The organism is Frigoribacterium sp. PhB118, assembly GCF_003751725.1.
Lineage (GTDB): Bacteria > Actinomycetota > Actinomycetes > Actinomycetales > Microbacteriaceae > Frigoribacterium.
On sequence record NZ_RKID01000001.1, the window covers coordinates 1321483 to 1376857 of the forward strand.

At 73.6% G+C, this 55375-nt stretch carries 57 protein-coding genes (2 of these 57 running past the window's edge); 27 read left to right on the forward strand and 30 right to left on the reverse strand.

The features are described from left to right. A protein-coding gene (locus tag EDF21_RS06040; RefSeq protein WP_123570603.1) for an MFS transporter crosses the window boundary here: on the forward strand, positions 1–1240 show its 3' portion. 95 nt of this gene lie to the left of the window's left edge; only the last 1240 of its 1335 coding nucleotides appear in the window; the start codon falls outside the window, past its left edge; the stop codon is at positions 1238–1240. Here EDF21_RS06040 and EDF21_RS06045 read toward each other — a convergent pair. From EDF21_RS06045 to EDF21_RS06060, 4 genes are all read right to left on the reverse strand, one after another. Further along, positions 1227–2546, reverse strand: a complete 1320-nt coding sequence (locus EDF21_RS06045) for a Y-family DNA polymerase (RefSeq protein ID WP_056046762.1) — start codon at positions 2544–2546, stop codon at positions 1227–1229. The two genes, EDF21_RS06040 and EDF21_RS06045, sit on opposite strands and share 14 nt — an antisense overlap. Next, the gene (locus tag EDF21_RS06050) at positions 2539–2970 is read right to left on the reverse strand and encodes a LexA family transcriptional regulator (protein ID WP_148053641.1); all 432 of its coding nucleotides are present in this window, start codon (positions 2968–2970) and stop codon (positions 2539–2541) included. Before EDF21_RS06050 ends, EDF21_RS06045 begins: the two co-directional genes overlap by 8 nt. A 616-nt stretch (positions 2971–3586) precedes the next feature. Continuing rightward, positions 3587–4819 carry a DUF2254 domain-containing protein gene (locus tag EDF21_RS06055; RefSeq protein ID WP_123570604.1) on the reverse strand — a complete coding sequence of 411 codons (1233 nt, stop codon included), beginning with the start codon at positions 4817–4819 and terminating at the stop codon, positions 3587–3589. Positions 4820–4893: 74 nt separating this feature from the next. Then, positions 4894–5496 (reverse strand): TetR/AcrR family transcriptional regulator, encoded by a 603-nt coding sequence (locus EDF21_RS06060; protein WP_123570605.1) that lies wholly within the window; start codon positions 5494–5496, stop codon positions 4894–4896. Positions 5497–5558: 62 nt separating this feature from the next. Between EDF21_RS06060 and EDF21_RS06065 the strand changes: the two genes are divergently transcribed. Next, positions 5559–6209: an NAD(P)-dependent oxidoreductase gene (locus tag EDF21_RS06065; RefSeq protein WP_123570606.1), complete on the forward strand. Its 651-nt coding sequence runs from the start codon at positions 5559–5561 to the stop codon at positions 6207–6209. Between the two features lie 84 nt (positions 6210–6293). Here EDF21_RS06065 and EDF21_RS06070 read toward each other — a convergent pair whose 3' ends face one another. Beyond that, on the reverse strand, positions 6294–6887 hold the full coding sequence (locus EDF21_RS06070; protein ID WP_123570607.1) for a TetR/AcrR family transcriptional regulator: 594 nt from the start codon (positions 6885–6887) through the stop codon (positions 6294–6296). 51 nt (positions 6888–6938) lie between these two features. Here EDF21_RS06070 and EDF21_RS06075 point away from each other — a divergent pair, with 51 nt between their 5' ends. The 4 genes from EDF21_RS06075 (at position 6939) to EDF21_RS06090 (ending at position 11374) form a co-directional block, all read left to right on the forward strand. After that, positions 6939–7409 (forward strand): GNAT family N-acetyltransferase, encoded by a 471-nt coding sequence (locus tag EDF21_RS06075; protein ID WP_056046772.1) that lies wholly within the window; start codon positions 6939–6941, stop codon positions 7407–7409. A gap of 252 nt (positions 7410–7661) precedes the next feature. Beyond that, positions 7662–8672: a helix-turn-helix domain-containing protein gene (locus EDF21_RS06080; protein WP_148053642.1), complete on the forward strand. Its 1011-nt coding sequence runs from the start codon at positions 7662–7664 to the stop codon at positions 8670–8672. Between the two features lie 259 nt (positions 8673–8931). Then, positions 8932–10398: an MFS transporter gene (locus EDF21_RS06085; RefSeq protein ID WP_123570850.1), complete on the forward strand. Its 1467-nt coding sequence runs from the start codon at positions 8932–8934 to the stop codon at positions 10396–10398. After that, on the forward strand, positions 10391–11374 hold the full coding sequence (locus EDF21_RS06090) for an alpha/beta hydrolase (protein ID WP_199736218.1): 984 nt from the start codon (positions 10391–10393) through the stop codon (positions 11372–11374). Before EDF21_RS06085 ends, EDF21_RS06090 begins: the two co-directional genes overlap by 8 nt. A gap of 60 nt (positions 11375–11434) precedes the next feature. Here the strand turns inward: EDF21_RS06090 and EDF21_RS17175 are convergent, their stop codons facing one another. The 3 genes from EDF21_RS17175 to EDF21_RS06105 all read right to left on the reverse strand — a co-directional run bounded on the left by EDF21_RS17175 (position 11435) and on the right by EDF21_RS06105 (position 16860). Continuing rightward, complete coding sequence (locus EDF21_RS17175) at positions 11435–14890, reverse strand: SdrD B-like domain-containing protein (RefSeq protein ID WP_123570610.1); 3456 nt, start codon at positions 14888–14890, stop codon at positions 11435–11437. Positions 14891–15020: 130 nt separating this feature from the next. Next, complete coding sequence (locus tag EDF21_RS06100; RefSeq protein WP_123570611.1) at positions 15021–16412, reverse strand: LCP family protein; 1392 nt, start codon at positions 16410–16412, stop codon at positions 15021–15023. Between the two features lie 112 nt (positions 16413–16524). Further along, positions 16525–16860: a hypothetical protein gene (locus tag EDF21_RS06105; RefSeq protein ID WP_123570612.1), complete on the reverse strand. Its 336-nt coding sequence runs from the start codon at positions 16858–16860 to the stop codon at positions 16525–16527. A gap of 155 nt (positions 16861–17015) precedes the next feature. Here EDF21_RS06105 and EDF21_RS06110 point away from each other — a divergent pair, with 155 nt between their 5' ends. Beyond that, entirely contained in the window at positions 17016–17300 is a 285-nt protein-coding gene (locus EDF21_RS06110) for a hypothetical protein (RefSeq protein WP_043595140.1), read from the forward strand. A gap of 41 nt (positions 17301–17341) precedes the next feature. Continuing rightward, positions 17342–18001, forward strand: coding sequence for a GNAT family N-acetyltransferase (locus tag EDF21_RS06115; RefSeq protein ID WP_123570613.1), 660 nt, complete (start codon positions 17342–17344; stop codon positions 17999–18001). 158 nt (positions 18002–18159) lie between these two features. Here EDF21_RS06115 and EDF21_RS06120 read toward each other — a convergent pair whose 3' ends face one another. Genes EDF21_RS06120 through EDF21_RS06135 form a run of 4 tightly spaced genes read right to left on the reverse strand, consistent with a single transcriptional unit; the run spans position 18160 to position 22614 of the window. Then, positions 18160–18996, reverse strand: a complete 837-nt coding sequence (locus tag EDF21_RS06120; RefSeq protein ID WP_123570614.1) for a glycosyltransferase family 2 protein — start codon at positions 18994–18996, stop codon at positions 18160–18162. Next, positions 18993–20159: a glycosyltransferase gene (locus EDF21_RS06125; protein WP_123570615.1), complete on the reverse strand. Its 1167-nt coding sequence runs from the start codon at positions 20157–20159 to the stop codon at positions 18993–18995. Before EDF21_RS06125 ends, EDF21_RS06120 begins: the two co-directional genes overlap by 4 nt. Next, positions 20156–21403, reverse strand: a complete 1248-nt coding sequence (locus tag EDF21_RS06130) for a glycosyltransferase (protein WP_123570616.1) — start codon at positions 21401–21403, stop codon at positions 20156–20158. Before EDF21_RS06130 ends, EDF21_RS06125 begins: the two co-directional genes overlap by 4 nt. After that, the gene (locus tag EDF21_RS06135) at positions 21400–22614 is read right to left on the reverse strand and encodes a glycosyltransferase (protein WP_158612864.1); all 1215 of its coding nucleotides are present in this window, start codon (positions 22612–22614) and stop codon (positions 21400–21402) included. Before EDF21_RS06135 ends, EDF21_RS06130 begins: the two co-directional genes overlap by 4 nt. 208 nt (positions 22615–22822) lie before the next feature. On the opposite strand from EDF21_RS06135, the gene EDF21_RS06140 reads away from it, so the two are divergent. Genes EDF21_RS06140 through EDF21_RS06150 form a run of 3 tightly spaced genes read left to right on the forward strand, consistent with a single transcriptional unit; the run spans position 22823 to position 26597 of the window. Then, complete coding sequence (locus EDF21_RS06140; RefSeq protein WP_123570618.1) at positions 22823–23770, forward strand: WcbI family polysaccharide biosynthesis putative acetyltransferase; 948 nt, start codon at positions 22823–22825, stop codon at positions 23768–23770. Beyond that, positions 23767–25005, forward strand: a complete 1239-nt coding sequence (locus tag EDF21_RS06145) for a hypothetical protein (RefSeq protein ID WP_148053643.1) — start codon at positions 23767–23769, stop codon at positions 25003–25005. The genes EDF21_RS06140 and EDF21_RS06145 overlap by 4 nt, the downstream gene beginning before the upstream one ends. After that, positions 25002–26597, forward strand: coding sequence for a glycosyltransferase family 2 protein (locus tag EDF21_RS06150; RefSeq protein ID WP_233568371.1), 1596 nt, complete (start codon positions 25002–25004; stop codon positions 26595–26597). The genes EDF21_RS06145 and EDF21_RS06150 overlap by 4 nt, the downstream gene beginning before the upstream one ends. Before the next feature lie 17 nt (positions 26598–26614). On the opposite strand, the gene EDF21_RS06155 is transcribed toward EDF21_RS06150, so the two are convergent. After that, on the reverse strand, positions 26615–27283 hold the full coding sequence (locus EDF21_RS06155) for an acetyltransferase (RefSeq protein WP_233568372.1): 669 nt from the start codon (positions 27281–27283) through the stop codon (positions 26615–26617). Between the two features lie 73 nt (positions 27284–27356). Here EDF21_RS06155 and EDF21_RS17030 point away from each other — a divergent pair, with 73 nt between their 5' ends. The 4 genes from EDF21_RS17030 to EDF21_RS06175 are packed head-to-tail and all read left to right on the forward strand — an operon-like array spanning position 27357 to position 29515. Beyond that, on the forward strand, positions 27357–28094 hold the full coding sequence (locus tag EDF21_RS17030; protein WP_123570620.1) for a DUF805 domain-containing protein: 738 nt from the start codon (positions 27357–27359) through the stop codon (positions 28092–28094). 58 nt (positions 28095–28152) lie between these two features. Continuing rightward, positions 28153–28749, forward strand: a complete 597-nt coding sequence (locus tag EDF21_RS06165) for a hypothetical protein (protein WP_123570621.1) — start codon at positions 28153–28155, stop codon at positions 28747–28749. Further along, the gene (locus tag EDF21_RS06170; RefSeq protein ID WP_123570622.1) at positions 28746–29009 is read left to right on the forward strand and encodes a hypothetical protein; all 264 of its coding nucleotides are present in this window, start codon (positions 28746–28748) and stop codon (positions 29007–29009) included. The genes EDF21_RS06165 and EDF21_RS06170 overlap by 4 nt, the downstream gene beginning before the upstream one ends. Next, entirely contained in the window at positions 28988–29515 is a 528-nt protein-coding gene (locus tag EDF21_RS06175) for a GNAT family N-acetyltransferase (protein ID WP_123570623.1), read from the forward strand. Before EDF21_RS06170 ends, EDF21_RS06175 begins: the two co-directional genes overlap by 22 nt. A 464-nt stretch (positions 29516–29979) precedes the next feature. Here the strand turns inward: EDF21_RS06175 and EDF21_RS06180 are convergent, their stop codons facing one another. Beyond that, a complete protein-coding gene (locus EDF21_RS06180) occupies positions 29980–30609 on the reverse strand; it encodes a maleylpyruvate isomerase N-terminal domain-containing protein (RefSeq protein WP_123570624.1) in 630 nt (209 codons plus the stop codon). A 77-nt stretch (positions 30610–30686) separates the two neighbouring features. Between EDF21_RS06180 and EDF21_RS06185 the strand changes: the two genes are divergently transcribed. Continuing rightward, on the forward strand, positions 30687–31322 hold the full coding sequence (locus tag EDF21_RS06185) for an SRPBCC family protein (protein ID WP_082460343.1): 636 nt from the start codon (positions 30687–30689) through the stop codon (positions 31320–31322). Continuing rightward, positions 31319–32002 (forward strand): DUF4166 domain-containing protein, encoded by a 684-nt coding sequence (locus tag EDF21_RS06190; protein ID WP_123570625.1) that lies wholly within the window; start codon positions 31319–31321, stop codon positions 32000–32002. Before EDF21_RS06185 ends, EDF21_RS06190 begins: the two co-directional genes overlap by 4 nt. Before the next feature lie 497 nt (positions 32003–32499). Here the strand turns inward: EDF21_RS06190 and EDF21_RS06200 are convergent, their stop codons facing one another. Next, positions 32500–33189, reverse strand: a complete 690-nt coding sequence (locus EDF21_RS06200; RefSeq protein ID WP_123570627.1) for a DUF4232 domain-containing protein — start codon at positions 33187–33189, stop codon at positions 32500–32502. Positions 33190–33333: 144 nt separating this feature from the next. Further along, positions 33334–33510, reverse strand: coding sequence for a CsbD family protein (locus EDF21_RS06205; protein ID WP_123570628.1), 177 nt, complete (start codon positions 33508–33510; stop codon positions 33334–33336). 180 nt (positions 33511–33690) lie between these two features. Between EDF21_RS06205 and EDF21_RS06210 the strand changes: the two genes are divergently transcribed. Both EDF21_RS06210 and EDF21_RS06215 read left to right on the forward strand, forming a co-directional pair. Next, a complete protein-coding gene (locus EDF21_RS06210) occupies positions 33691–34866 on the forward strand; it encodes a LysM domain-containing protein (RefSeq protein ID WP_056046806.1) in 1176 nt (391 codons plus the stop codon). Between the two features lie 39 nt (positions 34867–34905). Next, complete coding sequence (locus EDF21_RS06215) at positions 34906–35610, forward strand: alpha/beta fold hydrolase (protein ID WP_123570852.1); 705 nt, start codon at positions 34906–34908, stop codon at positions 35608–35610. Here the strand turns inward: EDF21_RS06215 and EDF21_RS06220 are convergent. Then, positions 35597–37315, reverse strand: coding sequence for a RecQ family ATP-dependent DNA helicase (locus tag EDF21_RS06220; protein ID WP_123570629.1), 1719 nt, complete (start codon positions 37313–37315; stop codon positions 35597–35599). The genes EDF21_RS06215 and EDF21_RS06220 overlap by 14 nt on opposite strands. Positions 37316–37541: 226 nt before the next feature. Here EDF21_RS06220 and EDF21_RS06225 point away from each other — a divergent pair, with 226 nt between their 5' ends. Both EDF21_RS06225 and EDF21_RS06230 read left to right on the forward strand, forming a co-directional pair. After that, positions 37542–37739 carry a hypothetical protein gene (locus tag EDF21_RS06225; RefSeq protein WP_054146271.1) on the forward strand — a complete coding sequence of 66 codons (198 nt, stop codon included), beginning with the start codon at positions 37542–37544 and terminating at the stop codon, positions 37737–37739. A 61-nt stretch (positions 37740–37800) separates the two neighbouring features. Then, entirely contained in the window at positions 37801–38025 is a 225-nt protein-coding gene (locus tag EDF21_RS06230; RefSeq protein WP_123570630.1) for a hypothetical protein, read from the forward strand. 18 nt (positions 38026–38043) lie between these two features. Here EDF21_RS06230 and EDF21_RS06235 read toward each other — a convergent pair whose 3' ends face one another. The 9 genes from EDF21_RS06235 to EDF21_RS06270 all read right to left on the reverse strand — a co-directional run bounded on the left by EDF21_RS06235 (position 38044) and on the right by EDF21_RS06270 (position 46210). After that, a complete protein-coding gene (locus EDF21_RS06235) occupies positions 38044–38895 on the reverse strand; it encodes an alpha/beta fold hydrolase (RefSeq protein ID WP_158612865.1) in 852 nt (283 codons plus the stop codon). 126 nt (positions 38896–39021) lie between these two features. Beyond that, positions 39022–40146 carry an AI-2E family transporter gene (locus EDF21_RS06240; RefSeq protein WP_123570632.1) on the reverse strand — a complete coding sequence of 375 codons (1125 nt, stop codon included), beginning with the start codon at positions 40144–40146 and terminating at the stop codon, positions 39022–39024. A gap of 179 nt (positions 40147–40325) precedes the next feature. Beyond that, positions 40326–40925 carry a DUF3618 domain-containing protein gene (locus tag EDF21_RS06245; RefSeq protein WP_123570633.1) on the reverse strand — a complete coding sequence of 200 codons (600 nt, stop codon included), beginning with the start codon at positions 40923–40925 and terminating at the stop codon, positions 40326–40328. Next, positions 40922–41356 carry a phage holin family protein gene (locus tag EDF21_RS06250; RefSeq protein ID WP_233568373.1) on the reverse strand — a complete coding sequence of 145 codons (435 nt, stop codon included), beginning with the start codon at positions 41354–41356 and terminating at the stop codon, positions 40922–40924. The genes EDF21_RS06245 and EDF21_RS06250 overlap by 4 nt, the downstream gene beginning before the upstream one ends. Beyond that, complete coding sequence (locus tag EDF21_RS06255; RefSeq protein ID WP_123570634.1) at positions 41353–42315, reverse strand: hypothetical protein; 963 nt, start codon at positions 42313–42315, stop codon at positions 41353–41355. The genes EDF21_RS06250 and EDF21_RS06255 overlap by 4 nt, the downstream gene beginning before the upstream one ends. A 240-nt stretch (positions 42316–42555) precedes the next feature. After that, complete coding sequence (locus EDF21_RS16675) at positions 42556–42711, reverse strand: hypothetical protein (RefSeq protein ID WP_158612866.1); 156 nt, start codon at positions 42709–42711, stop codon at positions 42556–42558. Between the two features lie 36 nt (positions 42712–42747). Continuing rightward, positions 42748–43020: a hypothetical protein gene (locus tag EDF21_RS06260; RefSeq protein WP_123570635.1), complete on the reverse strand. Its 273-nt coding sequence runs from the start codon at positions 43018–43020 to the stop codon at positions 42748–42750. Positions 43021–43022: 2 nt separating this feature from the next. Then, positions 43023–44183, reverse strand: coding sequence for an inorganic phosphate transporter (locus tag EDF21_RS06265; RefSeq protein ID WP_123570636.1), 1161 nt, complete (start codon positions 44181–44183; stop codon positions 43023–43025). 437 nt (positions 44184–44620) lie between these two features. Continuing rightward, complete coding sequence (locus EDF21_RS06270; protein WP_158612867.1) at positions 44621–46210, reverse strand: exonuclease domain-containing protein; 1590 nt, start codon at positions 46208–46210, stop codon at positions 44621–44623. 154 nt (positions 46211–46364) lie between these two features. Here EDF21_RS06270 and EDF21_RS06275 point away from each other — a divergent pair, with 154 nt between their 5' ends. From EDF21_RS06275 to EDF21_RS06290, 4 genes are all read left to right on the forward strand, one after another. Beyond that, positions 46365–47072 (forward strand): MOSC domain-containing protein, encoded by a 708-nt coding sequence (locus EDF21_RS06275; RefSeq protein ID WP_123570638.1) that lies wholly within the window; start codon positions 46365–46367, stop codon positions 47070–47072. Between the two features lie 71 nt (positions 47073–47143). Beyond that, positions 47144–47500 (forward strand): PRC-barrel domain-containing protein, encoded by a 357-nt coding sequence (locus EDF21_RS06280; protein ID WP_043596802.1) that lies wholly within the window; start codon positions 47144–47146, stop codon positions 47498–47500. 273 nt (positions 47501–47773) lie between these two features. Then, the gene (locus EDF21_RS06285) at positions 47774–49282 is read left to right on the forward strand and encodes an MFS transporter (RefSeq protein WP_123570639.1); all 1509 of its coding nucleotides are present in this window, start codon (positions 47774–47776) and stop codon (positions 49280–49282) included. A 95-nt stretch (positions 49283–49377) separates the two neighbouring features. Beyond that, complete coding sequence (locus EDF21_RS06290; RefSeq protein WP_123570640.1) at positions 49378–50547, forward strand: acyltransferase; 1170 nt, start codon at positions 49378–49380, stop codon at positions 50545–50547. A gap of 45 nt (positions 50548–50592) precedes the next feature. Here the strand turns inward: EDF21_RS06290 and EDF21_RS06295 are convergent, their stop codons facing one another. Together EDF21_RS06295 and EDF21_RS06300 are read right to left on the reverse strand one after the other, a co-directional pair. Beyond that, entirely contained in the window at positions 50593–51195 is a 603-nt protein-coding gene (locus EDF21_RS06295; RefSeq protein ID WP_123570641.1) for a response regulator transcription factor, read from the reverse strand. After that, a complete protein-coding gene (locus EDF21_RS06300; RefSeq protein WP_123570642.1) occupies positions 51192–52418 on the reverse strand; it encodes a sensor histidine kinase in 1227 nt (408 codons plus the stop codon). The genes EDF21_RS06295 and EDF21_RS06300 overlap by 4 nt, the downstream gene beginning before the upstream one ends. A gap of 131 nt (positions 52419–52549) precedes the next feature. Here EDF21_RS06300 and EDF21_RS06305 point away from each other — a divergent pair, with 131 nt between their 5' ends. Further along, positions 52550–53491, forward strand: a complete 942-nt coding sequence (locus tag EDF21_RS06305; protein WP_123570854.1) for an ABC transporter ATP-binding protein — start codon at positions 52550–52552, stop codon at positions 53489–53491. Positions 53492–53545: 54 nt separating this feature from the next. Next, entirely contained in the window at positions 53546–54307 is a 762-nt protein-coding gene (locus EDF21_RS06310; RefSeq protein ID WP_123570643.1) for an ABC transporter permease, read from the forward strand. Positions 54308–54425: 118 nt separating this feature from the next. On the opposite strand, the gene epsC is transcribed toward EDF21_RS06310, so the two are convergent. Together epsC and cysK are read right to left on the reverse strand one after the other, a co-directional pair. Continuing rightward, entirely contained in the window at positions 54426–54977 is a 552-nt protein-coding gene (gene epsC / locus EDF21_RS06315; RefSeq protein WP_123570644.1) for a serine O-acetyltransferase EpsC, read from the reverse strand. Between the two features lies 1 nt (position 54978). After that, positions 54979–55375, reverse strand: the end of a protein-coding gene (gene cysK / locus EDF21_RS06320; RefSeq protein WP_123570645.1) for a cysteine synthase A. Its footprint extends 542 nt past the window's final position; only the last 397 of its 939 coding nucleotides appear in the window; the start codon falls outside the window, past its right edge; the stop codon is at positions 54979–54981.

Sequence of the window (55375 nt, forward strand, 5' to 3'; positions counted from 1 at the left end):
GGCTCGGACGACGGGCGTGCTCGGCAACGCCGTCGCCCCGATCGCCCTCGCGTTCGCCGTGCTCGACCTGACCGGGTCGGCGGCCGACCTCGGCCTGGTCGTCGCGGCCCGGTCGATCGCCAACGTCGCGGTGCTGCTCTTCGGCGGCGTGATCGCCGACCGGCTGCGGCGAGACGTCGTGCTCGTCGGGACGTCGCTCGCCGCCGCCGGGACCCAGGCCGTCGTCGCCTCGCTCGTCGTCACGGGGTCGGCGACGATCCCGCTGCTCGTCGTGCTGAGCGTGCTGAACGGGGCGGTCGCGGCCGTGAGCCTGCCCGCGGCGGCGGCCCTCGTGCCCGAGACGGTGCCCGACGCCCTGCTGCGGCCCGCCAACGCGCTGCTGCGCCTCGGCCTCAACGGCGGCAGCGTCGTCGGGGCGTCGGCGGGGGCGGGGATCGTGGCGGTGGTCGGTCCGGGCTGGGGCCTCGCCGTCGACGCGGCGGGCTTCGCCCTCGCGGGCGTGCTGTACTCCCGGCTTCGGCTGCCCGTCCGGCCCGGCACCCCGTCGAGCGGCGGGGTCGGCGCGGGCTCGGGGGCGGGCGCTGGCTCGGGCCCGGGCTCGGGCTCGGGCTCGTCGGTGATCGCCGACCTGCGCGAGGGGTGGCAGGAGTTCACCCGGCGCTCGTGGGTCTGGATCGTGGTGGCGCAGTTCGCGGTGCTGAACGCCGCGTTCGTGGGGGCGACGACGGTGCTGGGCCCCGTCGTGGCGGACGGGTCGTTCGGGCGGGCGGCCTGGGGGCTGGTCGTCGCGGCCCAGACGGTCGGCCTCGGCCTCGGAGCCGTCGTCGCCCTGCGCTGGCGGCCCCGGCACGGCCTCGCCGTGGGCGTGGGGCTGATGGCCGTCACGGCGGTGCCGGTGGCGACGCTCGGACTGGCTCCGGTGGTGCCCGCGCTGGTGGTGGCCTTCCTGTTGGGTGGCGTCGCCCTCGAGATCTTCGCCATCTCGTGGGACCAGTCGTTGCAGAGCCACGTGCCCCGCGCCTCCCTGGCCCGGGTCTACTCGTACGACATGGTCGGCTCGTTCGTGGCCGTGCCGCTCGGCGAGGTGTTCGCGGGGCCGGCCGCGCAGCACGTCGGCACGCGACCGACGCTGCTCGTCTGCGCCGCGATCATCGTGTCGGCGACCCTCGCGGCCGTCTCGACGCCGGGCGTTCGCCGACTGACGACCGACGAGGTGCGCCCACGGGTCACCGAGCCCTGACGGTCGCCAACTCGTCCCAGTGGGTGGTGGCGCGGGGCGACACCATGTCGCGCTTCATCGACCACCCGCGCCGGTGGCGGAGACCCGCGATGCCGAGCCCCAGGGTGTCCTCGCCGAACTTGCCGGCGATGCGGTCGATGACGGCGCCGTAGGCGGGCGGTGCCGCGTCGGCCTCGCCGAAGACGTCGAGGCTCGCGTGTTCGTCGCGCGGGGTGAGCTCCATCAGGGTGACGCCCGCCCGGACGTAGCGCTTGCCGGGTTCGAGCTGCGGCCCGAGGGCGGCGATGGCCGAGCGGTACAGCAGGGCGGCGTCGTCGGTGGGCTCGGGGAACGCCACCGACACCGAGTGGTTCGTGTGGGCGGCGCTGTCGGAGAACGGCGAGGTCGCGGTGAAGCAGCGCATCATGCGCGTCAACGACCCCTGCCCGCGCAACCGGGCCGCGGCTCGCTGCGTGTAGACCGACAGGACCTCTTCGAGCTCGGTGACGGTCGTGATGGGAACCGCGAACGACCGCGAGTGGTAGATCTGCTCACGGTCGGGCTGCACCTGCTCGATCGGCAGGCAGTCGACGCCTCGTAGCTCGTGGACCACCCGGGCCTGCACGACGCCGAAGCGCGTGCGGATGCGGGCCGCGTCGGCGTCGCGGAGGTCGGCCGCGGTGTGGATGCCGAGCGGCGCGAGCTTCTTCGCCGTGCGGCGACCGATGCCCCAGACGTCGCCGACGTCGACGCTCGCAAGGATCGCCGTCTGCTGCTCGGGGGCGTAGCTGCCCAGGTGGCAGACGCCGGCGAGGGCGGCGTTCTGTTTGGACCCCCGGTTGGCGAGTTTGGCCAGGGTCTTGGTCGGCGCGATGCCGATGCTGACGGGCAGCCCGATGAGCTTGCGCAGGGCGCGGCGGATCTCGCGGGCCTGGGCGATCGTGTCGTCGAGCGAACCGGTCAGCTCGATGAACGACTCGTCGATCGAGTACACCTCTTGGTCGCTGGTGTACCGACTCAGGATCTCGGCCGACCGCGCCGACATGTCGCCGTAGAGCTCGTAGTTGCTCGACACCGCGACCACGCCCTGCATCGCCGCGATCGGGGCGATGCTGTGCCACGGTGCCGCCATGTCGACGTTCAGCGCCTTCGCCTCTTGCGAACGGGCGATGACGCAGCCGTCGTTGTTCGACAGCACGACCACCGGCCGCCCCTCGAGGGCCGGGTTGAAGACGCGCTCGCACGACACGTAGAAGTTGTTGGCGTCGACGATGGCGACGCTGCGCTCGGACGCGGTCGACCGGGATGTCGTAGCGGACTCAGACACGGTGCAGGCACCTCGTCACGACGCCCCAGATCGTCGCCTCGTCGAGCTCGGACAGCACGATCTCGGGGTAGGCCGGGTTCTCGGGGCTGAGCACCATCCGCCCCTGCCGGTACGAGAGGCGCTTGACGGTGAGCTCGGCGTTGACGACCGCGACGACCACGTGGCCGTCGTGGGCGTCGAGCCCCCGGTCGACGACGAGCTCGTCACCGTCGAAGATGCCGGCGCCGGTCATGCTGTCGCCGCTGACCCGCACCAGGAACGTCGCGGTGGGGTCGCGCATCAGGTGCCGGTTGAGGTCGACCGGCCCGTTGTAGTAGCCCTGCGCCGGAGAGGGGAAACCGGCGTGGACGGCTTCAGTGGCCTGCTGCGGCAAGAGGTGGTCGGGACGTTCGTCGCCCCCGACGGGGCCGATGACGGCGGTCACCGTGCGCCCTCGCACCCGACACGGGGGTCGCCGAGGAGGCGCACGCCGGTTCGCACGGACGACTGCCGGTGGCCTCTCATCACGCCTCCCACCGAGGACGCTACGTCAGACCACCGACACCGCGCTCCACGCCGGCGCGGCCGCCCCGCCGCAACCGCCGACCCCGCGGGTGCCGCCCGACCGCCCACCCCGCCGCGTGGTCGGCAACTCCTGCCTCGTGCTGCGACGTTCCGCGGCGGCCCCGAGCCTCCGGGCCCGGGGTTTCGCGCTGCGGCACCAGCCCGGAGTTGCCGACGCTGATCATGGTGACGCGCGGTCCCGACCGGAGCCGAGCGCGCCCGCACCCCCGGCACGCCCCGCCGCCACCCCGGCACCCCGGCACCCCGCCCTGCGCGTCGCCTCGTGGTGCGGGCAATTCCTGCCTGGTGTCGCACCGAGCTGCGCGAGCCCCGGGACTCGGGGCCCGGGATTCGGCGCTGCGGCACCAGCCCGGAGTTGCCGACACGAGTGCGTGACGACCCGAGCGCACGGCACGGTCACGACGCGACGTGCACGTCCGCACTGCCGAGCCACGCCCGCGGCACGCAGGCGCAGGCGGTCGTCGGCGGCGGGAGCCTCAGCCGGCGAGGGCGTCCCGGAGGGCGGTCCCGTGATCGACCAGTCGACCGGCGCGGGCCGACGGGGCCACCTCGTCGAGCCGCTCGACGAGGCGCAGCGCGGCCGCCAGCACGGCCGGTTGGTCGGGGGCGTAGGTGCGGACGGTGTGGAACAGCGAGTCGACGAGCGCCTCCACCGACGGCCACGTGACGAGGACGGCGGGTGCACCCCGGTCGTCCAGCAGCGCCGTGACGGGCTCGCCCCGACGCCACAGCGGGACGAGCACTCCGGCCGACATGTCGAGCGCGCTCACCGCGGTGTACGGGTCGTTGCTCCCCGAGGCGAGACCGCGCACGGCGATCTCGACGAGTTGCTGCAGGGCGAACCCGACGTCCTGGTGAGGCGTCCGGGCGGGCCCCAGGGTGGTCGCCCGTCGCAGTTCACGGACCGTGTCGGACCCCGGGGAGGCGCTGGTCACCGCGAGCGGGTCCCCCACGATCACGTACCGGCCGGGCATCGCGACGACGTCGACGACGAGGCCGTCACGCACGGCGACGCGTCGGAGCGCCTCCCACGCGACGGTCTGCACGTAGCCGTCGGCGTCGGCACGGACGACGGCCGCGTCGGCCGGGAGCGGATCGTCCGCCGAGGACCGGGCCCGCGCCTCCTGGCTGACGTCGTCGGCGGGGCTCGTGGGGTAGACGACGTCGGTCACGGCCCGGAGGTCGTCGAGCACGCGCGCCTGCAACGAGGTGATCTGCACCGAACCGGCGATGTGGTGGATGAAGAAGACCAGCACCCCCACGTCGAACACGCTGAGCAGGACCGCGACGTGGACGGCGATCACCGGGACGAACGCGCTGGTGTCGTCGACCTCGGTGTGGACGGTGCGCATCACGACGATGCAGTAGAGGAAGGTCGAGGTGAAGGTCGCCAGCACGAACTGGTTGGCACGGTCGGCCATGAAGTTGCGGACGAGTCGCGGGCCGTAGGTCGACGACGTCGTGGCGAGCACCGAGATCGTGATCGAGAACGACGTCCCGGCCACGGTCAGCATCGACGTCCCGATGCCCGAGAGCAACGACCGTCCCCCGGAGGCGCTGAGGGCACCCAGCAGCGGCAGCCCCTCGGTCACCGTCGTCGGCAGGGACCTGTCGACCGTCACCAACACCTCGGCGAGGACGACGGCGACGAGCCCGAACACGGCGGGCAGGAACCAGAACGACTCCCGCACGCGGGTCAACGACAGCATGCCGCCGAGCGTAGACGGTGCCTGCCGCCGGGCACCGCCCGAGGGGAGGACGCCGCCACCGACGCCCCCGCCGATCAGCGGGTCGTGACCACGCGCCGTCCGAGGTCGGAGTCGAGCATCGTGTCCATGGCCGTGCCCACCAGGCGGTCCCCGAGGGGGCGCTCGATGCGGCCGGAGGCGACCAGCGAGGCGATCCCCTGCATCGTCGCCGCGAAGAGCATCTTGAAGTGGTCGCGCGACTCGTCACCGGACGCCTCGGACTCCGTCGGCCCCAGGGCTCCGTCGAGGACGGCGAAGAGGGTGCCCGCCGCCTCGTGCACGGCCTCGGGCTTCGTCGTCACCTTGGTCTGGAACATGAGCTCCATCAGCGCGGCATCGTCGACGGCGAAGTCGAAGTAGGCCCGGGCGACGCGATGGAGGCGTTCCGTCCGACCTCCCCCGCCGTCGAGCGCGCGCCGCACCGCGGTGGTGAGCCGCTCGAACCCGGCTCCGGCGAGCGCGTCGAGCAGCGCCTGCCGATCGACGAAGTGGCTCCGGGGGGCACCGTGACTGACCCCGGCCCGACGGGCGAGGTCGCGGAGCGAGAGGCCGTCGACGCCGGACTCGCGCACGACCTCGATCGCCTCGTCCAGCAGCACGGCGCGCAGGTTCCCGTGGTGGAAGGGCCGCTGCGTCATGCCTCGATCCTAATCCCCGACTAGTCATTGACTAGATACTAGACACCGCCTAGATTGAGGCCATGACGACTCCACGCACCCTCCTCGTGCTCGGTGCCACAGGGCAGACCGGGCAGCACTTCACGCGACTGGCCCTCGACGCCGGGCATCGACTCCGCGTCCTCGCGCGGACGCCCGGCAAGCTCGCGATCGAGCACGACGACCTCGAGGTCGTCCAGGGCTCCCTCGACGACGACCTCGACCTCGACGCCCTGCTCGGCGCCGTCGACGCCGTCGTGATGATGGTCGGGGACGCGGCCGCCCAACGCGAGCGGCAGGTGAACGCGACCTTCGTCCGAGCGCTCGTCCCCGCCATGCGCCGCAGCGGCACGCGGCGACTCCTGTACCAGGCCGGGGGCCTGAGCGCGGCACCGGGCAAGCCCCTCGCACCGGTGCTGCGGATCGTCCGCAGCACGATCGCCCGCGCGTACATCGGCCAGCACGAGGACAACGAGGCCGTCATGCGCTACCTCGACCAGGACGCCCGTGACGTCGAGTGGATGGTCCACCGGGCCGGCATCGGCTCCGACGGTCCGTCCAAGGGCGAACTGCACCGCTCCTCCTCGTTCATCAGCATCGGCACGTTCGCCGACTGCGCCGCCTACGACCTGCGGCTGCTCTTCGACGATTCGGCCGTCCACACCTGCGACGGCAGCCGCTACCGGCGCGGCTGATCGACCACCGGCGCGGCTGATCGACCACCGGTGCGGCTGATCGACCACCGGTGCGGCTGATCGACCACCGGTGCGGCTGATCGACTACCGCGGGGCGCTCGTCCGCAGGGCGGCGGCGAGGACGACCTCGAGAGCCTGCACCTGGCGCGCCGCGGTCCAGCGGCCGGGGTCGCCGGTCGCCAGGCTCGAGACCCCCTCCACCGCCGCGACGAGGGCCGCCGCCCGGGTGCCCGCCTCGTCTCGACCCCCGGGACCGACCTCGAGCAGTCGCGTCAGACGGTCGGCGAAGGCGCGGCTGGCGAGGGCGTGCCGCTCGGCCAGGACGGGATCGTCGAGCGCCGCGGCCAGGAAGCCGACCCACACGCGGGCCTCGGCGAGACGCTCGTCGTCGGTCGGCAGGGTGCCCAGGACGACGGCGCGTACGGCGGCCACCGCGTCGCCGGCACCGCCCTCGAGCGCGTCCGAGCGCTCGCGGGTGCGCTCGTGGAGCACGTCCCGGGCGTGGAGCAGCAGGGCCCGCTTGTCCCGGAAGGTGTGCAGGACGAGGCCCGTGGTGCAGCCCGCCCGTTCGGCGACCGCGCGGAGGGTGAGCCCCGTCGGCCCCCGCTCGGCGAGGGTCGTGAACACGGCGTCCGAGAGACGCCTCCGGGTGTCGGTCACATCTCGCGTCCTGCTCATCTCGAAATCGTAACGTCTGTTACCGTAACGGTCGTCACGAAAGGACGACCCATGCGCTGGACGATCACCCGGACCCCCTTCGACCACCCCGACGCCGACGGCCTCCGCCGCGCACAGCGGGTCGAACTCGACGCCCGGTACGGCAGCGACGACCACGAGCCGGGCACGCCGCCGTCGGCGGCCGACGTCCCGGTGTTCCTCGTCGCCCGGGCGGACGACGGCCGGCCGATCGCCTGCGGGGGCCTGCGCCCTCTCGCCGACACGGTGGTCGGCCCGGCCACGGTCGAGGTCAAACGCATGTACGTCTCGCCCGAGGCGCGGGGATCGGGGGTCGCGACCGCCGTCCTCCGAGCCCTCGAGGACGCCGCTCGCGACCTGGGCTCCCGCCGGATCGTGCTCGAGACGGGCATCCTCCAGCCGGACGCCATCCGCTTCTACGAACGCGAGGGCTACGAGAGCATCCCGCTCTTCGGCTCGTACGCCGGGTCGGCCGAGTCGGTCTGCTTCGCCCGCGACGTCTGAGCCGCGGCCGCGGCACCCCATCGACCCGCAGGCGCCCTGCCGACCCGCGGGCGCCCTCCCGACCCGCGGCGGGGCATCCCCCTCGGGGCGGGGCACGTCTTCTGGGGTAGGGACAGCCGCCGGCGGATGCGGCATCGTGTCCGTCAGACCTCCCGCCGGCGATTCGTGACGAAACCTGCTCGACCCTCGTCCCCATTGCTGAGGCCACGTCCGACCAGCGTGCGACCCGGAGAGGAGGACCAGGAGATCACCGTGCCCAGCACCTACATGCCCGCGACCGGACCGGCGCCCGACGAGCGCGCACCGGACGAGCACGCACCCGACGAGTTCCGTCGGGACGCCTGGTCGAGCGACGACGTCGAGGAGGCGCGCGACAGTCTGCAGACGGTCCTCGCCGGCCGGGACTTCCGCGCCCGCGTCGACTCGGAGCCGTTCGCGTTCCGCTTCGCCTCCGCCGGCGACGCCCGTCTGGCCCTGCAGACCGGCACCTTCACCGGTCACCTGCAGGGCACGATCCCGTGGTCGCGGGACTACGTCGTGTCGTGGTTCCAGCAGGGCTCCGTGACCATCGACCACCCCACCGGGCAACTCACCAGCGTGGGCACCCGGCCGTTCCTGACCCCGACCGAGACGTCGTTCTCGTTCGTCATGACGCCCCACCGGCACGGCATCGTCCACATCGACGGCGCCTTCTTCGAGGAGGTCGCCACCGAACGCCACGGCGGGCCGGCGCAACGGATCGTCTTCGACTACGCCGCCGTGCCGAGCGACGTCGCCCTCGCCGCCTGGCAGCGCACCCTCGGCGCCGCCACCCCGACGATCGTCGACCCGCGGACCCCTCCCCTCGCCCGCCACAGCGCCCAGACGGCGATCGTCAGGACGCTGCTGGACGTGTTCCCGTGGCGAGCGGTCGACGTCCCCGACTCCCTGCGCACCGAGCGGACGAAACGCCTGCGACTCGCCGCCGAGTACGTCCACGCCTACGCCGATCAGGCGATCTCGTCGGCGGACATCGCCACGGCAGCCGGCATGCACACCCGGACCCTGCAGCAACTGATGAACGAGCACCTGGGCTCCAGTCCGTCGAAGTACCTGAGACACGTCCGCCTCGACCGGGTGCGCCAGGACCTCGTCGCGGGCGACCCGGGGACGACCCTCGTCTCGGAGGTCGCCGGCCGCTGGGGCTTCGGGAATATGGGCCGGTTCTCGGCCGCGTACCTGGCCCGCTTCGGCGAGCACCCGAAGGACACCCTGGCGCGCTGAGCGGTCGGAGGCGCGGGTTCCGTCATCGCCGGTGGTCCGTGTATCGTCTCCCTCACTGAGGTAAAAGGCGTCGCGATCCGCGACGCACCCGCACGCGGCATCGGACGATCCGCCACTTCTTCCCTCGAAGGAGTGCGCCCTCGTGTCGCCCAGCCCCCACCTCCTCCGCCGCGCCGGCCTCCGCACCGGCGACGCGCCTCCTCGCCTCTCGGACGCCTGGATCGCCCTCGCCGGGTTGTCCGCGGTGTTCCTGTTCGAGATGCTCGACAACTCGGTGCTGAACGTCGCGCTGCCGACGATCGGCCGCGAGCTGGCCGCCTCGACGACGGGCCTGCAGTGGGTGTCCGCCGCCTACTCGGTCGCCTTCGGCGGGCTCATGCTGCTGTTCGGCGCCGTCGCCGACCGCGTCGGCCGCCGCCGCGTGATGATGACGGGACTCGTCCTGCTGGCCGCGGCGAGCCTCGCCACCGCGGCGGTCACGACGACCGGGGAACTCGTCGCCGTCCGCGTGCTCATGGGGGTCGCGGCCGCGATGACCACACCGGGGTCGATGGCGCTGGCGTTCCGCCTCTTCGACGACGAGGGCCTGCGCGTCCGCGCGCTGACCGTCATCTCGACCGCGGGGCTCGTCGGCCTCGCCGTCGGACCGACGGTCGGCGGGTTCGTGCTGGCCGTCGCCCCGTGGCAGGTGCTGCTGCTCGCCGACGCGCCGATCGCCGTCCTGGCCCTGGTCGGCATCGGGCTCGGTGTCGCCCGGGACGACCCCGCGGGGCTCCGACGCGACCCGGTCGACGTCGCCGGAGCGCTGCTCGGCACGGCGACCGTGTCCACCGCACTCGTGACGCCGACCGTCCTCGTGGAGTCGGGTGGCACCTCCGGGTGGGGGTGGCTCGGCGTCGCCGTGACCGTCGTCGGCGCCGTCGGGTTCGTGGCCCGGGAGCGGTCCGCCCGGCACCCGGTGGTCGACCTCTCGCTGCTCGCCCGTCCGTTGGTGTCGAGCGGCCTCGCGTTCAAGGCGGCGTCGGGCCTCGCCGTCGCCGGGCTCTCGTACCTGGTGACGCTCCAGCTGCAGTTCGCCTGGGGCTGGCCGCCGGCCCTGGCCGCCGTGGGGACGCTTCCGCAGGTCGTCGTGCTGCTCGCCGGCGGTCGCCTCGTCGGGCCGTTCGTCCGGCGGGTCGGTCTGGCCCGGGCGGCGGGGATCAGCGCGGCGTCGGTCGTCGCGGGCCTCGCGGTCTTCGGCGCCCTGGGTCGCCACGGGTACGTGTGGGTGCTCGTCGCGCTCGTGCTGGTCGCGGCGGGGATGCGCGTGGTCGGGGTCGTCGCGGGCGCCTCGGTGCTCACCGGCCTGCCCGCCGACCGCACCTCGGTCGGTGCCGCCCTGGTCGACACGTCGAGCGAGCTCGCGAGCGGTGCCGCCGTCACCGTGGCCGGGACGGTCGTCGCCGTGCTCGTCGGCGGCAGCATCACCACGACCACCTGGACGGCCGCACGTCTGGCCACGTTCCAGGACGCCCTGACGGTCGCGGGCCTCGGGCTCGCCGTCGTCGCCGCCGCGCTCGTCGTGGTCGGGACGACCCGTGCCCGGACCGCCGACGGCAGGGCCGACCGCGGCCGCACCGACCCCGGCCGCGCCGACCCCGGCCGCACCGAACCCGCCCCCGGACCGCTCTCGACCCCGACCCGTTCCACCACCACCACCACCACCGAGGAGACCTCCCGTGCCTGACACCACCGCCCTGCCCCGTCCGCCGTTCGACCCCGAGTTCGCGCCCTTCCTGGAGGCGATGGACGCCCGCGGCCGCTTCCGCCTCGAGACCGGGATGCTGCCCCGGATGCGACAGCTCGAGACGACGGAGGCGCAGCTCGACGAAGGACTGCACGCCCGCGGTCTCGAGAGGCGCAGCATCACCGTCCCCGGGCACCTCGGCGACCCGATCGACCTCGCAGTCGTCCAGCGGATCGGCCGCACCGGGCCGGCGGCCTGCGCCTACGCGATCCACGGGGGCGGCATGATGTTCGGCCACCACCTCGGCAACCTCGACTCGTACGACGACTGGCTGCTCGTGCACGACGTCGTCCTCGTCAGCCCCGACTACCGCCTCGCGCCCGAGCACCCCGACCCCTACCCGGTCGAGGACTGCTACGCCGGTCTCGTCTGGGTCGCCGAGCACGCCGACGAGCTCGGCGTCGACCCCGACCGCATGGTCGTCGTCGGCCAGAGCGCCGGGGGCGGGCTCGCCGCGGGCACCGCCCTCCTGGCCCGTGATCGACGAGGCCCGGCCCTTCTCGGGCAGGTGCTCGTCAGCCCCATGCTCGACGACCGCGACGCGACCGTCTCCGCCCGGCAGTTCGACGGGGTGGGCGTCGCCGACCGGGAGATGACCCGGTTCGGCTGGGACGCCTACCTCGGCGACCGTCGTGGTGACGACGACGGCGTGTCGATCTACGCCGCTCCCGGCCGCGCGACCGACCTCACGGACCTGCCACCGGCCTACGTCGACTGCGGCAGCACGGAGGTGTTCCGCGACGAAGCCGTCGCCTACGCGGGGGCGCTCTGGGCGGCCGGGGTGCAGGCCGAGCTCCACGTGTGGCCGGGGGCCTTCCACGGCTCCGCGAGCATGCTGCCGCAGGCGACCCTGTCGCGCCGAGCCGTCGCGGCCCTGCGGGACTGGACCGGGCGCCTCCTCGGCTCTGCCGCCTGATCGGGGCCGAGATGGAGCCCGGTCACGATCAGGGGGCGCCGCGGCGGCGACGGGACACGCTCAGGAGTCCCGCCGTCGCCGCGCGGCGAGGGCGAGGAGCGCACCGAGACCGAGGAGGCCGAGCGCCGCGATGCCGAGGACGGCCGGTTCGCTGCCCGTGAAGGCGAGCAGACGGTCACCCCGTGGCGTTCGGGGCCCGGTCGACGGGTCCGAGGTCGTGCCCGCGGCACCGACGGCATCGACGGGTGCCCCCGGGTCGACGGGGGCGCCCGGGTCGACGGGGGCGCCCGGGTCGACCGGCACACCCGGGTCGACCGGCACACCGGGATCGACCGGCTCCCCCGGGTCGACGGCCGGCAGGAGGCCCGCGTCGATGCCGAGGTCCCGGTCGACCCCGACGAGCTCGTCCCCCTCGAGGACGGTCGAGAGCGCCACCGTCGCGGTTCCGTCGAGCCCGGCGTCGGAGTCGACGGTGTCGTCGTCTCCCTGGTGGCGTGCGGTCCAGACCCGGTCGGGCAACGAGGAGAAGGCGACGGTGTACTCCCCCGGGCGGAGCCCGTCGACGACGTACGTGCCTGCGACGTCGGTCGTGGTGCGCCGCTCGACCCGACGGCCCCGGTCGTCGGTGCCGGTGAGGGTCATCGGGAGGAACGGGATGCCGGCCTCGGCAGGCCCCTGGAGCCCGTCGGCGTCCGCGTCGTCCCACACGCGATCGCCGACGGCTCCGGCGACGACGGTGATGGCGGCCCGGTTCGAGAACGCGGCGAGCGCGAGGTTCGTCGCGCGCAGGCCGAACCGGTTGGTGACGACGTCCCCGTCACGTGCCTCCGTCGTCGCCGCGGTGAGGTCGTGCGTGACGACCTCGCCGACCTCGACGGCCGTGGTCCGCTGGATGCGGACGGCGGTGACGTCCTCGAGCGCCACCTGGTCGCCGCCCGTCCCGATGCGGGACGCGTCGAACCAGGCGGTGTCGCCCCCGGGGGCGTTGCTCGGGTCGTCGCCGTCCAAGGAGATGCCGCCCGGGGCGGCGGTCGTGTAGCGGACGCGTTCACCGGCGTCGGGGTCGACCTCGACCGGGGCGGCGAGGTCGACCTGCCCACCGCTGGCCCCGACGGTGGGCAGGACGTCGATCAGGTCGACGGCCGCGATGGGGACGGAGTCGGTGTTGCGGTACTCGAGCGTCCAGACGAGGTCGTCGCCGACGACGACGGTGGGCTCCTTCGCGGTCTTCTGGACGCCGATGCCGCTCGAGGACTCGACGCGGACGCCTCGGAGTGCCGTGCGGAGCCCTTCGGGCGACAGGTCGTCGTCGGCGGCGACGTGGGCGGTGTTGTTCACGGAACCCGGCGGGGCCGTCCCGGACACGTCGAGCCGGTACGTGAGGGGCGCGATCGGACGGTTGGGGACGACGTCCTCGAGGGTCCAGACGATCGTCTCGTGGAGCTGACCGTCGATCGTCGTGGTCTCGACGCTCGTCGGTTCGAGGGAGCTCGAGCCACGCTGGTACGTCGTGTGCTCGGGCAGGACGTCCGTCACGGTGAGGACCTGGGGGCGGCCCCCCTCCGTCGCGTTCGTGAGCGTCGGGTAGAGGGCGTAGTCCATGCTCGTGCCGGCGACGACGAACGCGGTCTTGTCGGGGGTGGTCTCGGCGGTGGTGCCGGGGTCGACGACCTTCTTCACGACCCGGGCCCTGACCTGGGTGACGATGACGCTGTCGGCCAGCGGCCCGACACCGTTGGCCGCGGGCGCCGTGTCGTGGACCCAGGCGCTCGTGCCGTCGAAGAACGAGCCGAAGTCGTGGACGCGGGTGTCGTTCGGGGCGGCCTGCACCTCGAAGTAGCTGAAGAGGTTGCCGGCCCGCCCACCGGCGACCGTCCCGACGGCGCGGATCTTCCCGATCGCGTCGACACCGCCGGGGACGTCGTCGGGGCTGTCGTACCAGGGACCGTCGGAGTCGTCGCACGTGGCGTCCCGACCGACGGTGGGGTCGGAGAAGGAGAACGCCGCGTACTCGATGCGGACGCCCTCGTTCCAGCCGTTGGTCGTGGCGTGCTCGCCGAACAGCGTCGTCAGCTGTTGGAAGCGGTTGTCGTAGACGTCGCAGGCGATCGCCCCGACGTAGTCCGAGACGCCCCTGTTCGCGAGGGAGACCTGGGAGCGGAGGCGCGTCCCGGGGGTGACGTAGGGGTCACCCGACTTCGCGGAGCCGACGGCGGTGGAGCCGTCCGCCCGGGTCTGGCCGAGGTGCTTGAAGCCCCCTCCCGGGACGAAGAACGACAGGTTGCGGTCGACCGAGTTGTTCGCCAGCGGTTCGGTCGAGCCCGGGAAGTTGGACGCACCGCTGATGCCCGTGGTCTGCAGCGGGGTGAAGGTGTTGGTCGCGATGAGGGACTGGCCCGCGTCGAGGGCGGGAACCCAGATGCTGATGTACCCGCTGATCACGTAGGGCTTGACGCCCCCCTGGATCGGCTGGCCGGTGGCGCTCTGCGAGGGGATGCCCCTCGACGGCGTGATGTCGGTGTCGGTGCCCGTGATGGTCACCTCGACGGGCTGCCCCGGAGCGGACTGCGTGCACTCGAAGCGGCCGGAGTGCAGCACCGTCGTGGACCTCCCCCCGCTGCCGCCGGGGAGGACCGGGAAGGTGCGCCCGTCGTTGAGCCCGCAGGCGGCCCGCCCGTCGTGGCCGAAGAGGACCGCGGGGGACGGCAGGTCGCCGAACATCCGGGAGACGTCGTCCTGGAAGGTGAAGGTGCCGCTCGAGCGTTCGTAGCCGAGGAGCCCCTGCCCGGGGACCACGGGCTCCCACGCGACGGTCACGGGGTACTGGAGGACCGTCCCCTCCGTTCCGTCGGGGCCGACGACACCGGGGTGGAAGGTGGAGTTCGCGACGGATTTCGCGAGGTCGAAGCGCGGTGCCGCGGAGACCGTCGTCGCCACGGATGTGACGGGCCCTTCCGGTTCGGCGACGCCGTCACCGGTCACGGTGCCCGTGATGGCGACCGTGCCGCCGCCGGCCCGGGAGTCGATGGTCAGGACGACCGGGGTCGCGAGGACCTGCCCCTCGCCGACGGTGCCGACGTTGCAGGTGAGTTCGGGGCCGACGATCGCGGAGCCGTCGACCTCGCAGGTGTTCGGCATCCCGGCCCACGTGGTGCCGTCGGGTGCGGTGACGGTGAACCGCTCGTTCGTCACCGAGCCGCCGTTGGCGCTGACGGTCACGCGGTAGGTGATGGCGTCGAAGGTGCGGACGATGCCGTTGGAGGCGCCGGCGTCGGCACCGGGGCCCTCGGCGGGCGTGAAGGGGCCGCTGCCGTCGGCGCGGCGCTCGATGTCGAGGTCGACGGTCGCGGTCGAGGCGGCGGCAGCCGGGGCCGACGTCGGAGCAGCCGGCTCCGTGGCGGTGGGCGTCGCCGCGGCAGCCGGTGTCGCCGCGGCCGGTGTCGCCGCGAAGGCCGCGGTGACCATGGCCAGGGCCACCGTCGCACCGACCCCTCGGATCGATGTGGTCGTCTTCATCGTGTGGCCCCTTCGCCGATCGTCGACACGCCACCCGGAAGGTGACATGTCCGAGTTCACATGTCGGTTGCCATGTTAGGGCGCGTCGAAGGGAGGGGGAACCCCCGGAAGAAGGTGACTCGACCGCTCGTCAGTCGCGCTTGGCGCAGGTGACCTGGTCGGCGGACTGGCCCGAGACGTTCCCGGGCAGGGCAGCCGAGGTCGGTGCGGGTGTCGGCGCCGGGGTCGCTCCGGCGCCCGGGACGACGTCGACCGCCCTGTCGGTCGCCTCGCCCGACGGCTCGCCCCCGGCACCCGTGGACGGAGACGCCGACACACCCGGCGCGGCCGGGGCGGCCGGGTCGAGCACCGCCGACCGTCCGAGGCTGTCCGCCGAGAGGGTCAGCGGCAGGTTGCGCTGCAGGGCGTCGTCCAGCACCGCGGCCGCCGACTCGTCGACCAGCACGCGGTTGCGGTCGGCGGGGTCGTCCACCGCCGGGTACTGCACGAAGACCATGTTCGACAGCCCGACCGTGTTCACGGCGAGGGCGAGCTTGGCGAGGGTCGACGCGTCGGCCAGCGTGTCGCTCAGCGTCATGTTCGCGAACGCCACCCTCGCGATCGCCAACACCTTGGTCGGGTCGGTCAGCGTTCCCGCCGACACCGTCTGCCGGGCGAGCGCCGAGAGGAACGTCTGTTGGTTGCTGATCCGCCCGAGGTCGCTCGAGTCGCCGACCCCGTAGCGCGAGCGGAGGAAGGCTCCGGCCTCGGCCCCCGACAACGTCCGCGTGCCGGCCGGGAGGTCGAGCGCGGGCTGGACCTCGGTGTCGCGGATCGGCGTCGCCAGGCACACCTCGACGCCGCCGATGGCGTCGGCCATCGACACGACCCCCTCGAACGTGATCGATCCCGCGTAGTCGATCTGCAGTCCGGTCAGCTGTCCGATCGTCTGGGCCACGCACGACAGCCCGTTCTTCGGTCCGCCACGTCCCAGCGCGGTGTTCAGCATCGCGCCCGAGGTCGCCGGGCTGACCGTGCCGTCGTCGTTCGGGCAGGCCGGCATCGGCACGATGAGGTCGCGCGGGAAGCTCACGACCGCCATGTTCGTGTGGTCCTCGGAGATGTGCACGAGCACCGTGGAGTCGTTCTTGCCCGCCCCCGAGCTGGCCTGCTGGTTGGCGGCGTCGTCGAACCCGGTGCCCAGCCCCTCGCGGGTGTCGGTGCCGATCAACAGCAGGTTCACCTCACCGGTCTGCGCCGTCAGCTGCGGCACGGGCGAGGCGGACGAGCCGTCGGGTCCGGCGAGCTGCACCGTGGGCCTCGCACCCTGCAGCACCTGCCACGTGGCGATGGCCGCGATCGAGGTCGTGCTGACGAGGACCACGGCCAGCGCGGCCGCCGTCACCTTCGCCGCGAACGCCACGGGGTGCCCACGGCGGAGGCGACCGTGGCGGGCGATCCCGCCTTCGCGCACCGCGCCTCCTCGGCTCGTCGAGCCGTCGGCGTCGTCGAGTGCTCGCTCGGTGCGTCCGTCGTCGGTCATGCGCGCCCCCTCGGCGAGAGAGGGCTCGGGAGACCCTCGTCGGGACGAAGCATAGGAGGCGCGGGCCGGGAAACCCCGGAGGTCGTCCCGTCGGCGTCCCCGGTCGTCGCGGTCAGGCGGTCTCGCCGAGCGTGGCCGGCGCGACGGCGGGGAGGACGTCCTCGGTCCAGTCGACCCTCAGGGAGCCGGACCCCGACCCCGACCAGCCACGCAACTCGGCGCCGACCGTGTCGCGGAACGTGGCCGCCTCGTCCTGGTCGCCCACCACGACGTCGAGCCGCAGCCGCGCCAACTGCTCGGTGACGCGGACCGGCAGGCCCCAGGCCTGCAACACGAGCACCTCGGACGCGGCGCTCAACGCCGGGAAGTGCCGCCGGAGCTTCTGCTCGACGACGTGCAGCACGGCCACCTCGTCGGTGGGGCGGATCACTCCGGTCAGCGAGATCATGCCTGATGGTCCGCCCGGGAGGTTACGGCAGTGTGGCCGCCCGCTGTGAAAGCACCCGGGCCTCGCTTCCTCCCCCGCGGCGGCTTGTCCCCCGACCGGTCCCCCGCGGCCACGACCGTGTTGGCAGATCGGCCCCGGGTGGGCATGATCGTCACATGGCGAAAAAGCTCAAGACGGCCCACCGCGACCTCGTCGAGGCGCTCGACCACCACCGCAAGGTCATGCAAGAGAAACCGCTGTCGAGCAAGCGCGCCGGTCGGGCGACCGCCAAGCTGCGACTCGCCGTCTCGGCCTACTCGGCGGTCGTCGCCGACAAGACGGGCCAGCCCGACCCGTTCGTCGACTACGACGCCCTCGACCCGGCCACCGTCGCGTCCCTCGCCGCCGAACGCGACGCCATCGCCCACAAGAAGTCGTCCGACCAGGGCACGCTCGACTGACCCGGCCGCGCCGCGCCTCCTCGGCTCACTAGGCTCGGGCGATGGACCTCGTCGACGTCTGGCCCCTGTTCCGGTTGTGCCTGCGCACCCCGCGTCTCGAACTCCGGGTGCTGCGGGACGACGATCTGCCCGGCCTCGTCGAGGCGGCAAGGGCCGGCATCCACGACCCCGCCCGCATGCCGTTCTCGGAGCCGTGGACCGACCTGCCCGACGACGAACTCACGGCGGGACTGGCCCGGCACCAATGGCGCCAACGCGCCGCACTCACCCCTGAGTCCTGGTCCCTCAACCTGGTCGCCCGTCGTGACGGGGTCCCGATCGGGATGCAAGACCTGGTCGCCCGCCGGTTCACAACCCTCCGTACCGTCGAGACGGGCTCATGGCTGACCGCTTCGGCCCACGGTCAGGGCCTCGGCACCGAGATGCGCGCCGCGGCGCTGACCTTCGCTTTCGACCACCTCCGCGCCGAGGTCGCGACGTCGAGCGCCGCCGAGTGGAACGCCGCGTCGCTCGGCGTCTCCCGGCGACTCGGATACGTCGACAACGGTGTGTCGCGGGTCGCACCGAGAGGCCAAGCCGAAATCGACCAGCACCTGCTGCTCGAACGCGACTCGTTCGTGCGTCCGTCGTGGACGACGCACGTCGACGGGGCGCCGGAGGCGCGACGGGCGCTGGGCCTCGACGAGACGGCCCTGCGCTGAGAGTCGTTTGCGCCACCGCGGGGTGGCGTCGCACCGCCGACTGGACGTCGCACCGCCCACTTCGACGGTGCGATGCTCAGTCGGCGGTGCGATCCCGGCCCGTGACTCGGGGCGGGCTACTCGGCCCGGCGACTCGGGGCGGGTCAGCCCGGGGCGGGTCAGCTCGGGACGGCCGCGCCCTCGACGATGGTCCAGCCGCCGTCGGCCGCCCGGCGCACCGCGCCGGCCCGCTCGAACGCGTCGAGCCAGCCACCCATCGGCCACTCGCCCCACCGCTCGGCGAAGAGGCCGCCGTTGCGCACGACGTCGGACAGGTGGCGCCACGGCGGTGACGACGTCGGGTGGTACTGGTGGTACGCGTGGGCGCCGCCGACCCAGACGAGCGGGACGTCGAGCGAGCGCGCGGTGAAGGCGAAGTCGGTGTCCTCGCCGCCGTAGCCCTCGTATCGCTCGTCGAAGCCGCCGAGCCGCGCCCAGGCGTCCGGCGTCACCGCGAACGACAGCGACCAGAACAGCGGATAGTCCGCGGCGCCCGCGACGAGCGTCGTCCCCGCAGGAGGCGCGGGTCGCGCCGCGTGCGGAGCGGTCGCCCCCTCGAGCCCCTCGCCGGCGCCGAGCACGAACCCTTCGGGCAGGTAGGTGACGGGTCCGCTCAGGAGAGCCCCCGGGTGGTCGAGCGCCGCCTGTTCGTAGTGGCGGAAGAGGTCGGGGCCGGGGACGCAGTCGGCGTCGAGGAACACGATGAGCGTGGCACCGTGACCGACGGCCGCGTCGGCTCCGCGGTTGCGTCCGGCGGCGAGGCGCAGGCCGTCGGGACCCGGCGGGACGTGCAGGGTCGTGACCCCGGCCAGGGCGGGTACGTCGGGGGCGGGGGTCTCGTCGAGCCAGACGACCACGTGGCCGGCGTCGGGTGCCACCTGCCGGACGAACCGCAGCTGGTTGGCGACGTGCTTCATCCGGGTGGCGGACGCGAGGGTCACCACCACGACGGTCACGAGGCGACCCCCGCGAGGTCGGTGCCGACGGCGAGGTCGGAACCGACGGCGGGCTCGGCGCCGACGACGGGCTCGGCGCGCGCGGGGCCGACGCCGTGCGCGCCCCGACCGGCCACCTCGGCGACCACCGCGGCGGCGCGGGCGGCAGCCCCCTCGACCTGCCACGCCGACCAGTCGGGCCGCAGCCCCCGGGCGCGCTCGACCACCGACGGCCACTCGTCGTCGACGGGCCAGGACGGCGCCACGACGGCGAGGCCGGCCCGGTCGAGCGCCCGGGCGGTCGTGAACTGCTCGTCGAAGGGTCGGGTCTGCGGCACGACCACGGCACGTGCGCCGAGGGCGGCGAGGTCGGCGACGGTGTTCTGGCCGGCCCAGGTCACGATCACCTCGGCCGAGGTCATGGCCTCCCACGGATCGTCGACCCACGTGTCGAGCCCGAGGGCCGACCAGGTCGTGCCGGGCGTGGCCCGAGCCGCGCGGGCGACCGCGGCCGAGAGGTCCCCGTGGTCGCTGCCGCCGGCACCGCCCACGAAGAGGACGCTGCCGGGCACGACGGCCGACCCGCGGTCCGAGGCCCCGCGCCCGTCCTGCCGCGAGATCCCGCCGACCCAGCGCACCTTCTCGGCGACCCGGTCGAGCGCCGACGAGTCGTGCGTCCCGGCGGGCCAGGGCGCGATCACGCGCGACGCCGCGTCATAGGCGAGTCGGTGGGGTTCGTCGGTCCGGTCGCCGGGTTGCGAGACCACGACGACCTCGACGCCGAGCAGCCGCACGAAGAGCGTCACCTCGACCGAGACGTCGACGACCATCGCGTCGAAGGGGCGCCCGCCGTCCGCCGCCCCGGCGATCTCCCCGGCGATGCGGCCCAGGCGGGAGGCGTGCCCGGGGTGCCCCACGGGAGCCCAGTGCAGCAGGCCTCCCACGGTCGGCGAGGCGTCGGCGGGGTGACGGACCACGCCGTCCGGGCCCGTGGTCGGGGCGTCGTCGCGCTCGAGTTCGATCCAGGTGGTGTCGTCCGGCAGGTCGACGGGGGCGCTCAGCGAACTGAAGACGACGACGTCGGCGTCGAGGTGCGGCCGGACGGCCGAGAAGCGGGTGCGGTGCCCGGCACCGTGGTGGTGCACGTACCAGCCGACGAGGGGGCGGGCGACCGTCGAGGTCACGCCGTCACGACCCGTCGGCCCGTGCCGGCCGGGCGCACGGCCGACAGGCCGCCGGCGAGGGACGAGGAGGCACGGTGCCGGCCACCCACGCCGGTCGGCTCCGTCGCCGCGACGGCGGACGTGCCCGGCGCGCGCTCGTCCGAGGCCACGACGTCGGCGTACAGCCGCTCGAGGACGGCGGCCCGGGCTCGCAGCGAGAACCGGTCGACGGCGTCCTGCCGCACGGTGCGGCGGGCGTCGGCGTCCGTCCCGACCCGGCGCAGCAGGTCGTCGGCCGCGCGCGCCATGCCGTCGAGGTCGCCGGCGGGGACCAGGGCGGCCCCGACCGAACCCGCCACGACCTCGGGGACTCCCCCGACGGCGAACGAGACGACCGGCGTGCCGGTGACCAGCGCCTCCGCGATGACGAGTCCGAAGGGCTCCTCCCACACGGGCGTGACGAGGGCGCAGCCGCTGTGGCCGACGAGGGCCGCGAGCTCGGGCTGGCGCAGTTCGCCGACGTAGTGGGCGGTGGCTCCGAGGTGCGGGGCGACCTCGGTCTCGAAGTAGTCGACGTCGCCGATGCGACCGGCGATCACGAGGCGGCGCCCGGCGCGACGGGCGACCTCGAGGGCGAGGTGCAGCCCCTTCTCGGGGACGATGCGGCCAGACCAGACGAGGTCGTCGCCCCCGGGTCCGAAGCCCCACCGCTCGGTGTCGACGCCGTTCGGCAGGACGCTCGCCTCGACGCCCTCCCTCGCCCAGGCGGCGGCGGTGTGGCCGCTGACGGCGACGAAGCGGCTGCGCGGCCCGGTGGACGAGCGGTGCGCGGCGAGCATGGCGGGCAGGGTCGGCGTGTGCAGCGTGCTGACCATCGGCACGCCGATGCGGTCGGCCCGGGCGAGCGGGGCGCCGTGCAGGCTGTGGTTGTCGACGAGGTCGTAGTCGTCGGCGTGGTCGGCGACGAACTGCAGGGCGCGTTCGAGCGCCGGCAGCGCGCGCTCGAGGTAGCCGTCGGGGTAGGTCGTGTCGGTCGCCTCGGCCGGGTCGTCGAAGACCACGGCGGGCAGGACGAACTCGGGCGGGCTCTGGTCGAGGTGGTCGGACCCCTCGGTGGCGATCAGCGAGACGCGGTGACCGCGCTCGCGCAGGGTGCGCACCTGGTGGTGGACCGACGACTCGAGTCCGCCGGCGAACGGCTCGCGGATCGGGTAGCGCAGGGGCGCCACGACGACGATGCGCAGGGGCCGGGAGGCGCGGGTCACGCCGTCACCGCCGCGGCCGTCGCGAGGGCGCGCTCGTACACCGCGAGGTGCGCGGCGGCCACGTCGTGGCGTTGTCGTCGCCGCACGGACCGACGTTGCCGCTGCAGGGCGGCGCGGTGCGGGGTGCCGCGGCGCGAGGCCGGCACCCGGGCCGGGGCGTCGTGTGCGTCGGCGGTCTCGTCGACGGCGTGCGGGCTGACCAGGGCGATGACGGCCGCGGCCAGCGACGCGGGGTCGTCGAGGTCGAAGGAGGCGGTGGTCCCACGGTCGGGGTGCTGCGCCGCGGCGTGGCCGACGCGGGGCGCGGCGACCGGGACGGCGAGGTCCCAGCACAGCTCGACCCAGCCCGAGTGCGTGCCGTGGCGGTACGGCAGCACCGAGACGTCCAGGTCGGCGAGCGACCGCTCGAGCCGGGCGTCGGTCAGGCGCGGGTGCTCGGCGAGGGACGCCGACGGGCCGGCGGCCCGGACGAGCTCGCGGATGCGCTCGGCCTGCTCGGGGTCGCGCACGCGCTCGTTCAGGTCGACCCGCGCCTCCACGGCGGCACCGGTGGCGCGCAGGGCGTCGACCGCCGCGAGCAGGGTGCGGACGGTCTCGACGCCCGCGACGTTGGGGCGCAGGTCGCGGAGGTGGACCCCGACGACGACCGTGTCACCGGGTGTGCCGACCGGCAGCTCGACCTCGGGGTCGACGATGGCCGGATGCGCGATGACGGTCGGGCGACGACCCCAACGGGCCTCGACCTCGTCGGCGGCCGCGTCGGTGAGGGTGATCAACTCGTCGGCGGCCGGGATCAGCACGTCGAGGTGCTCGACGTGGGGCGCCTGGTCGACGAGCTGCGGGTTCGTCAGGTCGTGCACCGTGTACACGAGCGGCTTGCGCAGGTCGCGCAGGGCCTCGACGACGGCGACGAGGTGGGCGGTGGGGTACGACTCGGTGCCGAAGTGCACGTGCAGCAGGTCGATCTCATCGGCGTGGGCGCGGAGCCAGTCGGCGTCCAGCACCACCGGGGGCCACCAGCGGTCGGGCTCGGCGGGGTCGGGCAGCGGGTCGGCGAGGTGGACGACGCGGCCGGAGGCGTCGTCGGGGTCGAGCAACGAGCGGACGTACGGGTGGCCGGCCGGGACGGAGGCCACGCGGAGGGGCGCGACGACGGTCTCGTCGGACGCGGGGGCCGTGGTCGACGGCGACGTCGGGGCGTGATGGGTCATCGGGGCCTCCTCGGCGTGATCAGGTCGCTCGCCGTGGCGGACCGGCGCGAGGCCTGTCTCGCGGGACGACGAGCACCCGCGACGATGCGGGTGAGGTGTGCCGGGGCTGGCGGCGGGAAAGGATGACGCGACCGGGGAAGTCGCTGTTGACTCAACATAGGCCCGCGCGACCCCCTTTGTCCGTTCCGAGCGAGGGCCGGAGGGAAGCATGTCCGAACAGCGAACCGAACCCGACGGCCGCACCCGTCACTACGGCGACTTCTACGGTCTGAGCGAGCCGGAGGGCGACGGGGCGATCGCCCTCGTGGTGGGCAACTGCCAGGCCGAGTCGCTGCGGATCTTCCTCGACGGCGCGGGCCTCACGACCGTCCGGATGCCGCCCGTGCACGAGCTCACGGCCGCCGACCTGCCGCAGCTCGGCCGGTGGCTCGGCCGGGCCGGGCTGCTGGTCTCGCAACCGGTGCGCGACGACTACCACGACCTCCCGCTCGGCACGGCCCAGCTGGCCGCGATGCTGCCCCGGGAGGCGCGGGTCGTCCGGGTGCCCGTCGTCCGGTTCGCGGGCCTCTACCCCGCGCACGTCATCGTGCGCCCGCCGAGCGACGTCTCGCTCGTGCCGCCCGTGGTCGAGTACCACGACGTCCGGCTGATCGCCGAGGCCGCCGGGCGGCCCCTCCCGGGAGGCGCCCTGACGCCCGCCGTCGTCCGGTCGGTCGCCGAGCAGTCGCTGGCCGAGCTGCGGAAGCGCGAGGTCGCCCACGACAGCGTCGTCGCGTCGGACCTGTTCGAGGTCGGCGCGGGCGACGACGGGGCCGGCACGCCGCGCTTCGACCAGATGCGCACCCTGAACCACCCCGGCAACCCGGTCTGGACGGCCCTCGCCTCGCGCGTCCGCGAGCGCCTCGGCCTGCCCGAGCACGTCGTCGACCCGGGCCGACCCGTGCTGGCGAGCGTGCACGCCCCGCGCGAGCAGGCGGTGATCGACGCCTGGGGCCTCGACGACGAGGCGACCGACCACTGGGTCGTCGGCGGTGAGCGCGTCGACGCCGACGAGGTCCGTCGGGCACACCTCGCCTGGTACGCCGAGCACCCGGACGCGGTCGAGGCCGCCCTGGCCCGGCACGCCGACGCGTTCGCGTTGTGGGGTGCGGCGTGAGCGGCGGGGCGGTCGATCCCTCGACCCGCGAGGCGACCGCGCGCGACTCGGCCCGGTCGACCGCGCGGGACGGTGCGGCGGCCACGATCGACCTCGTCGAGCTGCCCGTGGTGGTCACGCACCACGATCCGCAGCACGGCGTCGCGACCTACGCGGCCCAGATCGCCGCGACGGTCGAGGCCCGCACCGGTCGGCACCTCGCCCTCGACGTCGCCGACCTGCTCGACGTGCCGGACGTCGAGGAGGGCGACGACGCGGGCCCGGCCGACAGCGTCGACGTCGGCGTCCCGCGGGCCCACCTGCAGTTCACCGACCGGCTCTGGGGCCCCTCGCCGACCGCGGCGGCCGACGTCGTCGAGCACCTGGCCGACACGACGGCGCTCACGGTCACCCTGCACGACCTGCCGCAGCCGTCGGACGGCGAGCGCAACCTGAGGAGGCGCGGTGAGGCCTACGGTCGCGTGGTGGCCGCCGCGCGAGGCGTCGTGGTCAACAGCGACCACGAGCGCTCCCTCCTGCGCGAGTGGGTCGGCTTCGACGGCCCGGTCGAGGTGATCCCCCTGCCGGTCGACCGGCACCCCCTGCCGCCGGAGCGGACCGGGCCGGCCGGGCTCCCCGAGCCCGCCGGGCCGGCCTGGCTCCCCGAGCCGGACGGCGACGTCGCGGTCATCGGCTTCTTCTACCCGGGCAAGGGGCACGCCGAGGTGGTGGCGGCCGTGGCCGGACTCGCGGCCGCGCGGCTCGACGCCGCCGGCGACCGGGGCGGCAACGGGGCGACGCGACCGGACGCGCGGGCGACCGGCGTCGTGGCGCTCGGCCGCGCCTCCTCGGGGCACGAGGCCGAGCTGCAGCAGCTGGTCGACGAGGCGGCGGCGCTCGGCGTGCCGTTCGGCGCGACGGGCTACCTCGACGACGCGACGCTTCTCGACCGCGCCCGGCGCGCGTCGGTGCCCGTGGCGGCGCACCAGCACGTGTCGGCCTCCGGATCGATCGCGACCTGGATCGCGGCCGGGCGACGACCGCTCGTGCCCGACACGAGGTACTCGCGCGAGATGGCCGCCCTCCGGCCGGGCACGCTCACGCTCTACCCCCAAGGCGGTCTGGCGACGGCGATCGCGACCGCCCTGGCCGACCCGGCGTCGACCTGGCTCGACGACGACGCCCGGACCCTGCCCGGCCTCGACGAGGTGGCCGACGCCTACGCGGCGTGGTGGGCCGAGGGGGTGCGCTGGTGAGCCGCGACGCCGGGTCGCCGGTGTCCGACGCGACCGACACCGCGCCTCCTGCGGGCGGACGGTTCGTCGTCGGCAACGCGTGGGACGCCCTCGACGGGGTGTGGCCCGACCTGCCGCCGCTCGTGTCGGTGGTCGTCGTGCACTACCGCCAGCAGGCCGAGCTCGACCGGACGCTGGCGGCGCTCGCGCGTCAGAGCTACCCGGCCGAACGGCTCGAGGTGATCGTCGTCGACGACGGATCGCCGACGCCACCCACCGTGCCCGAGGGGGTGCGGCTGATCGTGCAGGAGGACCTCGGGTTCCGGCTCTCGGCCGCCCGCAACGTCGGCGTCGCCGCGTCGTCGGGGTCGGTGCTGTGCTTCGTCGACGCCGACACGTCACCCGAGCCGGACTACGTGCTACGGCTGACCCGGCTGCCGGCGCTCGCCCCCGAGGCGGTGACGGTCGGCCAGCGGAAGCACGCGGACTTCGCGGGGGTGCTGGGTGGCGACGGCGGCGCAGGTGACGGCGTGGCCGGCGTCGGCGGTGACGGCGTCGCCGTGCCGGTGTCGGAGCCGGTCGAGGTGGCCGGGCCGGCCCACGAGCTGGAGCAGCCGCGCTGGTTGCAGCAGGCGTACGGCTGGTCGGCCGACCTGCTGCACGCCGACGACCGGTCGTACCGCCACCTGATCGGGGCGGTCACCTGCTGCACCCGCTGGTTCTTCGACCAGGTCGGCGGCTTCGACGAGTCGTTCACGAGCTACGGCGGCGAGGACTGGGAGTGGGCCCACCGCGCGTGGCTCGCCGGCGGCGTGTTCGCGCACGTGCCGGGCGCCGTGGCGTGGCACGACGGGCCGGACTGGGCCGGACGGGCCACGGGTGCCGGCGCCGGGTCGGCGGCCTCGGCGGGGTCGGTGGCGTCGGCGGCGTCGGCAGGGTCGGCGGTCGCTCGCGAGGACGAGGAGGCGCGGCGTCAGGCCGAGAAGAACGGCGAGACCCTGCGCCTCGCGGACCTGATCGCCGTGCGCGGCTCGCGTGGGTTCGGAGTGCGGAGTCGCGCGGTGGACGTCTGCGTCGACCTGGTCGCCTCCGTCAGGACGTCGATCTCGGCCGGTGCGGCGTTCGTGGCGGTCGACAGCGTGCTGGCGGCGATGCCGGACGCGACGGTCGTGGTGCCGGACGACGTGGCCCCGGTCTTCGAGGCGGACCAGCGGGTGCGAGGACGCTCGTCGGACGCTGCCGCCGCGGCGCTGGGCGGTGCCCGGGTGGTCGTGACGCTCGACGGGCCCGTGCGGGTACTGCCCGCGGTGGAGGCCGGCGGCTCGGACGACGCCCGGGTGCAGGCCCTGGCCGCTGCGGTCGGCCTCGGGGACGACGTCGCGCGGGACCTTCGGACGGCGACGGACGCGGTGGGCGTCGGGTCGCTCGGCACGCTCGAGTTGGCGGACCCGTCGGGCCGCGTGCTCGTGACGGTCGAGTCGCGTCGCGCCGTCCTGCGCGCCCGACGCTGGGGGGCGGGCGTCGCGTTCGTCTCGCACCGCGCCTCCGTGGACTGGCTGACGCCCGTCACGGGCGAGCCGAGCGTCGCCGCCTACCTCGGCGGCTGGGGCTGATCCCGGGGCCCGCGCGATCACTCCCGCGGTCGCGTCGAGTGGTCCCCCATCGTCCTTCGTCGGCCGACGAGGGACGATTCGGGACCACTCGACCGACGTTCAGGGGGTGGGTGCGACCAGGGTGAGCCAGCCCTCGTCGACGACGTAGCCGAGGGAGGCGTTCGTGGCGACGATCGCGAGGTTGTCGACGGACCTCCTGTGCGGAAGCGGAGCACGCCGGCGTCGAGGAGGGCCAGCACCGACGCGGCCTTGACCGCCGCGGCGAGGCCTCGACCGCGGTGATCGGGGTGCACGACGGTGACGTCCGTCTCGGCGGTGGGACCGTCGAGGTCGACGACGGTCAGGCCGACGAGGCGACCCGTCGACGTGAGGGCACCCCAGGCCCGGCGGGTCGGTCCGGGTGTCGCCGACGACCGGTCGAAGGGCTCGTGCCGTGTGGCCACGCTGCCCGGGTAGCCGTCGAGGGTCTGCGCGTCGAGAGCGAGGACGTCGTCGACGTCGTGCGGACCGAGCTCGCGGGTCGTGACGTCGGCGACCCTGCCGGACGCGAGGGCGCGGAGGCGGTCACGGTCGACGCGGTCGCCGTCGAGCCGGGCACCGAACGACCGGGCCGCGACGGTCCACCCGGCGCGGAGGAGCGCGGCGGCCTCGGGCGAATCGTCACGGAGGACGGCCGGTGTCTTCACGGTCCGATGGTACGACGCCCCCGCTCGGTAGGGTGGTCGGGTCGCGGTGGGCGGCGCGGACGAGGGGGATCTCATGAGCGACCAGAACGACGGAACGGACCAGCGGGGCGGGCAGCCGCAGCAGCCGCCCTACGGGCAGCCCTCCTACGGGCAGCCGACGCCCCCGCCCTACGGGCAGCAGTCGCCTCCGCCCTACGGGCAGCAGCCGCCTCCGCCCTACGGGCAGCAGCCGCCTCCGCCGTACGGGCAGCAGCCGCCCTACGGGCAGCCGACGCCTCCGCCGTACGGGCAGCAGCCCGGGTACGGCCTCCCCCCATACGCACAGCCCTCGTACGGACAGCCGCCGCAGGGGTCGCCCTCCGGCCCGGGCGGGTCGGTCCCCCTCTGGGCGCCGCTGTACGGGGCGGGCCCGGTCGTCGCGGTGAAGCGGTTCTTCCTCAAGTACGCCGACTTCACGGGGCGCGCGAGCCGCAGCGAGTACTGGTGGGTGGTCCTCGCGAACACGGTCCTCTACTTCGTCCTCGGCATCGTCGGGTTCCTCGCGGGCCTCCCGGGGAGCACGACCGACTACGACGGCACCCTCGAACCCGGACCCGGTTCCATCCCCTTCGGCTTCGTCTTCGCGATCCTCTTCTTCGGGACGATCGTGCCGTTCCTCTCCCTCGGAGCGCGGCGACTCCACGACATCGACCTCAGCGGGTGGTTGCTGCTCATCAACCTCGTCCCGTACCTCGGCGGATTCGTCCTCTTCATCCTGTCGCTGCTCGGCCCGAAGCCCGGCGGCGCCCGGTTCGACCGGCCCCGGGCCTGACGGCACCCCAGCCCGGGCGCGGTGACGGCGGCGGACGCGTCACGGTAGTTTCTCGACCATGAGCGCTCCCGACGCCCGCGTGCCCGACGACCGACGTGCCCTCGTCCAGCCGGAGCTGCGCCCCGGCGAGCACCTGCTCTGGTCGGGCGGCCCGGACGAGAGCGTGACCTTCGGTCGCAACGACCTGTTCCTCGTGCCGTTCAGTCTGCTGTGGTGCGGGTTCGCGATCTTCTGGGAGGTCTCCGCGCTGCGCGACGGGGCGTCGTGGTTCTTCGTCGCCTTCGGTGGGGTCTTCGTGGCGATCGGCCTCTTCTTCGTGGTCGGCAGGTTCCTGCTCAAGCGGGCCCGGAAGGCGAAGACGGGTTACGCGGTCACCGACCAGCGGTCGTTCCTGGTCGTCGGGTCGACGGTCCACCAGGCGCCGGCGAAGCAGCAGAACCAAGAGGTCTCGTGGTCCCGGGACCGCACCCACGTCAGCGTGGACTGGACGGACTCGATCACGGGGAACACCCCGTTCGGCGCACGGCAGCGTGGCCTGACCAACACGGGCCTCGACGGGGTCATGGCCCCGCTGCCGATGACCTTCGTGGACGTGCGCGACGGCGAGGCGCTGCTGCGCGCGCTCGACGAGGCCGGGCGTCCGGAGGCGCGGTGAGGGCCAGCCGCGGATTGCTCCGTCGACGAGAGGCGGACGTCGACGAACCCCGCCGCAGTCAGGCCTGGCGTGACCTCGTCGACCGGGTGCTCGTCGAGCTCGACGCACTCGATCCCTACGGGCTCGTGCCGAGCGTCGAGGACGGCGCCCCGTGGGACGAGTACGAACCCGAGGTCGTCCCGATGACGACGGCGACGACGAGGACTTCGGGCCGCGTCTCCGGCGGTACCGTGAACCCGTGTCCTCCCACCTCCGCCTGATCGAGCCGCGAGACGCCCCCGAGTTGGCCCGGGCGTTGACGCGCAACCGTGAGTTCCTGGCGCCCTGGGACCCCGTGCGCGGTGACGCCTACTTCACGCCCGAGGGGCAGCTGTCGGTGATCTCGTCGCTGCTGGCGCAACGATCCCGCGGCGAGGCGCAGCCGTTCGTCATCGTCGACGAGGGTGCCGTGGTGGGCCGGCTGACCCTCAGCGGGATCGCCCGTGGCCCCTTCCGGTCCTGTGACCTGGGCTACTGGCTGTCGGAGGACCGCAACGGGCGCGGCATCATGACCTCGGCCGTCGGCGAGGCCGTCGACTGGGCGTTCGGCGACGCCGGCCTCCACCGCGTCCAGGCGGGGACGCTCCGTCACAACGTCGCCTCACAGCGGGTCCTGCGGAAGGCCGGTTTCGAGCAGTACGGCATCGCACCGTCCTACCTCGAGATCGCGGGCCGCTGGCAGGACCACGTCCTCTTCCAGCGGGTCGACGACTCGACCGGACGGTGATCCGTCCAGGACAGGCTCGGTCGTTCCCTTGGGGGGTGTGACCCCGCCATCCGTTCGATCCGGACACCCGCCGCGACACCGGCCCGGAACTGCCGACACCGACACCGACAGCGCCCCCCCGTCGGCAACTCCTGGCTCCCGTCGCGGTACCTCTCCTCCCCCGGTGGTCCCGGTACTCCGTCCCAGCACCGGCCCGGAGTTGCCGACACCGACAACGGCGGCATGCTCGACATCCGCTTCGACCTGAACGCCTGTCCGCCCACCCCCTTGCACGCGGCACGCGTCCCGCCCCAGGTCAACAAATCCTGACTCCTGTCGCAGCCGCTCCCCTCCCTCGCGGAAGCCGGCACCCCGCCGCAGCACCAGCCCGGAATTGCCGACACCGACACCGACACCGACACCGACAGTCGAACCCGGACCCGCGAGGGCCCGCTCCGTCGTCCGACAGCGGACCGGCGGCCCCGTCAGAGCACCGTGTACCCGGCGGCGAGCGCCGAGCGACCCGTCAGGGCCGTCAGGAGGCGCGGCGCGTCAGCCCACGGAGCATCGGCCACGAGGGCCCCGAGCACCACCAGCGCCTGACGACCCGCGACCTCGGGCGCCTGCCCGTCGAGCCCGGCGGCCGCCCTGAGGTCGCCCGTGTGCACCACGAGCTCGACGACGCGCGTCGGGAGGTACGCCTCGAGCCGCCATTCGCCGACCGGCGTCTCCACCCGCGCGTCCGCGGTCCGTGCAGCCACCACGCCGGTCACCCGTCGCACGACGGCGTCGATGCTCTCGGGCAGGTGGGCGCCGAGGTCCCGTCCTGCCTGCCGCCTCCGCTCGGCGACCTCGTCCGGGTCGGCACGCCCGCACCGGACCGCCCGGTAGTAGTCGACGGTCCGGTGGCCGGAATCCGACGACCCGGGCCGCAGGTACTGCTCGACCGTGAGCAGGGCCCGCGACGTGTGGCCGACGAGGTCGCGGTGGTTCCACTCGCCGAGGGCCGGGGCGTCCCAGAGGGCCGGCGGCCGGTCCAGCTCGTGCACCGTCTCGGCGAACCATCGCGCCGCCGCCCCGAACGCGTCGCGGACCGTCCCGAAGCTCTCGTCCATGGGGTGAGCCTAGATCCGGCCGTGACCTGCGTCGCGGGGTGTCCACCCGGCCGTCACCATGCCCTAGCCTCGCCATCGTGGGGAAACGTCAGATCTACGTCGAGACCGTGATCGACGCCGACCTCGACCGGGTCTGGGCCGCCACGCAGGACCCCGCGCAGCACGTCCGCTGGGACGTCCGCTTCTCGAGCATCACCCCCGGGCCGCCGGACGCCGACGGGTCGACCCCGTTCCGCTACGTCCGCCGCACGCCCGTCCACACCGTCCGGGGCACGGGCGTCAGCATCGGCGAGCGCCACGGCCGGGACGGTTCGCGCACGTCCGCCCTGCGCTTCGCGACCGACGACGTCCTCTCGCCGATCCGGGCCGGTCGCGGGTACTGGCGCTACGTCCCCACCGCCGACGGACGGACGCGCTTCGTGACCGGCTACGACTACGACCCGGGTTGGGGCCCGCTCGACCTGGTCGTGCGTCCGCTGCTCGGTTGGGCGACGGCGTACAGCTTCGACCGCCTGCGCCTTTGGCTCGAGACCGGCCGCGAACCCGAGCGGTGGCCGCTCGCCTGCGCTCTCGCGTTCTGGCGTCCGGACCGCCCCCGCGCCTCCCGCACCCTGCGTGCGCCCGCCGGCGGCACGCGCGCGGGCGACCACCTGAAGGAGGCGCCGGTCACCCTGGCCGCGCTGCCCGACCCCGCGAGGCGGTCACCCCGATGACGTCGATCTTCGAGCAGGCCCTCGGCGAGGACTTCCCGCGTCTGCACCCGATGATGCAGCGACGTTTCGGCGTCGGTCTCGACTCGGGCGAGGCCTGCGTGGGCCGGGGGGTCATGTCGTCGATCCGGCGGGGCCCGTGGTGGACGGTCCCGTTCTTGCAGATCGGGCGGTTGCGCAACATCCTGGTGCCCGACGTCGGCCACGACGTGCCCTTCGTCATCGAGAACTACCCGTACCGCGACGCACTCGGACGCGAGACGGTCACCTTCGTCCGCTCGTACTCGGTGCCGCGCCGCCGCGCGGGAAGACGGCCGGTCCGATTCGACGCGACGATGGTGCTCGACCGGGGGCGGGTGCTCGACTACCTCGGCACACACCAGCACCTCGCGGTCGACCTCGACCTGTCGGTCGACGACCGCGGCGGCCTCGTGCTGCGATCCGGGGCGCAGCGCTTCCACGAGGGCCCCGTCTCGTTCCGCTTCCCGATGCTGTTCAGCGGTCGGGCCGAGTTGCACGAGTGGTGGTCCGACGACGACGAGTCGTTCCACGTCGACCTCGAGGTGCACAACCACCGCTTCGGATTCCTCTTCGGCTACCGCGGCGCCTTCACCTGCGAGTGGGTCGCCGCCTCCGATGCGCCCACCCGTCTCAAGCCGCGACGCACCGAGGCGCGTCTCTAGGCCCCGGAGCGGAGCGTGCGTCCCGTCCCCCCTGTCGGCAAGTCCTGGCTCCCGTCACGCCCGCACCCGTCCCACGCCGACCCACGCCCCCCACCGCAGCACCGCCCAGGAATTGCCGACACCGCGACCGCAACACCGGCACGGCACCGTACCCGGCATCGGCACCGGCACCGGCACCGGCACCGGCATCGGCATCGGCATCGGCATCGGCATCAAACCCTGTCGGCAAGTCCTGGCTCCCGTCACGCCCGCACCCGTCCCGCGCCGATCCTCGCACCCCATCGCAGCACCAGCCAGGAATTGCCGACACCGACACCGACATAGACACCGCCAACGACCCAGGCCCCGGCCCCGGCCCCGGCACGCCCGTCGAGACGTCCGTGGACGTCGGGCCGTCGGACCGTCGGCCGCGGAAGGACGATCCCCATCCGCCCGGCCGCGATGCCGGCCGGACCCGCGTGCCGCCGAGCCCGCGTGCCGGCCGAGCCAGCGTGCCGTCAGAACGTGGCCAGGGCGCTCACCCTCATCTGCTGCACTCGGGCGTTCGCACACGCCTCGAAGCTCGACCCCGAGGCGGGGACGAAGATCGACTCGAGCGAGCCCGGCGGGTAGACGCGGAACCCGTCCGTCGCCTGCGGGCGGCACTCGGACGCGTCGTAGTTCCCCGTCTGGGCGATCTGCACGATCGTCTGCACCTCGGCACCGGGGGCGAGCGCGTGGGCCTCGTGCGGCGTCGAGCGGTCGAGCGCGGCCGAGGCGCCGATCTGGGTGCCGTTCCCGTCCCCGACGAACGAGACGCCGGGCCAGCCCTGGAGGGTGCAGGAGCGCTGACCGCCGTTGGTCAGGATGATCGCGACGCCGTAGCTGCCGGCCGCACCCCCGCCTCCGTCGGCGATCTCGGCGGTGAGTTCGCCCACCGTGCACCTCGAGGCCGCGTCACCCGGGGCACCGTCGCCCAGGTCGCCGCCACCGCCGGACGCCCCGTCGGGACCCGGCGTCGCCGTGGGAGAGGAGGCGCTGGTCGGCGAGTCGGTCGCCGACGAGCCGGTCGTCGGTGAGGCCGTGACGGTCACGGTGGGGGCCGCCGTCGTCTCGGGGCCGCCCGGGGCCGAACAGCCCGAGAGCACGACGGCGAAGGACGCCACGACGACCGCGGCGGGGACGAGGGAACGGAACGGACGCTTCATGTCTCCACCGAAGCACGCTCGGCCAGGTTCTTGCACACTCTGCACCTTTACCCGCTCGTTCCCCGGTCTCCGCCGGGACGACGAAGGGCCCGACATCCGCGGATGCCGGGCCCTTCGTGGTGCCGACCGGAGTCGGTGGGACGATCAGTTCTTGCCGAGGTCGTCCTTGGCCTTCTCGGTCTCGAGACGCTCGTCGCTCATGTGCTGGTCCTTGTGACCCTGCTTCGTGAGCTCTTCGTCGTCCGTGCTCTTGCCGACGGCCTCTTCGGCCTTGCCGGCGGCCTTCTGGACGAAATCTTTTGCCTTGTCACCAACGGACATGACGTACCTCCTGGTTGTCGGTCGACCGGACTGACCCGGTACACCCGTGACGGTAGGCCGGGTGTCCGCGGGCCGTCGGGGTTCACAGGCTGTTCCAGGTTCGTACCCGGACCGGGACCCGACCGATCGGTCTCGACCCGGTCCACGCCGTCGCCTAGGATCGTCGCCGAGGGGGGCACCATGGCACGACACACACCGGGGGCGGGCGACGACGAGGGAGTCACGCCCGGTCACGAACCCTTCGCGCCCCCCGCGTCCGACACCGACGACGACGCCGTCACGGTCGACGCGTCGGACGCTGCCGGACCCCGACTCGTCGCCTGGTCGCACCCCGGCACCGCGGGTTCGGCCACCACCGTCGGCACGGCCAGCGCTGCCTCGGCCGACCCGGTCGGCGCGACCGACGACGACGAGGACGGCGAACCCGCCCCCCGGTCCCGCCGTCGCCGCCTCGCCGTCATCGGCGGCGTCGTCGCCGCCGCGGCCCTCGTCGCCGTGGTCGTGAGCGCGGTCCTGTCCACGAACGGCTCCGCCCCGCTCGCGGCCGGGGCACCGACCGGGTCCGCGAGCCCGACCACGATCGCCCGCACCTCGACACCCACCCCGAGTGCCTCCCCGTCGCCGATGCCGACCGCCCCCGCCACGCCCTCGCCCCGGGCGGCCACCCCGCCGCCCGAGGACGCTGCAGTGCCGGCGCCGTTCATCACCCCGGTGCCCGCGGGCACGGTCGTCGCCGAGTCCGACGTGGCGTCCCCCAAGGGCAGCATCCACTTCCACTACCGGGTGGTCGCCACCGGCGACGGCACCTACACGACCGACGTGACCGACTTCACCTCGAGCCTGCCCGTGCCGGTGGGGGTGTCGTTCTACCAGGTCGCTCCGTCCGTCGGCGACGGCATCACCTTCGGAGGCGACGGGGGTTCCGAGATCGGGGGGCCCACCGCGACCCCGGCATCGGCGTCCTGGAGCTTCGGAGCCGTCACCCAGCCGTCGTACCTCTCGACCCTCGTCGTCCACTCGACCAGCACCTCCCCGGACGTCCCCGTCGAGATCTCGGCCGGGAAGGTGCTCGCCGTCGCCCCGGTCGCCTGGTCGGTGCCGCCGCGTGGGACGAACATCGCCCCGGTCGACTCGGGTGCGGTGGCCTTCGCCACGGGAGCGCTCGAGGCGACCACGGCGTCCGGTTCGCCCAAGCGGTACACCGTCGCGCCCGACGACCTCATCGACGCCGTCGCCCGGCGCTTCGGCATCTCGGTCTCGGCGCTCCTCTACATGAACCAGGGCCTCCAGGTCATCGACGACGCGCAGCACCTGTTCGCGGGCACGACGCTCGTCCTCGACCCCGACAGCGTCTGAGCCGGGACGTCCCGCACGACGACGCCTAGGGTCGGGGTGGTGCCCCGCCTCCCCGTGCTCGTCCGTCACGCCGTGTGGTGGGTGCAGGACTACGCCTACGCCGCCGTCTGGCAGGTGAGGGCCGTCACGAGTCCTCGCGACCCGGAGCGCTACCTCGGCGGCACCGGTCGGCCCGTGCTCGTCGTCCCCGGCGTGTGGGAGACCTGGGCCTTCCTCCGACCGATGATCGAACGCCTGCACGCCGAGGGCCACCCCGTGCACGTGCTCGACGACCTGCGATGGAACAGCCGTCCGGTCGAGGCCACCGCCCGCGACGTCGCCGCCCACCTGCTCGCTCACGGACTCACCGACGTCGTGATCGTCGCCCACAGCAAGGGCGGCCTGATCGGCAAGTACGTCATGGCGCTGCTCGACGAGACCCGCCGCGTGCGGTCGATGGTCGCCGTCTGCTCGCCGTTCTCGGGGTCGCGCTACGCCACCTGGCTGGTGCTGCCCGCCCTCCGGGCCTTCTCACCCCGCGACGCGACGACGATGCGGCTCGCTCGGGACGAGTCGGTCAACGGCCGCATCACCTCGGTCTTCGGCGAGTTCGACCCCCACATCCCCGAGGGCAGCGAACTGCCCGGCGCCGTCAACGTGCGCCTCCACGCGGGCGGACACTTCCGGGTGCTGGCCCACCCCCGGACGATCGCCACCGTCCTCGCCGCCGCCGGCGAGCCCGTCGAGCCGGTCAGGCCGGCGTGAGCAGGTCGTGTGCGAGCACGTCGGCGACGGCCAGCACCTTGTAGCCCTCGCTCTCGAAGAACACCGTCATGCGGTCGGCGTCGGTGCTCATCACGGTGCCCTCGCCCCAGGTCGCGTGCACGACGCGGGCGTCGGGCGCGAACGCAGGAGGCGCGGTGTCGGTGACGTCGTCCTGCTCGCCTCCGCGCGCCTCCCGGGGGTCGCCTGCCCTCTCGGCGGCCCGGCAGCCGTCGCAGTTGCCGCACCGCTCGGGCGAGTCCTCGCCGAAGTAGCCGAGCAGGAAGTGCCGACGGCAGCCGGGCGCCTCGGCGAAGGTGCGCATCATCTCGATGCGCGAGCGCTCGACCCGGTCGCGGGTCTCGGCGACCCCGCGCGCCGCCTCGGCGGCACTCCGGGCGTCGAAGCCGTCGACCGGCTCGAACCCCTTCGTCGACTCGGACAGGGCACCGCCCTCGAGCAGCAGGTCGATGAGGCGCGAGACCGTGCGTACGCCGAGGGCCAGCTGGTCCGACACCTCCGATCGCCGGACGGGCCGACCCGCCGCCGAGAGCGCGGTGAAGACCCCCCGAAGGTCTGCTCGCCCGGGCAGGCCCGAAGCGAAGAACGAGCGCAGCGAGAGGTCTTCGGGGCGGTAGTGGAGGGTCGCGGTGGCGGGGTCGCCGTCGCGCCCGGCCCGGCCGATCTCCTGGTAGTACGAGTCGAGCGAGTCGGGCACGTCGGCGTGCACGACGAACCGGACGTCGGGCTTGTCGATCCCCATGCCGAACGCGCTCGTGGCCACCACCACGTCGACCTCTCCGGCATGGAACCGCTCGTGCAGTTCGCCCCGCTCGGCCGAGCGCTGGCCGCCGTGGTATCCCACGACGGTGCGGTCGGGGCAGCGCTCGGCGATCGCGGCGGCGTAGTGCTCGGTCGCCTTGCGGGTGGCGACGTAGACGATGCCCGGCGTCGTCGAGGCGGCCACCTGCTCGACCACGGCGCGGGCCTTCTCGTCGTCGTCCTCATGCCGCACGACCTCGAGGGAGAGGGTGGGCCGGTCGAAGCCGTGGCTCAGCACGAGCGGGTCGTCGAGGCGGAGGCGTTCGACGATCTCGTCCCGCACCGGGCCCGACCCGGTCGCCGTGAGGGCCAGCACGGTGGGACCCCCGAGTTGCTCGACGACCTCGCCGAGGTGCAGGTAGTCGGGCCGGAAGTCGTGCCCCCACGACGAGACGCAGTGCGCCTCGTCGACGACGAAGAGGGCGACCCCGGCGTCGCTCAGGCGGTCGACGGTCTCGTCCCGGGCGAGCTGCTCGGGGGCGAGGAATACGTACGTGACCTCTCCGGCGGCGAGGCGCTCCCAGCCCTCGTCGTTCTCGGCGTCGGTGTGGCCCGAGTTGATCGCGACGGCGGGCGGGGCGTCGGGGCGTCCGACGAGTCCCGCGACCTGGTCCGCCTGCAAGGCGATCAACGGCGAGACGACGACCGTGGGCCCGTCGAGCACGGCGCCGGCCACCTGGTAGATCGCCGATTTGCCGAATCCCGTGGGCATGACCGCGAGGGTGTCCCGGCCGGCGACCACCGCCTCCAGGGCCTCGAGCTGGGCGGGGTGCAGGTCGGTCCAACCGAAGAGGTCGGCGGCGGCACGGGTGATGTCGTCGGTGCGGGCGGTGCTCGTGCGGGCGGTGCTCGTGCGGGTGTGTGCGGGGCGCGTCGTCGTGCTCATGTGGTCCTCGTTCCGGTGGGGCAGAGGTCCATCCCAGGCACGTGCGGGGCGACACGCGCAGGGCTGCCAGGCGATGCCCGGCCCTGCGTACCCCACCCGCCGCGGGTCGCGCATGCTACCCCTCGGTGGGCCCGCCGCGCCTCCCGCGCACCGGCCCCGCGCCGCCCGCCACGGGCGGAGGCGCGGGTCCAGCCGTCGCGGACCCCGTGGGCGTAGCGTCCGGTGCATGAGCGACGAGAAGCAGACCGAACCCGTCATGGACGGGGCCACCGAGGCGACCGACCACGAGAAGCTGAGCGGCCTGATCGAACAGGTCGAGGCCGACCACGGCGACGAGGGCGCGGCCTCGATGGCCGACCACCTCCGCGACCGCATGGACGAGACCGCGCAGGCCGACGAGAGCCCGGCGGACGCCGAGGAGTGAGTCCCGGGGCTCCACCGCGAGGTGGAGCCCTCCGGCCCCGGTCGTGACCTAGCGTCGAGGGATGTACTCCAACGGCTTCTCCCTCGTCGGCGTCCTCTACCCCGTCTTCTTCGTGGTGGTGTTCGCCTTGGCCGTCACGCTGGCCGTGCTCCTGATCAGGACCCTGCTCTGGGTGATCCGGGCACTGACGGCCTACACGCGAGAACGAGAACTCCGCATCGACCTGCTGCTCGCCGGTGACGACGACCCGGCCGGCCCGTCGGCACCCGGCGGTCCCGCGATCTGACGACCAGGAGGCGCGGGTTCAGTTCCCGACGCCCGCGACGACCTCGCGGACGAGGTCGGCCACCAGCCCGGGCCGTTCGAGACCCGGCAGATGGGCGACGCCGGGCAGCACCCGACCCGGTCCCTGCCCGAGACGTCGAGCCGTCTCGGCGTAGAACGGCTCGTCGGCGGGGATGTCGAGCGCGCCCCAGGTCGCCAGGACCGGCGTCGCGACCTCGCCGAGGCGGCTCCACGTGTCGAGCCCGGCGTCTCCGGCCCCGTCCGGTGCGGCGACCTCGAGGATGCGGGCGTTCATCCGCTCGAAGAGTTCGCGGGGGGCACCCGTGACGCGGCCGCTCCGCGCCGCAGGACCGTCGAGCCAGAGGTGGGCCAGCAGACGGACCTGCGCCTCGACGTCGCCGCTGCCGGACGCCTCGTCGAGGGCCTCCATCAGCGGACCCGACGCCGGGTCGGGGGTCCAGTCGAACGGGGTGTCGTCGTCGGTCATGCCGCTGACCGCGGCACCGATCAGCAGCACGCCCGCCACGCGCTCGGGTGCGGTCACGGCCAGGTCGAGGGCGAGCGCACCGCCCATCGAGTTCCCGACGACGAACGCCCGCCCGACGCCCAGCCGGTCGAGCAGCTCGACGAGGTCGGCCAGGTGCGTGGCGTCGCCGTCGGCCGCGGAGGCCGGGCTCTCGCCGAACCCCCGGCGGTCGTGGGCCACCAGGTCGAGCCCGTCGGCCGCGAGTTCGTCGGCGACGCCCGTCCAGCACCGGCGGTCGGCGACGCCGGCGTGCAACAGCACCACGGTCGGGCCCTCGCCCCGCCACCGGGTGGCCGCCAGGGCGGTGCCGTCCGACAGGGTCACGTCCGCGCGTTCGCCGCTCATGTCCGCCACGGTAGCGCCCCGCCGTGCCCTTGCGCAGACCCGCATGCCGCCGCTCGGACGGCCTGACGGCCTGACGGCCTGACGGCCCGACGGCCCGGACGACCCGACGGTCTGGACCCGGACCGTCTAGACCCGCTGCTGGCGAGGCACGACGACCCGCTCGAAGACGACCACTCCGGCCGTCGCGATCGGGATCGCCACGAGGGCACCGAGGACGCCGCCGAGCGCCCCTCCCCCGAAGGCCGCCACGATGACGAGGGCGCCGGGCACCGCCACGGCCTTGGACATCACCCGTGGGGTCAGCACGTAGGCCTCGACCTGGGCGTAGACGAGCAGCACGATGCCGACGACGATCGCGGTGACCGGCGAGACCGTGATCGTGGCGGCGATGATGATCGCATAGGCCACGACCGTGCCGACCACGGGGATCAGTGCGCCCAGGAACGCGAGGGTCGCGAAGAGCACCGGCACCGGTCCGCCGGCGATCGTCAGCACGATGAAGACGAACACGGCGTTGACGGCGGCGAGCGCGACCTGCCCGGCGACGTAGCGGCCGACCGACAGGAAGATCTCGTCCGAGATGCTCATGACGTTCTCGCGGTGGCTGCGGGGCACGGCGCGGCTGAGCGAGCGCAGCATCTGCGGGAGGGTGATCGCGAAGTAGAGGGTGAGGATCGCGACCACGATCACCGCGGTGATGGCGTTGGTGATCCCCTGGCCGACGGCGAGCAGGCCTCCGCCGAGGGCGAGCAACTGGTCGGGGTCGAGCAGGTACGAGGTGACGGCGCCGACCGCGTCGTCGACGTCGACGTCGAACCCGACGGTCTCGACGGCCTGCTGCACCCAGGGCTGGCGCGAGAGCTCCTGCAGGGCGGCGGGGGCCGTCTGCACGACGTGCCCGATCTGCTCGATCAGCGCGGGCACGACGGCCGCGACGATGCCCACGACGACCCCGACGACCAGCACGACGGCGACGACGACGCCGACCCAGCGCGGGGCGCCGGCGCGCGCGAGGCGTCGGACGACCGGCTCGAAGGCGAGCGCGAGGAAGAACGCGAGGCCGATGTAGACGAGGATCGTCGACAGGGCCATGAGGGCGACGATGATGCCGACGCCGAGCCCTCCGCCGAGGGTCGCGATGAGGCCGAACCGGAAGGCGCCGGGGCGCTGCATCGGGCTGGGGGGTGTGGCGGTCTGCGTGGCCGTACCGGCCGATCGACGCACGAGACGGGCGCGGGGTGACGAGGGCATCCGACCATCCTGACCTGCTCGAGCCGATCGAGGCCACGCCGACCCCGGTCGGCCGCGGTCCGAGTCGCACGATCACTCCATCGGCAGGGAGCTCCTCCGCGCGGTCACGTGCGAAGGCCCGCCCCGACTCTCGTCGGGACGGGCCTGTCTGCGTCCGTCGGGACGCGGGCCGCGAGGGGTCAGGCTCCCTGCACGTTCTCCTTCGACTGCTGGGCGCTGTCCTTCACGTCGCCCGCGGCGCTCGAGGCGTCGTCCTTCACGGTCGAGGCGGCGTCCTGCGCCGTGCCCTTGACCGAGGCGAACGCCTCCTGGGCGGGCTCCTTCAGGTTCGACGCCACGTCCTGCGCCGCACCCTTGACCGAGTCGATGGCCGGGCCCGCTGCGTCCTTGGCGTCGGAGACGAGCTCCTTCTCCTTGTCCGAGGCGGGGATCAAGGACGACACGAGCCAGCCGGCTCCGAAGGCGATGAGGCCGACGGCGAGCGGGTTGCCCTTCGCCTTGCGCACGGCCGCCGACGAGGCGTCCGAGACGCTGCCCGCGGCGTCGTGACCGGCGCCCGAGGTCGTCGAGGCCGCATCGTGCGCCGCACCCATGACCGACTCCTTGACGCCCGAGAAGCGGCTCTTCACCTTCTCGGTCTGACGATGCGCGATGCTCGACGGGTTCACCTTGTCGGCGAGCGCGTCGACGTCGTTGCCGAGTCCGGCGCGCGTGCGCTCGATCTCGGCGCGGATCTCGTCGGGCGTGCGGCTGCTGCCGTTCTGGTCGGTGGTGCTCATGCGGTGCCTCCAGGCGTGACGGTCTCGGGGATCTTCTTGAGGGAGTCGACCGTCTTCGGTGCCCCCTTGATGCTCTTCAGTTCTTTCCTCCCGCGCAGGAACAGCACGAGGGCGACGATCGCGTAGACGACCGCGATGATCAGCGACGACCAGCCGAGGCCGATCAGCACGCCGAGGCCCCACATGGCGGCCAGCGAGACGAACAGCAGGGCGAAGAGGCCGGTGAGACCCGCTCCGCCGAACATGCCCGCACCCTTGCCGGCTTTCTTGGCCGACTCGGTGAGCTCGGCCTTGGCCAGCTCGACCTCTTGGCGGAAGAGGGTCGAGATGTCACCGGTCACGCCGGAGAGCAGGTCGCCGAGCGACGTGGTCGCGGCCTTCTCCTCCGGGGCGGGAGGCGTCGCCACGGGCTCGCGGAACGGGTCGCTCACGCGCGCGTCCCCGAGGTGCCGGGCCACGTCGTGGGCACGCTGGAGTCGGGCGTCGACGTGCCGACGCCGGGGACGTCGCCCTCGGTGACGACGTCGTACTCACCGGCCACGGGGCCGACGTCACCCACGAGACGGCTCGGCGCGGCGGCGGACGCAGGAGGCGCGGGCCGGCTCGCCGCACCTCCGGCGTCTCCGGTCGTGGCGGCGTGCTCGTCCCCGGCCTCGGCCGTCAGCGACTTGACGACGCGTCCGGCGAGCAGGCCGGAGACCGCGGCGATGGCGATGAACGTGCCGGGCTTGCGCGCCGCGTACGACTTCACGTCGTCGAGCAGGCTGCCCGGGTCGCGACCCTCGAGCCAACCGGCGACGCCGTGGGCGCGACCGGACAGGTTGCGGACCAGCTCGCCCGCGATGCCGCTGTCGGCGGAGTCGGCCATCGAGCCGAGCTGGTCGCCGACCTGGCGGAGGCCTGCCGCGGCCTTCTCCTGTTGGGCGCCGGCCTGCTCCTTGAGCTCGCCCGTCGCCTGGCCGAAGAGCTGCTTGGCCTGGCCGCCGGCCTCGGAAGCGACCTTGGAGACCTGCTCCTTGGCACTGCCCGCGACGTCGGAGGCCGCGGACTTCGCGTCGTCCGCGACGCCGGCCGCCTCGTCCTTCGCTGCGCCGGCCTTGGCCTTCGCGGTGTCGGCGGCGCCGGTGCCGGTGCCGGCGTCGTTGCCGGTGTGGTCGTGCCCGAGGTGCTCCTCGACGACCGGGGCCGCGGTCGCGCTGAAGTCGCTCGCCGTCGCGTCGGGGTCGGTGATGTCGGCGTACGCGCCGACCTGGTCGCCCAGGTCAGTCACGGCGTCGTCGCGGCGCAGGTGGTCGTGCCCGGAGGCGGCACCGCGAAGCGGCTGCCCCTCGGAGGTGGTGTCGTAGACCGCGGTGGACGGGTCTCCGTCGTAGCGTTCGTCGTCGCTCATGTCGTGCCTCTCGGATCGTCGGCGACCGTCCGGGTGACGGTCGTGATCGGGGTAGGACCTGTCACTCTGTCCCTCTCCCGAGGGGCGGTGACCGCACATGGTGAAAACGCGACGGGGGGTTGACACGGGCTGGCCGGCAGGGTCGTTTTCGGGACGGATCGTGTCGGGGAAACGCGACATGCCGCCCACGTTCGCACGTGAGCGGCATGTCGTGACCTGTCGGGGCCGGAGCCCGGGCGACTAGCTGTCCTTGCCGTCCGAGACCTCGCTGTCGTCGCTCTGCTCGGAGTCGTCGACGAGGCCCTGCTTCGACCCGTCGGCCAGGTCTTCGACGTACTTCTTGTCGTCTTCGGTCATGTCGGTCGAACCGTCGGGGATGCCGTTGTCGTTGGTCATGCCCGCACCATACTCGCCGGCCCGCCGACCGGGCCGTCAGTGGAACTGGGGGACGATCAGCCACAGTCCGACGAGCACGGCAGCGATCCCCACGGCGAAGCACAGCCCGCCGGCGACCGTGGCGCCCAGCGGTCTCGACCGCGACGGTCCCCCGCTCGGGACGGCGGCACCGGCCCCGCCGTCGGACTCGACGGCGCCGTCCGCGAACAGACGGACCCCCGTCGCGAACGCGGTGACGATGACGGCGGTTGCGGCGAGCGCGGTCGCGAAGACCACGACGAAGGCGCCCCAGTCGACTCCCAAGAACATGGTCACTCCCCTCGTCCGCGGCTCGCGCCGACCCGTTCGGCGGCCGGCGCCTCGTCGCTGTCGTTGACGGTCTCGTGGGTCACCGGGTGCCGTCGGGCGAGGAGGGCGAAGGCGAGCCCACCGGCCAGGGCGAGCACCGCGACCACCACCAGGCCCGCCGTGCTCGAACTGGCCAGCCAGGCCGAGAGCCCTCCGACCAGCGCGGCGGCCGGCAGGGTCACCACCCAGGCCGAGGCGATCCTGCCGACGACGCCCCAGTGCACCGTGGCGAGCTTCTTGCCCAGCCCTGCCCCGACGATGGACCCCGACGTCACCTGGGTCGTCGACAGGGCGAACCCGAGGTGGGACGAGATCAGGATGGTCGCGGCCGAGCTCGTCTCGGCCGCGAACCCCTGCGGGGCCTGGACGTCAGTGATGCGCTTGCCCACGGTGCGCATGATGCGCCAGCCCCCGAGGTAGGTGCCGAGCGCGATGGCGAGGCCACAGGCGAGGACCACCCAGAGCTGCGGGGCGCTGCCGGCACCCTGGTAGCCGGCGGCGATCAGGGTCAGCGTGATGACGCCCATCGTCTTCTGGGCGTCGTTCGTGCCGTGGGCGAGCGAGACCAGGGAGGCGCTGATCGTCTGCCCGTGCCGGAAGCCGGCGGTGGACCCCCGCAGGGTGGCCTGCCGCGTGATCCGGTAGGCCACGTAGGTGGCGACGAGGGCGACCACGCCCGCCACGACGGGCGAGATCAGGGCCGGCAGGACGACCTTCGACAGGACCACGCCGAAGTCGACGGCCCCCACGCCGGCACCGATGACCGCGGCCCCGATCAGGCCGCCGAAGAGGGCGTGCGACGAGCTGGACGGCAGCCCGAGGTACCAGGTGGCGAGGTTCCAGATGACGGCTCCCACGAGACCGGCGAAGATCATGACCGGTGTCACCTGCACCCCGCCGTCTCCCTCGCGGATGATGCCGTTCGAGACGGTGCTCGCGACCTCGGTCGAGAGGAACGCACCCACCAGGTTGAGGACGGCCGAGATGAGGACGGCGACCTTCGGCTTGAGGGCACCGGTGGCGACCGAGGTGGCCATGGCGTTGGCCGTGTCGTGGAAGCCGTTCGTGAAGTCGAAGACCAGCGCGATCACGACCACGAGCACCACGGTGACGAACACGTCCATCGGTACCGCCCTCCGGGACCCTCGCCGGTCACCGACCGATGACCGCGGCACGATGGCCCCGGTGCGACGCTAGGCCTCGTGGACGCGCTCGAAGATGAACGCCGAAGGAATCTTGCACATCATGCAAATGGACCGGAGGGCTCGGTGCCCACCACCGTCGGGACCGGCCGTTCCGCTAGGCGCAGCCCCGCGAGGCGCGTACGGTGGGCGTAGGCAGCCCCAGCTCCCGGTCGCCGTCCTCCCGCACCTCGGGAGGTGGTCCGACCGGAGGCACCGAGCACCCCGACCCGACGGACCCCATGGCACGCACCACCCTCCCCGAGACCGCACCCGAGCAACTGACCGAGTGGCCGTCGCTCGACAGCGACGACCACTTCACGGACGATCCCGCCCTCTAAGGAGCGATCCCCCACGGGGCATCCCGCGCCTCCTCGGCGTCAGGCCGCCGTGCGTGACCGACGCGAGCGGGCCAGGACGAACGGCAACTGCGTCTCGTCGACGACGGGCACCCCGTAACGGAGGGCCTTGCGGACTTTGCCCGATGCGCAGGCGACGTCCGCGGCGACGACCAGCGACGTCTCGGTCGTGACCGCCGGCCAGACGACCAACCCGGCACGTTCGAGCGTCCGCACGAGGGCGTCCCTCTCCTGGCTGAGCGATCCGGTCAGCGCGACGTGTGCGCCGGGTGCCAGCGGACCGACGTCGGGCCGGGCCAGGGACGGCGTGCGGGGTTCCGGTGCCGCTCCGAGGGACTCGTCGAGCCCCTCGATGACCTCGAACTCGTCGAGCTCGTCGTCCTCCGCCGGACGGGGCGCGCGCTCGAGCACGGACGGCACGAGAGCCGCGTCGCGCCGGTGCGGGGCGATGCCGAGCATCTCGGCGACCGCGTCCACCTGCCGCCGTTCGTCGTCCGAGAGCACGTCGTGCGCCCAGACGGTCGAGACGAGGGAGGCGAAGTAGCGGTCGTGCACGAGCGCACGGGACAGGTCGTCGAGGTCGAGCTCGGCGGCGAGGGTCGCGAGGTTCCCGGCCTCGTCCCTCGAGAGGTAGCCGTCGGACAGTGCCTTGTCGAGCATCGCCGCGTACTGGTCCTGACGACGGTCGAGGCCGAGCTGGGGCAGCAGCTCGGTCGCCCGCTCGAGGAAGCGCGGCTCGGTGGGCGCCGGCTCGACGGACAGGCCGTAGACGTCGCGATCGAGGTCGAGGTCGACGGGACCCGCGAGGTGCGTGCCGCCCGCGGGGCTCGCCGGGGGCACCGCCGCCGGAGCCGTGGGCCCCACGGCGCCGGACGCCGAGAGGACGGCGGAGGGGGCGGGCGCGAGGTCGCGCACCCGGGCGACACGGCGCCGGGCCCGCCAGGCCGCGCGGCCGGGGACGTGGCCTCCGTCGTCGGCGCCACCCGCGCCTCCTGCGTACCGGGGGTGCGGCGTGGACCGCGGGGTCTCGGCCGTCGGCCACTGCTGCAGGGCGGCGTAGCGGCCCCAGTCCTGCCACCAGGCCGACTGGGCGTCACCCATGCGCAGGTAGGCGGACAGCAGCTGGGCGGTCGCCGCCGCGTCGCCGAGCGACTCGTGGGCGACGGAGAGGTCGACGTCGATGGCCGCGCAGCAGTCGGCGAGCGTGCGGCCGGCGCCGGGCAGGTACGTGGGGGCGAGCTTCATCGTGCAGAGTGCGCCCGACCCGTCGGTCCCGAGCGGCGACACCAACCCGAGGCGCGCGAACTCGGCGGCCAGGAACTGCGCCTCGAAGCGGGCGTTGTGCGCGACGACGACGCGTCCGCGCAGGCGGTCGCAGAGGTCGTCGACGACGTGCTCGAACCGGGGTGCACCGCGGACGTCCGCGCTGCGGAGCCCGTGGACGTGGATGGGCCCGAGGTCCCGCGAGGGGTCGACGACGGTCTCGAACGACGCCTCGACCTCACCGTGGACGTCGAGGTGCACGATGCCGATCTCGATCACCCGATGGTGTCGCCCGGGCCAGAGACCCGTCGTCTCGACGTCGATGACCGCGTAGCCGCCGTGAACCATGTCATCCCTTTCGTCGGGGCGAGCCTGGCAGGTTGCCCGATGGGCATCCAGCCCGCAATCGGGTGACACCCGTCGTGGGGCGGTGGGGGGACGCGGGGTCAGGAGGCGCGGCTCGGTGCTTCCCGTCGGTCCCGTCGTCCGCCACGATGGGGGCATGACCGCCGCCCCCGCCTCCGTCACCGCCGCGACCGCCTCCGTCACGGCCCCGACCGCGTCCGTCACGGCCGTCTGCCGGGTGTCGGCCCTGCTGCCCGACTCGGGCACGATCGGCGTGACCGCCATCGACAAGCGCCCCGTGGACGGGCCCGTCCACGTGCGCCCCCTCGGCCTCCGCGCCGACGTGCAGGCCGACCGCAAGCACCACGGCGGGATCGACCAGGCGGTGTACGCCTTCGCCGACGAGGACGCCGCCCACTTCGCCGAGCTGCTCGGCCGCGAGGTGGTGCCGGGGCTGTTCGGCGAGAACCTGCGGACGTCCGGGGTCGACGTCACCGGCGCGGTGATCGGCGAACGCTGGGCCGTGGGCGGCACCCTCGTGCTCGAGGTCACGAAGCCTCGCGTCCCGTGCGGCACGTTCGCCCGCCGACTCGGCGAGGCCATGTGGGTCAAGCGGTTCTATGCGGAGGGCCGCCCCGGCACCTACCTGCGGGTGGTGAAGGCGGGGCCCGTCCAGGCGGGTGACGGCGTCACGGTGCTGTCACGACCGTCGCACGGGGTGACGATCGGCGAGGCCTTCACGGGGCTCCGGCCCGACCGGGCCGAGGCCCTCCTCGCGGCCGTCGACGGACCCGACCGCCTGAGGCTCACCGACGAGGTCCGGGGCTTCGCCGAGAAGGCCCTGCGAGGGCGCGTCCCCGCCTGAGCGCCGGCACGCACGCTCCACTAGCCTCGACCGAGAGGGCCCGGACGGGGCCCGCGCCAGAGGAGGCACCCATGTTCGAAGCCGAGAACATCCGCGACTGGATCGGCATGCCGGTCGTCGACCCCGACGGCGACAAGGTCGGCTCGCTCGAGAGCATCTACTTCGACACCGCCGCCGACCAGCCCGCCTTCGCCACCGTGACCGCCGGACTGCTCGGCCGCTCGCGCCTGGTCTTCGTGCCGCTGCAGGGTGCCGTCGTCGCCCCCAAGCACCTCAAGGTGCAGTTCGCGAAGAAGCTCGTCAAGGACGCCCCGTCGATCGAGACCGACGGCGAGCTCGAGGCAGCCCGCGAGCCCGCCGTGTTCGAGCACTACGGCCTCGTGTACCAGACCGGTGCGGCCGGCGAACGCCGTCTCGGCCGCCGCTGACCGCCGCCGTTCCCGACCGCGAAGGGCCCCGCCGCATCGGCGGGGCCCTTCGGCGTCCGTTCCGGCGATGGTGCGCGCACGAGTGCAGAACGTGCAAAAATCAGGAGGCGCGGGTCGGTGACCCGCGCCTCCTGCGTCGTGCGCCCGCCCCGACGCCGCCGCCACGTGCTCCGGCCTCGTGCCGCCCCTCCCCCTCGCCTCGCCCCCGTCGCCTCGCCCCACGCCCCCTTCGCCTCGCCTCACGGCCCGTGCCGCTGCCCGAAAGGCCACCCCATGACCCACGCCCCCGCCCCGACCGGCGCCTCGTCGCCGTCCTCCCCCGGAGCGGGCCCCGGCCAGCCCGCCGGGGTGCCGCGTCACGCCTGGTACGCCCTCGTCGCCCTGCTCCTGGGCATGTTCATCGCCCTGCTCGACACGACGATCGTCAACGTCGCCCTGCCGACGATCCGCACGACGCTCGACGCCTCGGAGTCGACCCTGTCGTGGATCATCTCGGGGTACGCCCTCGCCTTCGGCCTCGCGTTGATCCCCGCCGGGCGCATCGGCGACCGCATCGGCCACAAGTGGGTCTACTTCACGGGAGTCCTGCTCTTCACGCTGGCGTCGCTCGCCTGTGGCCTCGCCCAGGACGACACCCAGCTCGTCGTGTTCCGCGTCGTGCAGGGCCTCGCCGGCGGCATCTTCGTGCCCGCCGTCACGGCGTTCATCCAGTTGCTGTTCCCCGGTCGCTCGCGGGGCAAGGCCTTCGCCATCATGGGTGCCGTGATCGGCGTCTCGTCGGCGCTCGGTCCGATCATCGGCGGCCTGATCATCCAGGCCTTCGGCGACGAGAACGGGTGGCGTCTCGTCTTCTACGTCAACCTGCCGTTCGGCATCATCACCCTCGTCGCCGCCGCCGTCCTGCTGCCCAAGCGCGACGAGTCGGTGCCCCGTCCCGACCGCGGGCTCGACTGGATCGGCCTCGTGCTGGTCTCGGGCGCCTTCGTCGCGCTGCTCGTCCCGCTGATCCAGGGGCAGGACGAGGGCTGGCCGCTCTGGACCTACCTGACCATCGCCGCCGGCGTCGTGCTGCTCGCCCTGTTCGGCCTGTGGGAGGTCGCGTACACGAAGCGCGGCAAGACCCCCCTCGTCCCGCCGAAGCTGTTCGCGCACCCGTCGTTCACCGGTGGCGTCGTGCTCGCGCTGGTCTACTTCGCGGCCTTCACCAGCATCTTCTTCACGATCTCGCTGCTCTGGCAGTCGGGGCTCGGCCACAGCGCGTTGGCCTCGGGCGCCGTGGCGATCCCGTTCGCGGTGGGCAGCATCATCAGCTCGTCGCAGAGCAACCGCATCGCCGCCCGGCTCGGTCGCGGCGTGCTGATCCTCGGCACGGCCCTCGTCACCATCGGCCTCACCTGGATGTGGCTCGTGCTCGTCACGGTCGACGCCTCCGATCTGACCAACTGGATGCTGCTGGTCCCGCTGCTGCTCGCCGGCCTCGGCAACGGCTTCTTCATCGCGCCGAACGTCCAGTTCATCGTCGCGACGGTCGACCGGCAGGACGCCGGCTCGGCCAGCGCCGTCATCTCGGCGATCCAGCGCATCGGGTCGGCCGTGGGCATCGCGATCATCGGCAGCGTGCTCTTCGGCACGCTGACCATCTCGGGCCGCACGCCGGCCGACGTCGCCACCGGCTTCACCGACGCGGCGGCCCACGCCATGCTCGTCAGCGCGATCTTCGCCCTGGCCTCGTTCGTGCTCGTGTTCGCCCTGCCGCGTCGCGTCCCGCAGCAGCGCGGATAGCGCCGTCCGGGCGCCGCCACGCGCGGGTGGGGCCGGGATGCGAACCCGGCCCCCTCGTTCGGGCGGCACCAAGGAAGGTGAGGCACACTGCAACGATGCCCTCAGCCCTGCCGACCACAGAGCCGACCGTCCGCCCGGTCTCGACGACCCGTCGAGACCGGGTGCTGCCGCTCGACGGCCTGCGCACGCTGGCCATCGCCCTCGTCGTGCTCTACCACCTGCACGTGCCGGGCTTCGGCAGCGGTTTCGTGGGCGTCAACGTCTTCTTCGTGCTGTCGGGCTACCTGATCACCACGTTGCTGCTGCGCGAGCACGCGTCGACGGGACGCATCCGGCTCGGCCGGTTCTGGGTCCGCCGCCTGCTGCGGCTCTACCCGACGCTGCTCGCCGTCGTCGTGGTGGGCGTCTCGCTGTGGTGGCTCGTGGGCGACTACCAGGGCTCGACCCTCGGCCCGATCGGTGCCGCCCTGATCGCCCTCACCTACACCGGCAACGTCGCCCGGGCGTTCTTCGACACCTCGCAGGGCGTCTTCGCGCCGATGTGGAGCCTGTCGATGGAAGAGCAGTTCTACCTCGTCTGGCCGCCGGTGCTGGTGCTGCTGCTCGCCGTCGCGGTCAGGCGCAAGGCCCTGGTCGCCGGCCTCTCGGTGGTCGTGGTCGCCTCGGCCGTCGCCACCTGGTTCCTCTACGACCGCCCGTCAGGCGGTGCGACCCCCGACATCTACTTCAGCCCCGTCCTCAACGTGGCCCCCCTGCTGATGGGCTGCGTGCTCGCGGTCGTCCTGCGGTCCGACCGCGTGCGGGCAGCCCTCGCCGGCCGCTGGGGAGCCCTCGCCACCTGGCTCGGATTCGCCGGGGTCGTGGGGTCGCTCTTCGTCATCGGATCGGGGTGGCAGCAGAGCGTCCTCACCTTCGCGGTCGCGTTGCCCGCCGTGGGCCTGGCCTCGATGCTCCTGATCGGTGGTCTCGTCACGGCGTCGTCCCCCGTCGCCTGGGTGCTGTCCCTGGCACCGGTCGCCTGGTTCGGACGGGCCGTCTCGTACCCGCTCTACCTCTGGCACGTCGTCTTCATCGCCCTCGTCGAACCGTACGTGCAGGGTGCGCTCGGCATCGTCCTCGTGCTCGCGGCGGCGATCGGCACGTCCGTTCTCTCGCACCACTTCGTGGAGAAACCGGCCCTCGCGCTGAAGGGCCGTTTCGAGCCCCGGGAGCCTCGCCGCGCCTCCTCGACCGTCTCACGCGACCGCGAGCTCACGAACGCCTGACGCCTGACTTCCGGCGCCTGACGCCTGACGCCAGGCGGGCCGGGGTCAGAGCCAGCCGCGCTCGCGCGCGACCCGGGCGGCGGTGTGCCGCGACGAACTGCCGGTCTTCTGCATCGCCGACGACAGGTAGTTGCGCACCGTGCCGGACGCGAGGTGCAGCCGGGCGCTGATCTCGCGCACCGAGAAGCCGTCGGTCGTCAGTCGCAGCGTGTCGAGCTCGCGCTCGGTCAGCGGGCAGTCGTCCATCATCGCCGAGGCCGAGATGTCGGCGTCGATGTAGCGGCGGCCGTCGTGCACCTGCACGATCACCCGTTCGAGCTCGTCGGGGTCGACCGACTTCGGCAGGAACCCCCGCACCCCGGCACGGAGGGCACGACGGAGCACGCCGGGGCGGCCGTGACGGGTCAGCAGCACGACCGCCTGGTCGGGTCGTCGACCCAGGATCGCGATCGCCGCGTCGATGCCGTCCATGCCGGGCATCTCGAGGTCGAGCAGCACGACGTCGGGCTCGTGGAGCGCGGCGAGGGCCACGGCCTCGGCACCGTCGGCGGCCTGGGCGACGACGGTGATCGTGTCGCTCAGGTCGAGCAGGGCGGCGATCGATCGACGCAGCAGGGTCTCATCGTCGGCGAGCAACACCCGGATCATGCGGGCCCCGTGCCGGTCGACGCTCCGGTCGACGCCCCGGTCGATGCCGCGGGAGCCGCCCCGACCCGTGTCACCGTCGTCCGGGGCGCTCCCCCGGTTCCCGTCGCGGCCGCCCTCGCATCGACCCGGAACCGGCCGTTCTCGAGCCGGGTGGTCACCGTGCCGCCGACCGCGGCGAACCTCTCGCCGAGGCGGGCGAGGCCGCTGAGGCCGCGCAGGGGCTCGGGGGCACCGTCGTTGACGACCTCGACCGACTCGGGGCCGAGCACGATGGAGACCCGCTCCGCCTGGGCGTGACGCAGCACGTTCGTGGTGGCCTCACGCACGACGTGGCCGAAGAGGTCGTCGGCCGGGTGACCGACGGGAGGGACGCCCGTGACCTCGAGCTCGATGCCCGCCGCCCGGATCAGTTCGGCCGAGTTGGCCAGTTCGCCGGCGAGCGTGAGCGTGCGTTCGCCGTAGGCCAGCCGACGGGTCTCGGCGATGGTCTGCACGATCAGCTGCTCGGCCTCGCGGAGGTGCCGTCGCGCGGCGGCGGGGTCGCGGTCCAGGGTCTTGTCGGCCAACTGCAGCTGCAGGCGACCGACGTGCAGGGCCTGCCCCTGGATGTCGTGCAGGTCGACCGAGAACCGGTACCGCTCGCGCATCACGGCGAGCTCGGACTGGGTCTCGCGGGCCGCGTCGATCTCGAGGTACAGGTCGAACCCGTAGCGGTTCAGCCGACAGATCCCGTAGAGCGACAGCAGGCCGATCACGACCACCGTCGACAGCCCCACGAGCGGTGCGGCCGCGTCGACCTCGACGACCACCACGGGCACGAGCGCCGCGACCACGGCGGCGACGACCCATCGCCAGGAGGCGGACGGGGGCGTCGTCGCCAGGTACCCGACGGTGAGGCCGAAGGGGAAGAGCAGCAGGGCGTTGTGCCCGCCGAGCGGGACCGCCAGCCAGACGAGGTACGAGACGACGAGACCGGCGACGGCCAACGGCACGGGTGGGCGGCGTTCCCAGAAGAACGAGTGGGCCGTGACGAGAGCCCCCGCGGCGCCGGAGGCCGCCACCAACCACCAGGAGGTGCCCTCGGCCACCAGCGTCACGACCAGGACGAGGGTGGTGAAGAGCGCGAGCGCCACGAACGACCACGTGACGTACCGCCGCATGCGCGCGAGCGGGGGCAGGTGGCCGCCCGGTCGAGGACGCACGGCCAGCGGGAGGTGGGGCATGCGACCACGCTAACGGAGGCCGCCGACGCACGGAGGTGCCCGATGTCACGGCCGAGCATGACCGATGTCACACGGCACGGGTGGCACGCCGGCACTACCCGTCGTCCGCCCGGCACGAGATCGTCGAGGTCATGACGAACTCCACCGACACCACGCCCCGACCGGCCGCCGCGCCCGGCTCCGCCGAGCGCGGCGACGCCGTCATCTCGACGCACGGCCTCCGCTGTTCGTACGGCTCGTTCACCGCCGTCGACGGCCTCGACCTGACCGTCCACCGCGGCGAGCTGTACGCGCTCCTCGGCACGAACGGTGCCGGCAAGACCACCACGCTCGAGGTGCTCGAAGGGCATCGCACGGCCGACGCGGGCCGGGTCGAGGTGCTCGGCGGTGATCCGACCGACCGGGGGCGCATCCGACCGCGCATCGGCACGATGTTGCAGGACTCGGGCCTCGCCCCCGAGCTCACCGTGCGCGAGAGCGTCCAGCTGTCGGGCGCCGTCTCGGGTCGCGACGACGACGTCGACCGCGTGCTCGGCCTCGTCGGCGTCGACCACAAGGCCTCGGCCCGGGTCGCCCGGCTCTCGGGCGGCGAGCGGCGGCGGGTCGACTTCGCGGCGGCCGTCTGGGGCACGCCCGAGCTGGTCTTCCTCGACGAACCCACCACGGGCCTCGACCCCGCGGCACGGGACGCGCTCTGGGCCGTGGTCGCCGGACTCCGGGAGGCGGGGGTCACCTTCGTCCTGACCACCCACTACCTCGAGGAAGCCGCCGAGAACGCCGACCGCATCGGTCTGATGCACCGCGGGCGCATCCGCCGCGAAGGGACCGTCGCCGACCTCACCGCCGGCAGCACGACCTCCATCCGCTTCGTCGCCCCCGGCCCGCTGGACGGCCTCCCGCTGCAGGTCGCCCGGACCGAGAACGACCTCGTCGTGATCGAGACCGACGACGCCCAGCGCGACCTCGGGGCGTTGCTCGGCTGGGCGGCCGACGCCGATCGCCCGTTGGCCCGTCTCACGGTGCACGAGTCGGGACTCGACGACGTGTTCCGCGACCTCGGCCGCGCCTCCTGACCGTCGACCGTCCCCGGTCTCCGCTCCCCACGCCCCTCTCCGAAAGGACATCCCATGACCACCGTGACCCGTCCCTCCCCCACCCGGTCGGCAGGCTCGCGACGTCGTTCCGGCCCGCTCGCCATCGCCCTCGCCGAACTGCGCATGCTCGTGCGCAACCGCACCGTCGCCCTCTGCGCCCTGCTGCTGCCCCTCGGCTTCGGGGCCCTCACCTACGCCTTCGACTCGTACGGCACGGCCGGCATGCTCGCCGGCGTGCAGATCATCGGCATGGTGGGCCTCGGCGTCTACGTCACCGCGACGACCACCCTCGCGGCCCGTCGTCAGTCCCTGTACCTGAAGCGGTTGCGCAGCGGGTCCGTCGGCGACGCGGGCATCATCGCCGGGCTCGTGCTGCCCGTCGTGGCGGTCAGCGTCGCGCAACTCGTCATCGTGCTCGGCGTGCTCGCGCTCCGCGAGCCCCCGGTGCACGCCGGGCTGCTGATCGTGGCCGTCCTGGTCGCCGAGGCCATGTTCGCCGGCTTCGCCCTGGCCACGGCCGGGTTCAGCACCTCGCCCGAGCACGCCCAGTACACGACCATGCCGCTCTACCTGATCACGCTCGGGGTGGCGATCTGGTGGACGGTCACGGGTGCCGACGACCTGCTCTGGCTCAAGCGCATCCTGCCCGGGGGCGGACTGATGGAACTCATCACCCTCGCCTGGAACGGCGGCGACCTGTCACTCGTGTCCGTGCTGCTGGCTCCGACGCTGGTCTGGGCCGCCCTCGGGGCCCTCGCGGCCACGAAGGCCTTCCGGTGGGAACCCCGGCACTGAGCGGCCCCGACCTCGTCCCGAGGGCCGATGCGGCCTCGTCAGGATCGATGCGGCTTCGTCAGGGCCGGCGCGGCTTCGTCAGGGTCGACGCGGCTTCGTCAGGGCCGACTCGGCTAGGTCAAGGCCGACGCGGCCGGGCGACGGCGGGCACGCCCACCGCGACCGACCCGGCCGGAACGTCCTTGGTCACGACCGCGTTGGCCCCGACGACGCTGCCGCTGCCCACGGTGACGCCGCCGAGCACGGCGGCCCCGGCACCGATCATCACGCCGTCACCGACGGTGGGGTGCCGGCGGCCGAGCGCGCCTCCGCGTCCCTTGCCCCCGAGGGTCACTCCGTGGAAGATCGTGCAGTCGTCACCGACGACCGCGGTCTCGCCGATCACCACGCCCATGCCGTGGTCGATGAACAGGCGGGCCCCGAGGCGGGCCCCGGGGTGGATCTCGACGCCGGTCAGCGATCGGACCATCTGCGACAGCAGGCGGGCGGCGAACCGCGACCCGAGGAGGCGCGGTGCCGGCCCCGCACGCCACAGTCGCGAGGTCACGCGGTGCGCCCACACCGCGTGCAGGCCCGAGTAGACGAGGGCGGTCTCGAGGCGTCCTCGGGCAGCCGGGTCGCGCCTCCGGACGGTGTCGAGGTCCTCGCGGAGGCGCGCGACCAACCGCACCCTAGGCGTCCGCGAGGTCCTGGAACAGCACGGTCGACAGGTAACGCTCTCCGGTGTCGCAGACGATGGCGACGATGCGCTTGCCGGCGTTCTCGGGTCGCTTCGCGATCTCGAGCGCGGCGTGGATGATCGCCCCCGACGAGATGCCCGAGAGGATGCCCTCCTTCGTGGCGAGGTCGCGTGCGACGCGCAGGGCGTCGTCGAGCTGCACGGGGAACACCTCGTCGATCTGCGAGCGGTCGAGCACCTCGGGCACGAAGTTCGCCCCGATGCCCTGGATCTTGTGCGGGCCGGCCTTGCCCTCGCTCAGCAGGGGCGAATCGGCGGGCTCGACCGCGACGACCTTCACACCGGGGACCTTCTCGTGCAGCACCTGACCGACGCCCGTGATGGTGCCG

Bases quoted from the DNA above. Each gene is read 5' to 3' on its own strand.
- EDF21_RS06110 (WP_043595140.1), top strand. From the start codon at position 17,016: ATGGCGAAAAAGCTCAAGACGGCCCACCGCGACCTCGTCGAGGCGCTC.
- EDF21_RS06070 (WP_123570607.1), bottom strand. From the start codon at position 6,887: ATGAGCAGGACGCGAGATGTGACCGACACCCGGAGGCGTCTCTCGGAC.
- EDF21_RS06105 (WP_123570612.1), bottom strand. From the start codon at position 16,860: ATGATCTCGCTGACCGGAGTGATCCGCCCCACCGACGAGGTGGCCGTG.
- EDF21_RS16675 (WP_158612866.1), bottom strand. From the start codon at position 42,711: ATGACCAACGACAACGGCATCCCCGACGGTTCGACCGACATGACCGAA.
- EDF21_RS06275 (WP_123570638.1), top strand. From the start codon at position 46,365: ATGACCGCCGCCCCCGCCTCCGTCACCGCCGCGACCGCCTCCGTCACG.
- EDF21_RS06235 (WP_158612865.1), bottom strand. From the start codon at position 38,895: ATGAGCGGCGAACGCGCGGACGTGACCCTGTCGGACGGCACCGCCCTG.
- EDF21_RS06310 (WP_123570643.1), top strand. From the start codon at position 53,546: ATGACCACCGTGACCCGTCCCTCCCCCACCCGGTCGGCAGGCTCGCGA.
- EDF21_RS06075 (WP_056046772.1), top strand. From the start codon at position 6,939: ATGCGCTGGACGATCACCCGGACCCCCTTCGACCACCCCGACGCCGAC.
- EDF21_RS06255 (WP_123570634.1), bottom strand. From the start codon at position 42,315: ATGAGCGACGACGAACGCTACGACGGAGACCCGTCCACCGCGGTCTAC.
- EDF21_RS06180 (WP_123570624.1), bottom strand. From the start codon at position 30,609: ATGGACGAGAGCTTCGGGACGGTCCGCGACGCGTTCGGGGCGGCGGCG.
- EDF21_RS06225 (WP_054146271.1), top strand. From the start codon at position 37,542: ATGAGCGACGAGAAGCAGACCGAACCCGTCATGGACGGGGCCACCGAG.
- EDF21_RS06135 (WP_158612864.1), bottom strand. From the start codon at position 22,614: ATGACCCATCACGCCCCGACGTCGCCGTCGACCACGGCCCCCGCGTCC.
- EDF21_RS06240 (WP_123570632.1), bottom strand. From the start codon at position 40,146: ATGCCCTCGTCACCCCGCGCCCGTCTCGTGCGTCGATCGGCCGGTACG.
- EDF21_RS06270 (WP_158612867.1), bottom strand. From the start codon at position 46,210: ATGGTTCACGGCGGCTACGCGGTCATCGACGTCGAGACGACGGGTCTC.
- EDF21_RS06190 (WP_123570625.1), top strand. From the start codon at position 31,319: ATGACGTCGATCTTCGAGCAGGCCCTCGGCGAGGACTTCCCGCGTCTG.
- EDF21_RS06055 (WP_123570604.1), bottom strand. From the start codon at position 4,819: ATGCTGTCGTTGACCCGCGTGCGGGAGTCGTTCTGGTTCCTGCCCGCC.
- EDF21_RS17175 (WP_123570610.1), bottom strand. From the start codon at position 14,890: ATGAAGACGACCACATCGATCCGAGGGGTCGGTGCGACGGTGGCCCTG.
- EDF21_RS06295 (WP_123570641.1), bottom strand. From the start codon at position 51,195: ATGATCCGGGTGTTGCTCGCCGACGATGAGACCCTGCTGCGTCGATCG.
- EDF21_RS06140 (WP_123570618.1), top strand. From the start codon at position 22,823: ATGTCCGAACAGCGAACCGAACCCGACGGCCGCACCCGTCACTACGGC.
- EDF21_RS06230 (WP_123570630.1), top strand. From the start codon at position 37,801: ATGTACTCCAACGGCTTCTCCCTCGTCGGCGTCCTCTACCCCGTCTTC.
- EDF21_RS06265 (WP_123570636.1), bottom strand. From the start codon at position 44,183: ATGGACGTGTTCGTCACCGTGGTGCTCGTGGTCGTGATCGCGCTGGTC.
- EDF21_RS06210 (WP_056046806.1), top strand. From the start codon at position 33,691: ATGGCACGACACACACCGGGGGCGGGCGACGACGAGGGAGTCACGCCC.
- EDF21_RS06300 (WP_123570642.1), bottom strand. From the start codon at position 52,418: ATGCCCCACCTCCCGCTGGCCGTGCGTCCTCGACCGGGCGGCCACCTG.
- EDF21_RS06280 (WP_043596802.1), top strand. From the start codon at position 47,144: ATGTTCGAAGCCGAGAACATCCGCGACTGGATCGGCATGCCGGTCGTC.
- EDF21_RS06085 (WP_123570850.1), top strand. From the start codon at position 8,932: ATGCTCGACAACTCGGTGCTGAACGTCGCGCTGCCGACGATCGGCCGC.
- EDF21_RS06065 (WP_123570606.1), top strand. From the start codon at position 5,559: ATGACGACTCCACGCACCCTCCTCGTGCTCGGTGCCACAGGGCAGACC.
- EDF21_RS06260 (WP_123570635.1), bottom strand. From the start codon at position 43,020: ATGTTCTTGGGAGTCGACTGGGGCGCCTTCGTCGTGGTCTTCGCGACC.
- EDF21_RS06165 (WP_123570621.1), top strand. From the start codon at position 28,153: ATGAGCGCTCCCGACGCCCGCGTGCCCGACGACCGACGTGCCCTCGTC.
- EDF21_RS06205 (WP_123570628.1), bottom strand. From the start codon at position 33,510: ATGTCCGTTGGTGACAAGGCAAAAGATTTCGTCCAGAAGGCCGCCGGC.
- EDF21_RS06100 (WP_123570611.1), bottom strand. From the start codon at position 16,412: ATGACCGACGACGGACGCACCGAGCGAGCACTCGACGACGCCGACGGC.
- EDF21_RS06285 (WP_123570639.1), top strand. From the start codon at position 47,774: ATGACCCACGCCCCCGCCCCGACCGGCGCCTCGTCGCCGTCCTCCCCC.
- EDF21_RS06290 (WP_123570640.1), top strand. From the start codon at position 49,378: ATGCCCTCAGCCCTGCCGACCACAGAGCCGACCGTCCGCCCGGTCTCG.
- EDF21_RS06220 (WP_123570629.1), bottom strand. From the start codon at position 37,315: ATGAGCACGACGACGCGCCCCGCACACACCCGCACGAGCACCGCCCGC.
- EDF21_RS06305 (WP_123570854.1), top strand. From the start codon at position 52,550: ATGACGAACTCCACCGACACCACGCCCCGACCGGCCGCCGCGCCCGGC.
- EDF21_RS06115 (WP_123570613.1), top strand. From the start codon at position 17,342: ATGGACCTCGTCGACGTCTGGCCCCTGTTCCGGTTGTGCCTGCGCACC.
- EDF21_RS06200 (WP_123570627.1), bottom strand. From the start codon at position 33,189: ATGAAGCGTCCGTTCCGTTCCCTCGTCCCCGCCGCGGTCGTCGTGGCG.
- EDF21_RS17030 (WP_123570620.1), top strand. From the start codon at position 27,357: ATGAGCGACCAGAACGACGGAACGGACCAGCGGGGCGGGCAGCCGCAG.
- EDF21_RS06245 (WP_123570633.1), bottom strand. From the start codon at position 40,925: ATGAGCACCACCGACCAGAACGGCAGCAGCCGCACGCCCGACGAGATC.
- EDF21_RS06060 (WP_123570605.1), bottom strand. From the start codon at position 5,496: ATGACGCAGCGGCCCTTCCACCACGGGAACCTGCGCGCCGTGCTGCTG.